Annotated in this window: 42 protein-coding genes, 1 tRNA gene and 1 other RNA gene (1 of these 44 running past the window's edge); 10 read left to right on the forward strand and 34 right to left on the reverse strand. The window is 60.0% G+C overall.

The window, feature by feature from the left end; translation table 11 throughout:
* Positions 1-115 precede the first annotated feature (115 nt).
* Positions 116-192, forward strand: a tRNA-Glu gene (locus DW136_RS00005).
* Positions 193-410: 218 nt separating this feature from the next.
* On the opposite strand, the gene DW136_RS00010 is transcribed toward DW136_RS00005, so the two are convergent.
* Positions 411-2,498 (reverse strand): glutamine synthetase III, encoded by a 2,088-nt coding sequence (locus tag DW136_RS00010; RefSeq protein ID WP_117583329.1) that lies wholly within the window; start codon positions 2,496-2,498, stop codon positions 411-413.
* A 426-nt stretch (positions 2,499-2,924) separates the two neighbouring features.
* Between DW136_RS00010 and DW136_RS00015 the strand changes: the two genes are divergently transcribed.
* From DW136_RS00015 to DW136_RS00045, 6 genes are all read left to right on the forward strand, one after another.
* The gene (locus tag DW136_RS00015) at positions 2,925-3,797 is read left to right on the forward strand and encodes a methylenetetrahydrofolate reductase (protein WP_117583330.1); all 873 of its coding nucleotides are present in this window, start codon (positions 2,925-2,927) and stop codon (positions 3,795-3,797) included.
* Positions 3,797-4,585: a hypothetical protein gene (locus tag DW136_RS00020; protein ID WP_117583331.1), complete on the forward strand. Its 789-nt coding sequence runs from the start codon at positions 3,797-3,799 to the stop codon at positions 4,583-4,585. Before DW136_RS00015 ends, DW136_RS00020 begins: the two co-directional genes overlap by 1 nt.
* A 10-nt stretch (positions 4,586-4,595) precedes the next feature.
* Positions 4,596-7,151: a homocysteine S-methyltransferase family protein gene (locus DW136_RS00025; protein ID WP_199580116.1), complete on the forward strand. Its 2,556-nt coding sequence runs from the start codon at positions 4,596-4,598 to the stop codon at positions 7,149-7,151.
* 108 nt (positions 7,152-7,259) lie between these two features.
* Positions 7,260-8,624: a PFL family protein gene (locus DW136_RS00030; protein WP_117583332.1), complete on the forward strand. Its 1,365-nt coding sequence runs from the start codon at positions 7,260-7,262 to the stop codon at positions 8,622-8,624.
* Between the two features lie 321 nt (positions 8,625-8,945).
* Complete coding sequence (locus tag DW136_RS00040) at positions 8,946-9,821, forward strand: methyltransferase domain-containing protein (RefSeq protein WP_233546499.1); 876 nt, start codon at positions 8,946-8,948, stop codon at positions 9,819-9,821.
* 193 nt (positions 9,822-10,014) lie between these two features.
* Positions 10,015-10,314, forward strand: a complete 300-nt coding sequence (locus tag DW136_RS00045; protein ID WP_117583334.1) for a YhbY family RNA-binding protein — start codon at positions 10,015-10,017, stop codon at positions 10,312-10,314.
* 69 nt (positions 10,315-10,383) lie between these two features.
* On the opposite strand, the gene DW136_RS00050 is transcribed toward DW136_RS00045, so the two are convergent.
* From DW136_RS00050 to ssrA, 8 genes are all read right to left on the reverse strand, one after another.
* Complete coding sequence (locus DW136_RS00050; protein WP_118288817.1) at positions 10,384-13,383, reverse strand: BTAD domain-containing putative transcriptional regulator; 3,000 nt, start codon at positions 13,381-13,383, stop codon at positions 10,384-10,386.
* Positions 13,384-13,831: 448 nt separating this feature from the next.
* Positions 13,832-14,560: a glucosamine-6-phosphate deaminase gene (nagB, locus tag DW136_RS00055; protein ID WP_055251013.1), complete on the reverse strand. Its 729-nt coding sequence runs from the start codon at positions 14,558-14,560 to the stop codon at positions 13,832-13,834.
* Between the two features lie 272 nt (positions 14,561-14,832).
* Positions 14,833-15,300, reverse strand: coding sequence for a PTS glucose transporter subunit IIA (locus DW136_RS00060; RefSeq protein WP_306421699.1), 468 nt, complete (start codon positions 15,298-15,300; stop codon positions 14,833-14,835).
* A 101-nt stretch (positions 15,301-15,401) separates the two neighbouring features.
* Positions 15,402-16,739: a phosphoglucosamine mutase gene (gene glmM / locus DW136_RS00065; protein ID WP_055251011.1), complete on the reverse strand. Its 1,338-nt coding sequence runs from the start codon at positions 16,737-16,739 to the stop codon at positions 15,402-15,404.
* 123 nt (positions 16,740-16,862) lie between these two features.
* Positions 16,863-17,258, reverse strand: coding sequence for a 30S ribosomal protein S9 (gene rpsI, locus DW136_RS00070; RefSeq protein ID WP_022094634.1), 396 nt, complete (start codon positions 17,256-17,258; stop codon positions 16,863-16,865).
* Positions 17,259-17,260: 2 nt separating this feature from the next.
* Positions 17,261-17,704, reverse strand: a complete 444-nt coding sequence (gene rplM, locus DW136_RS00075; protein ID WP_022094635.1) for a 50S ribosomal protein L13 — start codon at positions 17,702-17,704, stop codon at positions 17,261-17,263.
* A 157-nt stretch (positions 17,705-17,861) separates the two neighbouring features.
* Positions 17,862-18,740 carry a patatin family protein gene (locus tag DW136_RS00080; RefSeq protein WP_117583338.1) on the reverse strand — a complete coding sequence of 293 codons (879 nt, stop codon included), beginning with the start codon at positions 18,738-18,740 and terminating at the stop codon, positions 17,862-17,864.
* Positions 18,741-19,348: 608 nt separating this feature from the next.
* Positions 19,349-19,712: a transfer-messenger RNA gene (gene ssrA, locus DW136_RS00085) on the reverse strand.
* 239 nt (positions 19,713-19,951) lie between these two features.
* On the opposite strand from ssrA, the gene DW136_RS00090 reads away from it, so the two are divergent.
* Positions 19,952-20,386 (forward strand): hypothetical protein, encoded by a 435-nt coding sequence (locus DW136_RS00090; protein WP_117583339.1) that lies wholly within the window; start codon positions 19,952-19,954, stop codon positions 20,384-20,386.
* Positions 20,387-20,444: 58 nt separating this feature from the next.
* Here the strand turns inward: DW136_RS00090 and DW136_RS00095 are convergent, their stop codons facing one another.
* From DW136_RS00095 to DW136_RS00115, 6 genes are all read right to left on the reverse strand, one after another.
* Complete coding sequence (locus DW136_RS00095) at positions 20,445-20,960, reverse strand: type II toxin-antitoxin system VapC family toxin (protein WP_158556482.1); 516 nt, start codon at positions 20,958-20,960, stop codon at positions 20,445-20,447.
* On the reverse strand, positions 20,957-21,310 hold the full coding sequence (locus DW136_RS09930) for a hypothetical protein (protein WP_158556483.1): 354 nt from the start codon (positions 21,308-21,310) through the stop codon (positions 20,957-20,959). Before DW136_RS09930 ends, DW136_RS00095 begins: the two co-directional genes overlap by 4 nt.
* A 138-nt stretch (positions 21,311-21,448) precedes the next feature.
* Positions 21,449-23,464 (reverse strand): heavy metal translocating P-type ATPase, encoded by a 2,016-nt coding sequence (locus DW136_RS00100; RefSeq protein ID WP_233503792.1) that lies wholly within the window; start codon positions 23,462-23,464, stop codon positions 21,449-21,451.
* 78 nt (positions 23,465-23,542) lie between these two features.
* Positions 23,543-23,788 (reverse strand): DUF6110 family protein, encoded by a 246-nt coding sequence (locus DW136_RS00105; RefSeq protein WP_117790234.1) that lies wholly within the window; start codon positions 23,786-23,788, stop codon positions 23,543-23,545.
* Between the two features lie 195 nt (positions 23,789-23,983).
* Positions 23,984-25,741: an ABC transporter ATP-binding protein gene (locus tag DW136_RS00110; RefSeq protein WP_118288818.1), complete on the reverse strand. Its 1,758-nt coding sequence runs from the start codon at positions 25,739-25,741 to the stop codon at positions 23,984-23,986.
* Entirely contained in the window at positions 25,742-27,565 is a 1,824-nt protein-coding gene (locus DW136_RS00115; protein ID WP_199580118.1) for an ABC transporter ATP-binding protein, read from the reverse strand. It abuts the gene before it with no gap.
* Positions 27,566-27,685: 120 nt separating this feature from the next.
* Between DW136_RS00115 and DW136_RS00120 the strand changes: the two genes are divergently transcribed.
* The gene (locus DW136_RS00120) at positions 27,686-28,684 is read left to right on the forward strand and encodes an AraC family transcriptional regulator (protein ID WP_233546509.1); all 999 of its coding nucleotides are present in this window, start codon (positions 27,686-27,688) and stop codon (positions 28,682-28,684) included.
* Positions 28,685-28,962: 278 nt separating this feature from the next.
* Here DW136_RS00120 and gatB read toward each other — a convergent pair whose 3' ends face one another.
* The 12 genes from gatB to DW136_RS00180 all read right to left on the reverse strand — a co-directional run bounded on the left by gatB (position 28,963) and on the right by DW136_RS00180 (position 48,013).
* On the reverse strand, positions 28,963-30,639 hold the full coding sequence (gatB, locus tag DW136_RS00125; RefSeq protein WP_118288820.1) for an Asp-tRNA(Asn)/Glu-tRNA(Gln) amidotransferase subunit GatB: 1,677 nt from the start codon (positions 30,637-30,639) through the stop codon (positions 28,963-28,965).
* Entirely contained in the window at positions 30,639-32,153 is a 1,515-nt protein-coding gene (gene gatA, locus DW136_RS00130; protein ID WP_118288821.1) for an Asp-tRNA(Asn)/Glu-tRNA(Gln) amidotransferase subunit GatA, read from the reverse strand. The genes gatB and gatA overlap by 1 nt, the downstream gene beginning before the upstream one ends.
* Complete coding sequence (gene gatC / locus DW136_RS00135) at positions 32,153-32,464, reverse strand: Asp-tRNA(Asn)/Glu-tRNA(Gln) amidotransferase subunit GatC (protein ID WP_117716772.1); 312 nt, start codon at positions 32,462-32,464, stop codon at positions 32,153-32,155. Before gatC ends, gatA begins: the two co-directional genes overlap by 1 nt.
* Positions 32,465-32,790: 326 nt before the next feature.
* Positions 32,791-33,708: a class C sortase gene (locus DW136_RS00140; RefSeq protein ID WP_158556484.1), complete on the reverse strand. Its 918-nt coding sequence runs from the start codon at positions 33,706-33,708 to the stop codon at positions 32,791-32,793.
* 561 nt (positions 33,709-34,269) lie between these two features.
* Positions 34,270-35,931, reverse strand: a complete 1,662-nt coding sequence (locus DW136_RS00145; protein ID WP_117583348.1) for an isopeptide-forming domain-containing fimbrial protein — start codon at positions 35,929-35,931, stop codon at positions 34,270-34,272.
* Between the two features lie 119 nt (positions 35,932-36,050).
* Positions 36,051-37,706, reverse strand: coding sequence for a SpaA isopeptide-forming pilin-related protein (locus tag DW136_RS00150; RefSeq protein WP_158556485.1), 1,656 nt, complete (start codon positions 37,704-37,706; stop codon positions 36,051-36,053).
* The gene (locus DW136_RS00155) at positions 37,699-41,139 is read right to left on the reverse strand and encodes a Spy0128 family protein (protein ID WP_117717025.1); all 3,441 of its coding nucleotides are present in this window, start codon (positions 41,137-41,139) and stop codon (positions 37,699-37,701) included. The genes DW136_RS00150 and DW136_RS00155 overlap by 8 nt, the downstream gene beginning before the upstream one ends.
* A 538-nt stretch (positions 41,140-41,677) precedes the next feature.
* On the reverse strand, positions 41,678-42,499 hold the full coding sequence (locus tag DW136_RS00160) for an HAD family hydrolase (protein WP_117583352.1): 822 nt from the start codon (positions 42,497-42,499) through the stop codon (positions 41,678-41,680).
* A 211-nt stretch (positions 42,500-42,710) separates the two neighbouring features.
* On the reverse strand, positions 42,711-43,991 hold the full coding sequence (locus DW136_RS00165) for an MFS transporter (RefSeq protein ID WP_158556486.1): 1,281 nt from the start codon (positions 43,989-43,991) through the stop codon (positions 42,711-42,713).
* 393 nt (positions 43,992-44,384) lie between these two features.
* Complete coding sequence (mobB, locus tag DW136_RS10225; RefSeq protein ID WP_117583354.1) at positions 44,385-45,680, reverse strand: molybdopterin-guanine dinucleotide biosynthesis protein B; 1,296 nt, start codon at positions 45,678-45,680, stop codon at positions 44,385-44,387.
* Between the two features lie 4 nt (positions 45,681-45,684).
* Positions 45,685-46,740 carry a GTP 3',8-cyclase MoaA gene (gene moaA, locus DW136_RS00175; protein WP_233503793.1) on the reverse strand — a complete coding sequence of 352 codons (1,056 nt, stop codon included), beginning with the start codon at positions 46,738-46,740 and terminating at the stop codon, positions 45,685-45,687.
* Between the two features lie 235 nt (positions 46,741-46,975).
* Positions 46,976-48,013 carry a hypothetical protein gene (locus DW136_RS00180; protein ID WP_117583355.1) on the reverse strand — a complete coding sequence of 346 codons (1,038 nt, stop codon included), beginning with the start codon at positions 48,011-48,013 and terminating at the stop codon, positions 46,976-46,978.
* A 316-nt stretch (positions 48,014-48,329) separates the two neighbouring features.
* Here DW136_RS00180 and DW136_RS00185 point away from each other — a divergent pair, with 316 nt between their 5' ends.
* Complete coding sequence (locus tag DW136_RS00185; protein ID WP_117583356.1) at positions 48,330-49,676, forward strand: MATE family efflux transporter; 1,347 nt, start codon at positions 48,330-48,332, stop codon at positions 49,674-49,676.
* A gap of 155 nt (positions 49,677-49,831) precedes the next feature.
* Here DW136_RS00185 and ligA read toward each other — a convergent pair whose 3' ends face one another.
* From ligA to DW136_RS00215, 7 genes are all read right to left on the reverse strand, one after another.
* Positions 49,832-52,060, reverse strand: coding sequence for an NAD-dependent DNA ligase LigA (gene ligA, locus DW136_RS00190; protein WP_117583357.1), 2,229 nt, complete (start codon positions 52,058-52,060; stop codon positions 49,832-49,834).
* 248 nt (positions 52,061-52,308) lie between these two features.
* The gene (locus tag DW136_RS00195) at positions 52,309-53,772 is read right to left on the reverse strand and encodes a S1C family serine protease (RefSeq protein ID WP_117628959.1); all 1,464 of its coding nucleotides are present in this window, start codon (positions 53,770-53,772) and stop codon (positions 52,309-52,311) included.
* A gap of 172 nt (positions 53,773-53,944) precedes the next feature.
* Complete coding sequence (locus DW136_RS00200) at positions 53,945-54,529, reverse strand: hypothetical protein (RefSeq protein ID WP_117628960.1); 585 nt, start codon at positions 54,527-54,529, stop codon at positions 53,945-53,947.
* Between the two features lie 3 nt (positions 54,530-54,532).
* Positions 54,533-54,889 carry a hypothetical protein gene (locus DW136_RS09865; RefSeq protein ID WP_117648531.1) on the reverse strand — a complete coding sequence of 119 codons (357 nt, stop codon included), beginning with the start codon at positions 54,887-54,889 and terminating at the stop codon, positions 54,533-54,535.
* Between the two features lie 8 nt (positions 54,890-54,897).
* Positions 54,898-56,025, reverse strand: a complete 1,128-nt coding sequence (locus DW136_RS00205; RefSeq protein ID WP_117583360.1) for a hypothetical protein — start codon at positions 56,023-56,025, stop codon at positions 54,898-54,900.
* Positions 56,026-56,209: 184 nt separating this feature from the next.
* Positions 56,210-56,872 (reverse strand): response regulator transcription factor, encoded by a 663-nt coding sequence (locus DW136_RS00210; protein ID WP_117583361.1) that lies wholly within the window; start codon positions 56,870-56,872, stop codon positions 56,210-56,212.
* A 50-nt stretch (positions 56,873-56,922) separates the two neighbouring features.
* Positions 56,923-57,671 carry the 3' portion of a glutamine synthetase family protein gene (locus DW136_RS00215; protein WP_117583362.1) on the reverse strand. Its footprint extends 589 nt past the window's final position, so 749 of the gene's 1,338 nt are visible here — the last part of the coding sequence; the start codon falls outside the window, past its right edge — the gene reads right to left on this strand; the stop codon is at positions 56,923-56,925.

Genomic DNA, 57,671 nt, shown 5'->3' on the forward strand with positions numbered 1-57,671 from the left:
CTGAGTCCTGAGGCTGTTGCAATGAAAATGAGAATCAAGGACTCCTGTGTGGTGGTTTTTCAATCTGCCAACGATTTGTGAACGGATAGAAAAGTCTGCTATACTCTTTCCCGCTGTCCCCATCGTCTAGCGGCCAAGGACGCCACCCTTTCAAGGTGGATATCGCGGGTTCGAATCCCGCTGGGGGCACCAACCCGAAAATGTGCGAACCTGTGCGATGTTAAGTCGTGCGGGTTCGTTTTTTGTCTTGGCTGTTTTCGTTTCGGCGCATGCGCGCCAAATGTGCGCCAAATGTGCGCCAAATGTGCGCCAAATCAGCCAAGAACCTCTGCCGTCTTCGCCAGTGGCGACAAAAAAGAAGGGACCTCGCACAGGCGAGACCCCTTCGCACGCAAAATCAAACGTGTCTGTTACACATAGAACAGAATGTCATCGTAGGTCGGGACCGGCCAGTAGTCGGCGGCCACGATCTCCTCCATGGCATCCACGGCGGCGCGCAGCGTATCCATAGCGGGAACGACCTCGTGTGCATACACGTTGGCCTGCTCCTGACCATCGAGGGCTTCGGCCTTCTGATGCACGGCGTCGAGCGCCTTGATGGAGTCGTTGATGGTGGTGATACCGTTGCAGAGCTTGTTGAGCGTGTTCTGCTCGCACTGCATGGCGGCCTCCGCACCAGCGGCACGAATAGTCTCAAGGCCCTTAGCGACCTTGGTGGCATAGGCGGTAATGACCGGGCGATAGGTACGACGCGCCTCGCGAACCATCGTGGTGGCCTCGATGTTCATGAGCTTGTTGTACTTCTCGAGCTTGCAGTCGTAGCGGCACTGGGCCTCGGCCTTGGTCAGGACGCCCGTCTCCTCAAAGAGCGCGATGGCCTTATCGGAAACAAAGGCGGGCAGGGCGTCGGCCGTGGTCTTGTTGTTGGCAAGGCCGCGCTTCTCGGCCTCAACGGGCCACTCGTCGGAGTAGCCATCGCCGGAAAAGAGAATGCGCTGGTGGTCGGTCAGGACCTTCTTGCAGTACTCGAGCGCAGCGTCCTGGAACTCATCCTCGGGCGTACCCTCAAGCGCGTCGGCGAAAGACTTGAGCGACTTGGCCACGGCGGCATCGAGCACCAGGTTGGAGTCGGAGACGTTCTGCTCGGAGCCGCAGGCACGGAACTCGAACTTGTTGCCGGTGAAGGCAAACGGGGAGGTACGGTTGCGGTCGGTGTTGTCCTGCATCAGTTTGGGCAGGGTATCGGCGCCCAGGTCGAGCACGCCGCGCGTGGCATGGACGGAAGCCTTGCCATCGATGATCTTCTCGACGACCTCGGTAAGCTGGTCGCCCAGGAAGATGGACATAATCGCCGGAGGAGCCTCGTTGGCGCCCAGACGATGGTCGTTGCCGGCAGAGGCAACGGAGGCACGCAGGAGCTCCTGATAGTTATCGACGGCCTCGATCACCGCGGTGAGGAAGACGATGAACTGCAGGTTGTCGAGCGGGGTGTCGCCCGGATCGAGCAGATTCTCGGACTCGGTGCCAAGCGACCAGTTGTTGTGCTTGCCCGAACCGTTGATACCCTCGAAGGGCTTCTCGTGCAGCAGGCAGACCAAGTCGTGGCGGGAGGCGATGAGCTTCATCTTCTCCATCATGACCAGATTCTGGTCGATGGCCTCGTTGACCTCGCCGTAGACAGGGGCGAGCTCATGCTGGCAGGGAGCGACCTCGTTGTGCTTGGTCTTGGCAGGAATGCCAAGCGCCCACAGTTCATCGTCCAGGTCCTTCATATAGGACGAGACGGTGGGGCGGATAGCGCCAAAGTAGTGCTCCTCGAGCTCCTGGCCCTTGCAGGGAGCAGCGCCAAAGAGGGTGCGACCGGTGATGACCAGGTCCCTGCGCTTGCGGTAAGCGTCCTTCTTGATCAGGAAGTACTCCTGCTCATCGCCCACGGAAGGAACGACCTTCTTGGGGGTCTTGCCAAACAGCGCTAAAACGCGCTTGGACTCACGCGAGAGCGCGGTCATGGAGCGCAGCAGCGGGGTCTTCTTGTCCAGGGCCTCGCCCGTGTAGGAGCAGAAAGCTGTGGGGATGCACAGGACATCGTCCTTAATGAATGCGGGGCTGGTGGGATCCCAAGCGGTGTAGCCACGGGCCTCGAAGGTGGCACGCAGGCCGCCGTTGGGGAAGCTGGAGGCGTCCGGCTCGCCCTGAATGAGGTTTTTGCCCGTAAACTTGGTAATGGCGGTGCCGTCGTGGTTGGGCTCGAGGAAGCTATCGTGCTTCTCGGAAGTAATGCCCGAAAGCGGCTGGAACCAGTGCGCGTAGTGCGTAGCACCCTTGGAGATGGCCCAAACCTTCATGGCGTGAGCGACGGCGTTGGCCACATCCAGGTCGAGCGGCTCACCCTCCTCGAGGGTTGCGGCAAGGCGCTTCCAAATGTCCTTGGGGAGGTAGTCCTTCATGACTTCCTCAGAGAACACCATGGTCCCGAAGCGGTCAGTAAGATCGGCCATACGGAACTCCCTTCGTATCGGCACCGCGTGAGAAGCGGTGTTGATTACTAACGAACGAGTCATAGCTTAGGCTCGCCGTGTTTCCGCGACATTACCGTTGTGTTGCTGTCGCGAAACCAATCAATGAGGTTACCGCATCGCGGCAGTATTGCCACCCTTAACAGCCAATGAACTGTATAAATTGCAGACCTCCCCGCATGGTTTAAGGGTAGTCAATTTAGGACGGGGCTAAATTGACTGGTATTTCGCATCAAATACCAGTCTTTATAGTCCGTGCCTAGATTAGCCGCTCTGTTATAGATAAAGCCGATAGCAAGGCATCTTTGATTAGTATCCTCAAATAGCGAGTGAAACTCCACCGTGACACAGTGGTGCTGTAGAATCCTTACAACACATCACACTATTACGTATCTAAAGGAGCACGATATGCGCGTCGACGAGGTTTTTAAGCAGGCAGCATCCCAGGGCACCGCGCCCATTTCGTTTGAGATGTTCCCGCCCAAGGGCGAGCTGACCCTCGACACGGCTCGCGAAGTGGCAGGCAATCTGTGCAAGCTTTCGCCGAGCTTTGTCTCGGTCACCTGCTCGGCCGGCGGCTCGGGCAACGGTGCCACCACCGCCCCCATCGCGCATATGATTACGAGCGAATTCGATACACCCTCGGTGGCACACCTTACCTGCGTGGGCCGGTCGCACGCCGATATCGCCGCCAAGATCGACGAGTATCGCTCGGCCGGCATGGAAAACATCCTGGCCCTGCGTGGCGATCTCCCTGCCGGCGCGACCGAGGACGACAAGCCCGCCTCGGACTACGCCTACGCCCGCGACCTCATCCCCGAGCTCGTCGACGCCGGCTTTTGTGTGGGCGCCGCGGCCTACCCCGAGGGCCACATTGCCTGTGAGGATCTCAACGCTTCGGTCGAATACCTCAAGCAAAAGCAAGATGTCGGCGCGAGCTTCTTTGTGACGCAGCTCTTCTTTGACAACGAGTGCTTCTACCGTTTTCGTGAGCTTGCCGACAAGGCCGGTATCACCGTGCCCATTACCGCGGGCATCATGCCGTTTATGGGCAAGTCACAGATCAGCCGCATGGTCTTTATGTGCGGTGCATCGCTACCTTCCCCCGTCATCAAGATCCTCGCCAAGTACGAGAACGACCCCGAGAGCCTACAGGCAGCCGGTGTAGATTATGCCGCCCGTCAGCTTTGCGACCTTAAGGAGCACGGCGCCGCCGGTCTGCACCTGTACACTATGAATCGTCCTGCAATCGCCGCAACCATTATGGAGCGCCTGGGGTAATGGAAAAACCGCACATCGATACAACCGTTGTCGAAGTGCCGGCCGACCTTGCGTCGCCGGCGCTTTACCGTATCGACGCTGCCCACCACCCTCGCATCGACCGTGCCGAGATGTTGCGTTATCTGGGCTACGGCGGCCAGCAGATTGAGCCCGAGCTGTCACGACGAATTGAGCTTGTCGTTGAGCGTCTGGAGCTAGACATTGAGCCCCGTGGCGTGCGCCGCGTATTTGCCATCGATGCCACGGGCGTCGATGAACAGGGCGAGCCTTGCATTCGCTTGGTTGGCACCAACGTTGAGCTGCGGGGTCGCGACATCTATCGACATCTCAAAGATGCCCGCTTTGCCGCGCTCATGGCATGCACCCTCGGCATGGACGCCGAGCGTCGCCTGCGTACCACGGGAGCCCAGCAGCCCCTAGAGGGAGCCGTGCTCGACGCTGCATGCTCTGCCTATGTAGAAGCCGCCGTCGAGCAGATGGACCAGCAGGTCAAGGCTGCGGCCGCCGCACACGGACTCGCCGGTAACTGGCGCTTCAGTCCCGGCTACGGCGACTGCCCGCTTACGGCCCAGCGCTCGATCGTGGCTGCACTCAACGCCACGCGGCTCATTGGGCTTACCGTCACACCGACCAGCCTGCTCATGCCCACCAAGAGCGTGACCGCGGTGATCGGCCTGTTTGATGGCGAGGTCCACGACGCCCAGAGTCGCCCCACCTGCACTATCTGCCGCATGCGTAAGCACTGCCGCTTCCGCGCCGCCCACACCACCTGCTATTCCAGCCACTAGGAGCCCACCGATGTTTACCCCGCTTATCACTCATGATTCTGACGGTGCTGCGCTGGCGGCTCCCGTTGATGCCGCACGCCGCAAAGGCGCTGCATACAAGACGCGCACAATCGACGACCTTCGCATTAAGAACGATCGTCTGCGCGCCGCCATCGAGGGCACGGGACACCTGCTGTTCGACGGCGGCATGGGCACCATGCTGCAGGCGGCCGGCATGAAAGCCGGAGCCCTGCCCGAGCTGCTCAACTTTGAGGAGCCCCAGGTCATCACCGATATTCAGCGTCAGTACGTCGACGCCGGCTGTGACGTGATCACCGCCAACACCTTTGGTGCCAACGCCCACAAGCTCGACGGCGCCGCCACCGTTGCAGACGTCTTTGCCGCGGCCGTCACCTGCGCCCGCGTGGCCGGCGCCCGCTACGTCGCCGGCGACATCGGCCCCATCGGCGCCCTGCTGCGCCCCCTGGGCACCCTCAGCTTTGACGAGGCCTACGACCTTTTTGCCGAGGAGGTGCGCGCCGGCGTCGCTGCGGGTGTGGACCTCTTTATTATCGAGACTATGACCGATCTTGCCGAGATCAAGGCGGCAGTCCTCGCCTGCCGCGAGAATTCTGACCTGCCCGTCTTTGCCACCATGACCTTTGAGGAAGACGGCCGCACCTTCTTGGGCACGAGCCCCGAGGTCGCCGCCATCACCCTTGACGCCATCGGCGCCGACGTCCTGGGCATCAACTGCAGCCAGGGCCCGGCCGAGCTCCGAGGACTCGCCGCGCGCATGCTCACCGTCACCGACAAGCCCGTTATGGTGCAGGCCAATGCGGGACTGCCCCGCGTGGACGATGACGGCAATACCGTCTTTGATATCCAGGCACCCGAATACGCCGAGGCCGTCGCCGGCATGATCGAGGACGGCGTGAGCGTCGTCGGCGGATGCTGCGGCACCACGCCGGCGCACATGGCGGCACTTCGCACCCTCATCGACAACCACACGCCCTGCACGCGTCACCGCAAGCCCAGCATGTCGGTCACGAGCGCCCAGACGGTCGTGGACCTCCCCTGCGACGGCCACAAGATCGCCGTCATCGGCGAGCGCATCAACCCCACCGGCAAAAAGCGCCTGCAGCAGGCCCTGCGCGACGGCGACCTGGACTACGTCGTGAGCCAGGGCATCAGCCAGCAGGAGCAGGGCGCCGACATCCTGGACGTCAACGTCGGCCTGCCCGAGATCGACGAGGTCAAGGTCATCCAGCAAGCGACCGAGCAGCTCCAAGGCTCCACGCTGCTGCCACTGCAGATCGACTCCACCGACCCCGCCGCCGTCGAGGCCGCCGTGCGCCGCTACGCCGGCAAGCCCATCATCAACTCGGTTAACGGCAAGCAGCAGATCATGGACGAAATCTTCCCGCTGGTCGCCCACTATGGCACCAACGTCGTCGGCCTCACGCTCGACGAGGGCGGCATCCCCGATACCGCCGAGGCTCGCTTCGCCATCGCCGAGCGCATCGTGACCGAGGCCGCCCGCTACGGCATCGGCCCGGACCGCATCCTCATCGACTGCCTGGTCATGACCGCCTCGACCAACCAGCGCCAGGCTGAGCAGATCCTGCGCGCCATGTCTATGTGCAAGGAGCGCCTGGGCGTCAAATGCGCACTCGGCGTATCGAACATCAGCTTTGGCCTGCCAGCCCGCCCGCTGCTGGGCTCGGTCTTTTTGGCTGCCGCTTTTGGCGCGGGCCTGGACGCCCCCATCATGAACCCAGGTTCCAAGCGCTTTATGGATACCGTCTACAGCTATCGCGTGCTGAGCGTCGAGGACGAGGGCTCGACCGGATACATCGAGCGCTACGCCGGCTGGACCGATCCGTATAAGATTGCCGCCAACCCGGCGGCCGCCCAGTCAGCATCGATCGATGCCGCGCCTACCGCAAGCACCACCGCAAGCGCCGATGACGACCCCATCCGCCACATGGTCGTCTCGGGACGCAAGGGCGAAATCGCGGCCGAGACCGAACGCCTGCTGGCCGACCACGACGCCATGGACCTCATCAACGACCACTTTATCCCCGCCCTCGATGAGGTCGGAGTCCTCTTTGACCAGGGCAAGTTCTTCTTGCCGCAGCTCATGGCCTCGGCCGAGGCCGCGCGCGTGGGCTTCAATACCATCAAACGCCTGATGCCCGCCGGCGAGATTGCCGACAAGGGTAAGATCTGCGTGGCCACCGTCAAGGGCGACATCCACGACATCGGTAAGAACATCGTCAAGATGCTGCTCGATAACTACGGCTATACCGTCTTTGACCTTGGCCGCGACGTCGATCCGCAGGAGGTGCTCAAAACCGTCAAGGAGCGCGACATTAAGCTCGTCGGCCTCTCGGCGCTTATGACCACCACGGTCGTCGCCATGGAGGAGACCATCAAGCTGCTTCATGCCGAGGTCCCGGGCGTCAAGATTATCGTGGGCGGCGCCGTGCTCACCCCCGAATACGCCAAGCAGATCGGCGCAGACTACTACGCCAAGGATGCCGCCGAAAGCGCCCGTATCGCCGAAGAGGTCTTTGGACGGTAACACAACGGAAACAACCCCGCACCAAAACGTGCCGCATGCGCCACTTGGCACGTGCGGCACGTTAGAATAGAGGGGACTATGCTCGTTTTGGCAGATAGGAGCGCAAGGATGGCGATCACGCCCGCAGAAATCGCGGAAACCCGCGGCATGGTTGAGGAGCAGAACCTCGACATCAGGACCATCACCATGGGTGTTTCGCTCATGGGTTGCGGTGACGAGAACCTCGACCGCATGTGCACGAAGATCTACGACCACGTGACGCACACGGCCGAGCACCTGGTCGAGACCGCCGAGAACCTCGAGCGCGAGTACGGTATCCCCATCGTCAACAAGCGCGTTTCCGTCACCCCGGTGGCGCAGATTGCCGCATGCTGCAAGGATGAGGACCTCACCCCCATCGCGCACGCCCTCGACCGCGCGGCAGAGACGCTCGGCATCGACTACCTGGGCGGCTTCTCCGCGCTCGTCCAAAAGGGCATCGGCGACGCCGACCGCCGCGTCATCCAGTCCATCCCCCAGGCGCTCGCTACCACCAGCCGCGTCTGCTCCAGCGTCAACGTCGCCAGCCTGCGCGCCGGCATCAACATGGACGCCGTGCTCATGGCAGCGCAGACCATCATCGATGCCGCCAAGCTTACGGCCGATGAGGATTCCGTCGGCGCCTCCAAGTTTGTCTGCTTTGCCAACATGGTCGAGGACTCCCCGTTTATGGCGGGCGCCGTCCACGGCGGCGGCGAGGCCGACGCCGTCATCAACGTAGGCGTCTCGGGCCCCGGCGTGATGGCCGCAGCCCTGGAGAAACTGCCCGATTCCGCATCGATGATGGAAGTCGCCGAGAAGATTAAGCAGACTGCCTTTAAAATCACCCGTGCCGGCGAGCTCATGAGCCGCGAGGCCGCCCATCGTCTGGGTGTCGAGAAGGGCATTGTCGACCTGTCGCTGGCACCTACGCCTGCCATCGGCGACTCCGTTGCGCGCATCCTCGAGATTATCGGCGTGGGCACCTGCGGTGGCCCCGGCACGACCTGCGCGCTCGCCATGCTCAACGATGCCGTCAAGAAGGGCGGCGTCATGGCCAGCTCCAGCGTGGGCGGACTCTCGGGCGCCTTTATCCCCGTGTCCGAGGACGCCGGCATGATCGCCGCCGTCGAGGCCGGCGCGCTTTCGCTCGAGAAGCTCGAGGCCATGACCTGCGTGTGCTCCGTTGGCTTGGACATGATCGCCATCCCCGGCGACACCCCGGTCGAGACCATCGCCGGCATCATCGCCGACGAGATGGCCATCGGCGTCATCAACAACAAGACCACGGCCGTCCGCGTGATCCCTGCCATCGGCAAGGGCGTGGGCGACTGCGTCGAGTACGGCGGCCTGTTCGGCCGTGCACCCATCATGCCGGTGAACCCCAACGCCGGCACCGTGCTTGCCCATCGCGGTGGACGCTTCCCGGCACCGCTGAACTCGCTCAAGAACTAGCTGAGGGGTGCTGGCGAGGAGCCCCGGGGAGGGCAAATATATAAGGTCGCCTGCTCGGACAGTCCTGACTCGCACGGAGAGCACATTAAGTGCTCTCCGGCTCGTGCGGAACTCGCGATCGACCTTATATATTTGTCCTCCCCGGGGCTCCCGCACAACGGGACCTCAGTTGGGTTCTATCCCGGTTGCAGTTGCTTCGCTCCTGCACCACTTGGCTGGTGCGGCGTTTTGGCGTTGGAACGGTTCTTTTTCTGATATATGCTTGTTGCGGCTCTTCTTTTGGGAGGGGCCGCTTTTTTTGTTGTGTGAGGAGGTTGGCCCGTGGTTGATGGGGAGATTCGTTCTGAGCTGCTTGCTGCGGATTGGAATGGCGAATGGATGCGTCTGCAGGCCGCTCGGCATCGGGCTGATGATTCTTTTGAATGGGATAAGCGGGCTCGGCATTTTCGGCCGCTTGAGACTGCTCCGTATGCCCGGGACTTTATGAAGCTGTTGGCGTTAAAGCCTGGTGAATCGGTGCTTGATATGGGGTGTGGGGCTGGGTCGATTGCCATTCCGCTTGCTCAGGCTGGGCATCCTGTGATTGCTGCTGACTTTTCCCCTGCTATGTTGGGCACGCTTGATGCTGGCATTGAGTACTATGGACTCGAGGATCGCATTACACCGCTTGAGCTTGCTTGGGATGATGACTGGGATTTGGTTGGACCGGTCACGAAAGCGGTAGATGTTGCCTTTGCCAGTCGTTCTGTCACCACGACCAACCTAAAAGGCGCGCTTGCCAAGCTTGATCGAACGGCTCGTCGGCGTTGTGCTGTTACGATGGTCGCCAACTCCAGCCCACGCTATGACCTGCACCTGATGAACGCCATCGGTGCCTCGGTTACCTGCAGTAATGGCTTTGTGTATGCCTTTAATATCCTCGTTCAGATGGGTGCCCTGCCGCAGGTTACGTACTTTGAATCGCCTCGTCGCGATACCTTCGATAGCCTTGAGGCGGGCGTGGCGGACTTCTCCCGCATGCTCGAGCGCGGTAACGAGGATAAGATCGACCGTCTGCGCGACTACGTTGCTCAGCATATGACTGAAAATCCCCATGCTGGCGAGCCGGGGTCCAAGGGCGTGCCGCAGGGACGCTACATGCTCGACCACGTCCGCAAGGTCCGTTGGGCGTTTATTGCATGGGAGCCGGTCTCTTAGGGCCGTCCATAGACCGCTTTCGGCCGCCGTACACGTCCGCCTGTAACCCGCGCTGTTCTCCCGCTCGGCATCCGCATTCTTTTTGAACTGGGCAAACACGCCCCACACCGCGCCGTTCCTGCGCTATCGTGGGACAGCTCACGTAGATTAAGGCCCCATCGCGGGGCGCCCCATACATAGAAAGCGAGAACCCATGGCACTGACAGGAGCCCAGGTCAAGCAGCTTCGCAGCATGGCCCATCACCTCAACCCCGCCATCATCATCGGCAAGTCCGATATCAACGAGGGCACCGTCGAGCAGACGGTCGCCTACCTGGAGAAGCACGAGCTCGTTAAGTGCTCCGTGCTGGACGGCTCCAGCCTTTCCGCCCGCGAGGCCGCCGAAGAGCTCGCCGATCGCTGCCATGCCGAGGTCGTCCAGGTTATCGGCCGCAAGTTCTCGCTGTATCGCGAGTCCTCGCGCAAGGATATCGAGAAGATTAAGCTCGTCTAAGAGCCAACGATCCGGCGAGCCAACATACATTAAGCTTGCGAGCGTCCGAGCAATTCGGACGCTCATTTTTTATCGCTCGACGAGCACGCGGTTGAGCCTGCCCTCCACCAAGCGCTCGTACAGACGCCGCGTCTCGGGCTCGGGCACGCCATTGACCTGCTCCCTCAGGTGATGCATATGTCCACTGTACAGCTCGACGATATCGCGTCGTCGCCCCGCCGCACCGTAGACGCGCATAGCGCAACGCACCATGTCCTCGCGCGCCGTCTCTTGCCGCAGCCCCGACTCCACCAGCCATACCGCCGACTGCAGGTCGTTTTCTTCTAGGGCGGCATTCGCGCCCCGAATCATGCAGTCGATATACTTCGATTCCATAATGCGTCGCATACGCAAAAAGTAGGTGGGATTACAGCCATTGGGAACATACAACGGGCCGGCGTAGAGTTGCTCGATCTTAAGGCACAGCTCGACCAGATGGGGTCCGCGCGCACCTGTGCGATTTCCCAAAACTTCGCGGCTTATCTGATCAAACAACCGCACGTCAGTCTTGACGTAATCGCCGTTAAGCCCAATGCACTCGTTTTGGATCAGCACACACGACTTGCCGTCCGGTGTCGGCCCCAAGGCCGAACGCAGGCGCGATATCGTCGAGTACAGATTGTTACGAGCGCTATTGAACTCGGCATGGGGCCACAGCTCCATAGCCAGCGTCTCGCGGTCGACCAGCGCATCCATACCCAGCGCAAGCCGCTCGGCAAGCGTCGCCGCTTTCTTGCGGCGCCACATCTTATCCGTGATGGGAAACCCGTCGCGCTCGGCGCGAAACGCCCCAAACATGCGGATCTCGATATGGCCAATCGCATCGACACCCTCGGCATCACCGGCCTGGAACAGACGCTCGCCTTCGCCCTCAAAGTCGTCACGCAGCGAATATCGCGACAGCTCGCGCACCGGGAGCTTCTTTCGAATTCTAGCAGCCGGCTCACCCAGACAATGCATCGCAAGACGCGCAAACAGCCGATACGACGGATCCAAAATCCCTGGGCGGTTCATGGACATCCAGGCTGCAAGGTCGCTATCTCGGCCCGCACAGGCCAAATGCAGCGCCACCATCCAAGCCTCGGCACCACCGACCTGCGTCCGACTCAAATCGAGCAGCTCTGCCTCTTCGCGCACCGATACCATCGATGTATTGCGTAAGTACGCCGCGCGCTCTAGCAGCAGTGCGTTGTCGCGTATGTATCCAATCGATTCCTCGGCAAGCCTGAGCACCTGCACCGCACGGAATTTGGCATTGACCGGACGCCCCTCGGCCAGCGACTGCCAGCCTTCCAGTATCAAGCCAAACAACTGGACTTGATTGTCACGCACGCGCACGGCAAAACGGTCGAGCTCATTGAATGCCTGCTCGTCGGTCACCGGCATGCCGGCAAGCAGGCGCCGCGCCGATAACACCATGCGCACCCAGATGGCGAGCGCTCGGATTCCACGCGCTTCGAGTGCCTCGAGCGTCAGGGCCATCTCGTCATCACGCTCATCGACCCCCGCATACGATCCATCAAATAGCTCCGTCAACATGCGGTCCGCCCGCACAAACGTCCCCGCGATATCGAGCTCGCAATCGTAGGCCTTATCCGTTTTGAGCCCCGCGAGGATCTCACCGCCCTTCGCCCGCTCGGTCAGCCCATGCTTTATCTCGACATGAGCGGACAGCATGTCGAGTGCGGCACAAGACGCCTCACTTTCCAACGCTGTACGGCTTGCCGGAAGCCCCAGACCGCTATCTCCATAACAGGCGGCCGTAAACGCGTGCGCCACCTTCCACGACACGGGATCGAGCTCGCAAATCGCTTGCTCGCCCGCACGCTCGATAATTGAGGCCATATACCGCGCGAGCTTTGTATTGGAGACGCTCACCGCCGCCAGATAGATGCCGAGCGCCTCGTCAGGCGTCGGCTCCGATGCCTGGCCATCTGCCTCGGACTTTCCCAGCGCCGCGCGGCAGACATCCCCTCCATGCCCTGTCAGGGCCAGATCGACCCCATACTGCCCGGCAAACTCCAACACCGCACTGCGGTCCAAAAACGCGTCGGCGAGGTCCATCGCGATATCGCAGCGCCCCGCTTTAATCAATATACGCGCCGCCCGCACAACGAGTTCGGGGCGAATTTCGGCGACCAGCTTGCGCAATCGTAGGCGTGCGTTGTCCTCGGTACCCAAGCAGGTAAAGCTCCGGTCTGCCGGATCAACGCCAAAAATGGGATAATCGCGGACAAGATAGGACTGGTCAATCGCCGAAAGCCTAACACCGCAAGCCTCGAGCTCCGAAATATTGCCCTCACCCATTAAGACCATCAAGCATGCCACGCTAAACAGGGCGTTGTTCTCGAGCGACGCCAGATCAACAAGTGCCGCGCCGTAGATATTGACGATCTCGTTTTCGAGCATCTGGGCAACGTCTCCCTGCCCGTATAGTCCCGACTGCATAGCCGAGACGAGCTCGGGCACGCCCTGCGTAAGCTGATAGAAGTCGAGCGATGTGCTGATCGAAAACGCCGATGCCCACGCCGAATACTCATAGGCATGCACCTTGAGCATCTGCGCATTGATCTTAACCGAATCGCCCAGCCCATGAATCAGTTGACGATTTGAAGGACGGCAGGAGATAAAGACCCCCACCCCCATAGCGCGCAGGCCGCGAATCCTGTCGATGAGGTCTTCGGTATCGTGCTGATCGAGGTTTGGCACATTATCAATCGCGATAAGGGAGTGCGGTTTGTCTTTGAGTTCTTCGGTAACCACCTCGAGCTGCATAAACACCTCGCGCCCAGTGGCGCGATCGGCCTCGATAATCCGCACGGGGCCTCGCGTCGGGTCGCATTTAACCTCATAGGTGTACTGCAGCAGCACCGAGGTCTTCCCAAACCCGTCGGGCGCATAAAGAACCACGATGCCGGCCTTTCGGCCCTTGGCGAGAAGCTCATTCATCAAGCGTTCGCGTCGCACCATATAGCCACCGCCCAGCGGCATCAGCTCGAGGTCGTCCATACTGCCCAAATCGTTTACCATGCCCGCTCCTCAACTCGACCGTATGGACACTGTAACCGCAAGACCATACAAGCCGCGCTATGAATAGAGCGACCTTGTGTTCTAGGTTGTCTTTTGGTACGCAAGCGGCAAGTTTTTGTACAGCGAGGGCCGATTGTTATTAATCCCCCGACTAATCGGTCTTTAAGCAGGTAAATGAGCTTGTCAGCTTGTCCCATCTAAGCGGCAGTGTAACGCAAATGAACAAGGTTCAGCTATGTCATTCAACTCGCCTAGCACCCGCTACCGTCTACGACCTTTTAGTGGCATTTTTGCATAGAATCTGGTATGGAATGAATCAAGCTGTTGGGCATCCGGCATTCGTCAAGCTTGCGGCAAGATTTTGGTCAAGCGGGCGGAGAGGGATAACAAAAAGGCCCCCGCAAAGCGGAGGCCTTAGGCAAGGCTATGTCGAGATGCAGGATTCGCGCTACTCGCAGAGCGAAAGGGCGGCCTCGTCGGCAACGACAACGCAGTTGGTGTGCAGCTGCAGGATCGAAGCCGGGCACGCGGGCGTAACCGGACCATAGCACATGTCATGCACGGCCTGAGCCTTGGCCTCGCCGTTGGCGACGACTAGGATCATGCGGGCATACATGATGGTCTGGGTACCCATGGTGTAGGCCTGACGGGGAACATCGTCGATGCTGTCGAACAGGCGGCTGTTGGCCTGAATGGTGCTCTCGGTGAGGTCGACGCAGTGCGTGCCCTTGGAGAAGTGGTCATCGGGCTCGTTGAAACCGATGTGGCCGTTGTTGCCAATGCCGAGCAGCTGCAGATCCGGGTAACCGGCGGCGGCGACGATCTTGTCGTACTCAGAGCAGGCAGCGGCGGCGTCGGGGTTGGAACCGTCGGGCACATGCGTGTTGTTCAGGTCGATGTTGATGTGATCGAAGAAGTTCTCACGCATGAAGTAGTGATAGCTCTGGGGATCGTCGTGCGAAAGGCCGCGATACTCGTCCAGGTTGTAGGTGCTGACCTCGGCAAAGTCGACGTCGCCCTTCTCGTACCAAGCAGCGAGCTGCTTGTAGGCACCGATCGGGGTGGAGCCGGTGGCAAGACCCAGCACGCAATCGGGCTTGAGGATAACCTGTGCCGAGATGATATTGGCGGCCTTGCGGCTCATATCCTCGTAGTCTTTAGCTTTAATGATCTTCATTACGCGTCCTTTCTCGTACAAGAGAGGCAAGGCTCCCCTTACAAGCACTTGCCCGCGGCCCGCGTCGGCCGCAACCAACGTGTGCGGCCACCAGGGCGAGGTCGCGTAATGTATGTGTCTCGTGTCTAGCCGCGTCGAGGCCCCTGCCCGTCCACGGTGACCCAAAGCCGTTTAGCTTCGGACAAATCCCATCTTGCCACGGAGGGCGTCCTCTTTCAAGGGCGCCCTCCGTAAACGTGTTTGAATTGTAGGCTAATGGCCACGTGCACTTGCTAGCGCTCGCGAGCAACGATGAGCTGGTCCATCTCTTCGACATGCACGCCAACGGAGCCCTTGATGCTCGAGAACTCAACAGAGTTGCACACCAAGATGGGAACCGTCACATCGTAGCCCTCGGCAGCAATTGCCTCGCGATCGAACTCAATGAGCACATCGCCCTTATGGACGATGTCACCCACTTGCGCATGTACGGTAAAGTGTTTGCCCTCGAGCTGAACAGTGTCCAAACCAACGTGGATGAGCACGTCCAAGCCATCGACCGTGTTAAGCGCAACAGCGTGTCCCGTAGGAAAAATGGCCTCGACCTTGGCGTCTGCCGGCGCAATCACGCGCGTGCCGGTAGGCTGAATCGCCACGCCCTGGCCCAAAAGGCCGGTGGCAAATGTCTGGTCGTTTACCTCGGAAAGCGGAATGACGTCGCCCGAGATGGGAGCATCCAGCGTAAGGACTCGACCACGCATACCAAAAGACCTTAGGACTTTAGTGAACATTCTCCCCCTCGGACATACCAATTGACCAAAATAGCCTTAACAGTTTACCACTTGGCACTCGTTTTTGACCATTAGGGAAGTTCGCGCTTGACAACCTCGACGATGTCGTCGACAACGCGCTGGGTCAGCTCGTGCGTCTCGGCCTCGGCCATAACGCGGACCAGCGGCTCGGTACCGCTCGGACGCACCAGAATGCGACCGCGGCCGTCAAGTTCCTTCTCGGCAGCAGCGACGGCATCCCAGATGGGCTGGCAATCATCCAGACCAGCCTTGTTGTCGGAATGCACGTTGACGAGTACCTGCGGGTACTTCTTCATGATGCCGGCAAGATCGGTGAGGGTACGACCGGTGCGCTTGAGCACGGCCAGCAGCTGCAGAGCCGTCACCAGACCGTCACCGGTGGTGTTGTGCTCCAGGAAGATGATGTGGCCGGACTGCTCGCCGCCGATGACGGCGCCATCCGCGAGCATACGCTCCAGAACGTAGCGATCGCCCACGGCGGTCTGAACCATCTCGAAGCCCTGCTCCTTCATAGCGATGGAGAAGCCCAGGTTGCACATGACGGTCGAGACGATCTCGGAGTTGGCGAGCTTGCCGCGGGCGGCGAGGTCAGAACCGCAGATAGCCAGGATGTAGTCACCGTCGATCTCATTGCCCTCGCTGTCCACGAACAGTACGCGGTCGGCGTCGCCGTCGTGGGCCAGGCCGATATCGGCGTGGGTGCGCAGCACGAGCTCGCGCAGGGGCTCAAGGTGAGTGGAGCCGCACTCGACATTGATGTCGGTGCCGCAGTAATCGGTGTTGATGGCATGGACCGTGGCACCCAGGCGCTGCAGCGCGGCGGGCGTGGTCTGGCAAGAGGCGCCATGGCCGCAGTCGACGGCAACGACTAGGCCATCGAGCCTCAGGCCATCAAGTGTATCGATGGCGTGGTCGACGTATGCCTTGCGAGCGTCCTTCATCTTGATAATGTGGCCCACGCCGGCGCCAGTCGGCAGCGTATCGGCAGCCATGGCTTCCTCGGACATGACCCAGGCGCTGATCTCTTCCTCGACAGCATCGGGAAGCTTCATACCCTTGCGGCTAAAGAACTTGATGCCGTTGAACTCCGGCGGATTGTGCGAAGCGGAGATGACGATGCCGCCGTCGAGCTCGTTCTGAACGGTGAGCAGCGCCACGGCGGGCGTGGGGATGACGCCGCAGCAATGCGGACGGCCGCCCTCGGCCATGATGCCGGCGGTCAGAGCGCTTTCGAGCATGGTGCCCGAAAGACGCGTGTCGCGGCCGACGCAGATATCCGGACCAAGGAACTTGGTCGCCGCGCGGCCCAAGCGAAACGCGAGGTCGCACGAGAGGTCGGCATTGGCGACGCCACGGACGCCGTCGGTACCGAAGATGTTCTGGGGCATAGGATCGCTCCTTCCCTAGCAGGCGATATGCAACCGCCCACCCTAGTCGAAAAAGAAAAGCGGGACCCGCCGAGGAATCGGCAGGCCCCGCTTGTACATTGTATCTCGAAAGGAGATAAAACCTTAGCGCTTGGAGAACTGGGGAGCGCGGCGGGCCTTCTTGAGGCCGTACTTCTTGCGCTCGACCACGCGAGCATCGCGCGTAAGGAAACCGGCCTTCTTGAGGTCAGCACGGTAGTCGCCAGCGTTCAGAAGAGCGCGAGCGATGCCCAGACGCAGAGCGCCGGACTGACCGGAGATGCCGCCGCCATCGCACAGAGCGATAACGTCGAACTGACCGGCGGTGTCGGTCACCTTGAAGGGAGCAAGGGCGTTCTCAACGAGCTGATGACGGCCGAAATACTGCTCGGCGTCACGCTTGTTGATGGTCACCTTGCCGGTGCCGGGGACGAGACGGACGCGGGCGACGGCGTTCTTACGACGGCCGGTACCCTGGTAGACAACGGTGTTCTCAGCCATCTTTAAGCCTCCAGCTCAATCTTCGTGGGGTTCTGGGCAGCATGCGGATGCTCGGCACCAGCGTAGACCTTAAGCTTGGTCATCTGGGCACGGCCGAGGGTGGTCTTGGGCAGCATACCGCGAACGGCGCGCTCGATGACCTTCTCCGGGTGCTTCTCCATAGCCTGGCGGAAGCTCTCAGCCTTGAGGCCGCCGTTGTAGCCGCTGTGGCGATAATAGGTCTTCGTGTCGGCCTTGTTACCGGTAAGCTGGACCTTATCGGCGTTGATGACGACAACGAAGTCGCCGCAGTCGCTGTTGGGCGTGAACTGGGGCTTGTTCTTACCGCGCAGGATCATTGCGATCTGGGTGGCAAGACGGCCCAGGACAGCACCATCGGCGTCGACGAGAACCCAGTTGCGCTGGACCTCGCCCTGCTTGGCGTAGTGAGTCGATTTCGAAATCACTTAGACTCCTCCATGTACAGTACGTGTTGTTACAGAGATTCACGGGGCTCTGCAAGTAACCCGTCCATATTACCCCGCCCGCCGTACGAGTCAACAGGTATTTTGGCTCCGACCAGAGTTTCTGCACATGTCATCCACGAGCCGTGATGTCGCAGCGTTAACGCTCGACAAACGCCTCGATATCTCCCAGCAAGCGCTTTGCCTCCTGACGGCCCTGGATATACAGGTCCAAAAGCTTTGCCGGATCGTGCTCGACATGGCCGACCTCGACCGGCTTTTGCGGAGCAATGACCAGCGCGCGGCCCTCGCGCTCATACTTCCACAGGTGCATGCGCTGGAGGTTATAGCGGTCGTGGCGCGTCTCGATAGCCTCGAGCAGATAGGGGTAGTCGACATAGCGGGCGCGCGCGGCAGGCATAAACTCGTAGGGCTTTTTCTCGTACGAGCGGTCCTGCGTGACAATGACAACCGCGCGATCGAAGCCCGCCTCCTCCAGCACGTGCTCGATGGGGACCGAATCGGCTACGCCGCCGTCGACGTATTTGTGCCCGTCGATCTCGACCGGCGGCGTCACCAGCGGCAGCGACGTCGAGGCACGCACGGCATCGAGGTCGAGCACGGCGCTTTTGACCGGCAGGTAGGCAGCGGTTCCAAACAGCATGTCCGTCGCGACGGCGTACATCTCGATAGGGCTGGCGTCGAACGTCTCGTTATCAAAGGGATCCAGGCGGTCCTGGATATCGTTGAAGATAAAGTCGTAACCCACGATGGAGCCCGTGGATGCGAAGGATGCGGCACCCATGTAGCGGTTGTCATTGCAGAAGGTCAGGTTGATGCGATTGACGCGACCGATCTGGTGCGACTTGTAGTTGACGCCGTTGAGCGCACCGGCCGAAACGCCGTACACCGCCGGAATTTCGACACCGGCCTCCATGAGAACGTCGAGCACGCCGGCGGTAAACTGCCCACGAAAACTGCCACCCTCCAAGACGAGCGCGACCTTGCCGGCGTTCTTTGCCTTATCTTCTGCAGTCATATTGACCTCCTGCGATTGCGTTTTGGCTTTCTTCTACCCAGTTTTGGGATGGAGGGCGCATGGGTTTTGGAGTTGAGGGGGCGGCTGGCGGAAAGCACGTCCCGTTCTGAGGGGCGATTCCGGGATGCGCTTTCCGCCTGGGTTGCCATGGGGAAAGCATGTCCCACTCTACGGCTCGATTCCGGGTCGCAGCTTCCACTTGAGGCGTCATCCGGAAAATGTATCCCATTCCGAGCTTAGATTCCGGGATGCGGTTTCCGCCTGGGCAGTCATTGGGAAAACGCGTCCCACTCTGCGTCACTGAGGCGTTTTCTTTACGCCCGCGCCCTGCATAGAGTTCGATTCTCCGCGGTACGGGGGATCCGTTGATGCTGGGCGAGGCCAGCTGAAATTCGATAAACATCGCATCTATATTGGGCTGAAGCTTTGCGCGAAGAATCCGCGTATTTGCTGCACCGGCTTCGGCCGGCTGCCGCCGCCCTCGCCCGCGGGCTACAAACGCTTCGCGTTTGCTTAACGCCCGCGCCCTGCACAGAGTTCGATTCTCCGCGGTACGGACTAGAAATAAAAAGACAGGTAGATACGAATATCTACCTGCCTGTTACTTATGGTGGAGGCGCGGAGAATCGAACTCCGGTCCACGAAAGCCCCCTGATTGGCATCTCCAAGCTCAGTCGCTGGTTTAGTCTCGGACGCCTTGCGCGCAGCGACACGCTCGCGACGTCCTAACCGGTTCGGTCTTAGCCCGCGCCATACCGATTACGTGCGCAGGAGCATTCCCCTAAGATGACGTCGCGCCGGTGTCGGGGAAATCACCGGGTTGACGCGCCGCTATAAATTAAGCAGCGAGAGCCATAGGCTCAAAAGAAGAGTTGTTGTCAATTCAATTTGACGGTACCCCTGTTTAACGAGGCGAGGAGACCTCGGCTTGCTTCCTCTCTCAGAGCTATCGTGTCGAAACCAGTCGCCCCCGAATGTCGGGAAAGTCTGGATGGTATCGGGCCTGCAAACACCCGATAACCGTCGACTTTTCAAGGAACATACGGGGCGAGCCCCGCTTGTGGAGTGTTATCTTACCACGTTCTGAAAGCGGACAGCTGTTCTATGCACGAGCTGTGAAGACCCCAATGTGCGCCGCACTTCGCACTTTTGTTACCGATCGCGTCACGTATATTTTCGCCAAGCAAAATTGACCCGTCGAAAGGACCGTTATGGATACCAAGCAGCAACTCGTCGATGCCCTCGCAGGCCTGGGCTCAACCATTACCGAAGCTATGGATGTCATCGAGGGCTTTGTCCCCTGCGGACATCCCGCCCTCACGGTATCGAACGCACTCGTCGCGCTGGACGTTGACGATGATGCAGCTCTCGCCCAGCAGCTTGAGACCGTCGAGGGCTTTATCGACCACGTGAGTGAGAACCGCGGCGTGGCCGCCTACCACGGTATCGAGGTCGAGCTCGCGGGTCCCAAGGCCGATCTGTTCGCAGCAATCCGCGAGGTAGGCGCCCTTATGCAGACCGCAGGCGTCAAGAACACCCAGGTCAACGAGTGGGTCTACCGCAGTCTGGCAGCACTCGACAGCTCCAACGAAAAGGCAGCCGAGCAGCTCGCAGAAAGTCCCACCATCAAGGCCGAGCTTTTGTAAATAGCAGACGCGGGCCCCTTGGCGCATCGTCGTCCAAGGGGCCCGCGAACAGCTCGCGTCAACCGATAGCCGTGCCGCCGCGTTTGGCCAAAGCAAGAATCGGCATCATTTGACGAGGTGTCTTTGCTGCAAGATCGGCATGTTCGAGCAGTTTTCGATCGTTGGTCACCAAGTAATCAACCTGGGCGCGTTTGCATGCGGCGAGTACCAAGTTGTCCTCGTAATCGCGATGGAGCGCTAAGTATTTGTCGGCCAGCCAAAGGTCCGACGCATCTGCACCCACGGCCGTGGCGTTTTCGGTCATGTTCCGAACAAACGCCAACGCCGCATCGCCAATCGCGCGGGCAGATGCCTCATCGAGCGCTCCCCCGCTGGCAAGAACGCTATGCTTCAGTTCGTGCTGTACAACATACAGTACGTCCTTGGCGATATGCACCGGAAAGAACAGCAATGCCCCCGCCTCCGTCGCCTGCCCAATAAACGCGCGTGCGGCAAGCGACTCGGCATGGTCGGCGCAAAACGAATCAACCCATACGTTGGCATCCACCATTATTTTGAGGGGAGCCCCGCTCACAGGATCATCCCCTTTTGGCGATAGTGCTCGTCCATGGCTTCGGAATAGATTGTTTCCCAACCGCGATCGTCGGATACGGGCGACGTAGCGATGCCCAGGTCCGCGTAAAGCTGATCTGCCGCCGCCCATGATGCGGCGAACGGAGTATCGGGCGCGACGGTCTGCCGCCGGTCGTCGACGGCCGCAAGCACTTCCTCGCACTGCCCGCCACCCTGCGCGACCTTGGCCACCACCTTTTTGATGAGCTCGGGCAGTGACCCGCCCGAAAGCCGCAGCGCTTCCTCGGCGCGCTCTTTAACCGAGCGATCTACGCGAACATTCACCTGCGCCATGCTGCCAACGGTAGCCATCTCAACCTCACCTTCAGCATTGCTAGCTCTGCTAGCACGAGCATATATCCGAGCTAACATCTCGTCAAACAAAAGAAGGCCTGCACCCTGGCGGCTGCGGTGTCGTCAGGGTGCAGGCCATTTACTCAATCGAAAACGCTAACGCAGGTAAGCCTTCGCGTTGCTCAGGCTGTAGGCAATCGTCGAGCCGTTGTGCAGCAGTGACGACGTCTGCGGGGTAATCGCGCCGGTAATACCCAATGCCAACAGCGCCGAGTTGGTGAGCATCACCTTAGAGTAGGAGCTCGTCAGACGATCAATGAGGCCCTGGCTCATGCGGCGCAAACGCACGATCGCGGCCAGATCCGTGTCGGTCAGGATAATATCGGCGACCTCCTTGGCGATGTCGCTTCCGCCACCCATTGCCAGCCCCACGTCGGCCAAACCGAGTGCCGGCGAATCGTTGACGCCGTCGCCCACCATGGCAACGTGGCGCCCCTCACCCTTAATGCGCTCCACATAGGCGTACTTGTCCTCGGGCAGCAGCTCGGCCTTAAACTCGTCGACACCCGCCTCGCGCGCAATGCGCTCGGCCGTGCGCTCCGAATCGCCCGTGAGCATAACGACATGCTTGACGCCCAGCGCATGTAGGTCGGCGATGGCCTCACGGACGCCGGGCTTGAGCGGATCCTCGATACCGAGCACGCCGACGACCTTGCCATCGACCGCCAGATACAGCGGTGACAGGCCCTGCATCTGAGACTCAATGCGCTCCTTAATGTCGGAATCGAGCTGCGCGCTCTCGTCCTCAAACACAAAGTGTGCCGAGCCGATAATCGCGCGACGCCCTTCAATGGACGAAGCGATGCCGTGCGCCACGATGTACTCGACGGCAGCATGGCGCTCGCGGTGCTCGAGCCCGCGCTCGCGTGCCGCATTGACCACGGCACGCGCCACCGGATGCGGAAAATGCTCCTCCAAGCAAGCGGAAAGGCGCAGAACCTCGTCCTCGCTCCAGCCATCGGTGGTGAGCACGCAGGCAAGACGCGGCTGCGCCTCGGTAAGCGTGCCGGTCTTGTCAAACACAATGGTGTCGGCCTTGGCAAACGACTCAAAGTACTTCGCGCCCTTGACCATGACGCCCATCTTGGCAGCATCGCTCATAGCGGTCATGACGGCAACGGAACCCGTGAGCTTGAGTGCGCACGAGTAGTCGACCATCAGTGCCGCCGAGGTCTTGATGAGGCTGCGGGTAGTAAGCGCAACCAGGCCCGCGAGCAAGAAGTTCCACGGGACGATCTTGTTGGCAAGGTCCTCCATATGCGACTGGCCCTCGGACTTGAGCGAGTCGGCCGTCTGCACGAGCGAGACGATTGAGCGCAGTTTGGTTTGCGCCGTATTGGCGCGCACGCGCACCAAGATGCTGCCGTCTTCCACGACGGTGCCGGCGAACACGTCGTCGCCTGCGCTACGCTCGACGGCCAGCGGCTCGCCGGTCAGGGTCGCTTGGTTGACCATAGCGCTCCCCTGCTCGACAACACCGTCGATGCAAATGGACATGCCAGTGCGCACGGCTACCAAGTCGCCGGGCTCGAGCTCGGTGGCGGCAACGCTTACCTCGGTGTCACCGACCACTTTTTGTGCCTTATCGGGCACGTCGAGCAGCGAGTTGATGAGCTCGTTTTCGCTCATGGCGCGCGTGTAGTCCTCGAGCAATTCGCCCACGTTGAGCAGGAACATCGTCTGGCCGGCGGTATCGACGTCGCGTTTGACAAACGAGATACCAATGGCCGAAGCATCGAGCACGGGAACGGTCAGGCGCGGCTGCGCGAGCTCACGGAGGGCGGCGCGCAAAAATGCCATGTAACCGGCCACGACAAACACAGCACGCAGAGGCGTCGGCAAGAACCAGCGGCGCGCGTAGTGGGCGCCGATAAGTGTGGCAAGATCCATGACGAGCTTGTGCTTGCGTGGCTCAAGCTGCATCACGTAACCCGTCTTTGCGTCGGCGATGACCTGAGCGTCGAGCGCACCGACGGCGGCCAGCACGGCATCGCGGCGCGACTCGTCGTATTCGAGTGCCATCTGGCCGATGCGGCCGTAGACGCGCACCTTGTGCACGCCGTCGATGTCGCCGCCAAGCTTAAGAAGTGCATCGAGATCGCTCTCTGGCACAGGACCCGCCAATTGAAGACGGGTCCTGCCGGGGATCTCGCTAATAATCGAGAATCTCATAGTTTGTGCCTGGGAGCGTTACTCGGCTGCCTCGTCAGCAGCGGCCTCGCTCTGGGTGATGTAAGCAGCCTCGGCAACCATGTCGTCGACATTAGCCTTGGCCTGCTCGACCATGTCCTGGTAACCGTTCTTGATGCGCATGCCGCACGCGATACCCTGCACGCAGGCGCTCTTTACCGGAGCGCTGGTAAGCAGCTTGATGCCGGCCGTGCCAAGCAGAAAACCGCCACCGACAAGCAGGGTATTGAACGTCGACTTCTTCATGTTGCTTCTCCTTTTTGCCGCATTGGACGCGGCATGGTGCTTCAGCACCCGAGTAAACAAGTTTGCTCGAGCACGCTTTTGAAATATCTCAATTTTATCTAACTATCTAGGTCAGCCATGGCTAACCTTTTGAAAATTAACGATGCGGAGTAACCGATTGTCAATGTGAGAAAGGGACTGTCCCTTTGCCCCTTCTTACAACTGCCAGGTAGCTGCTTCCTTTTGCAGCGCCACCATGCGGGCGAATTCTCCACCTGCCGCCTTGAGCTGCGCCGGAGTGCCCTGCTCGGCAACCACACCATCCTTGAGTACAACGATCTTATCGGCATTTTCCACCGTGCGCATACGGTGGGCAATAACGATAACCGTCTTACCTGCAAGCAGACGGGAGAGCGCCTGCTGAACCACGGTCTCGTTCTCCACATCCAAGCTCGCCGTCGCCTCGTCCAACAGCACGATAGGCGCGTCTTTGAGCAGCGCACGGGCGATAGAGATGCGCTGGCGCTCACCGCCGGACAGCTTGGAGCCGTTCTCGCCGATCATGGTGTCATAGCCCTGCGGCATGCGGCTCACAAACTCGTCGCAGTTGGCGGCACGCGCGGCAGCAAGCACTTTCTCATCGGTGGCATCGCGACGACCAAGACGGATGTTTCCCATCACCGTGTCGTCAAAGAGCAGCACGTCTTGGAACACAATGGCGTAGTCGCGCAGCAGCGCCTCGGGATCCACGCTCGCAACATCCACGCCGCCCACGGTGACCGTGCCTTCGGTGGCGTCCCAAAAGCGCGCGGCCAGGCGGCTCACCGTGGACTTACCGGAGCCCGAAGGACCGACCAGTGCCGTGACCTCGCCTTCCTTGGCGGTAAAGCTCACATCGGTAAGAACTTTCTCGCCGGCGCGGCCGTCCTCGCCCGCACCATAGCCAAATGCCACGTGATCGAACACCACATCGTGGCCTACGGGCTCAAACTGCTCGCTGCCCCGCGCCACGGGCTCTTCCATGATGGAACGCATGCGCTTGGCCGACGACTCGGCGGCAAACAGCTCGGACATCAGCATCAGCGCCTGATCAAAGGGCGCATAGATGCGGCTCACCATAAGCAGGAAGGCAAACATCATCAAAAAGTCGACCTGGCCGGAGGCGACCATCGCAGCGCCCGTGACCAACGTGGTGGCAATCCCCAGGCGCAGGATGGCAAAGGCGGAGTTGACCAAAAGCCCATTGGCGAGCTCGCCCTTGGTGGTCTCGCGCTCCTCGGCATCGATCACGGCGTTGAGCCCCTCAAGATAATGAGTCTCCTGGTTGGTGGCGCGGATCTCGCGCACGCAGTCGAGCGTCTCCTGGATCGCCTCGGTAACCTTGACCTTCTCGGCACGCACATGGTCGAACACCGGGGTCATGGGGCCGCGTGTCAGATACAGCACGGCAAAGGCCACGGGCACGCTCCAAAACGCCGCGATCGCCAGCTGCCAGCAAAAGAACAGCGACGCCACGAACACAATGGCGCTTGCGATGATGGCACCCCAAAGCTCTCCCAGCACGTGGCTGTAGGCGTGCTCCATGGCCTGGACGTCGCCCATGATGGTCTCGGTTAAATCGGCCAGATCACGACGGCCAAAAAACGACAGCGGCAGCTTGCGCAAGCGCTCGGCAATCTCCATACGCTGCTTGCCGCACTCCTCGTAAAAGATGCAGTAGGTGTAGTAATACTGCTGCCAGTTAGAGGCAAAGAGCAACACGAAAAAGACCAGGAGGCCGCCCACAATCGGCAGGGCATCCGGCAGGTCGGCACCGGTGGCGAGATGTTCGACAAAACCGGCCATGACCAGGAACAATAAGCCCATGCCGGCCATGGCAATGAGATTGGCGAGCGCGGTCCAGAAAATGCCGCGTTTTACGCCGGCGACGCCTTTATCGGATAGGAAATACTTCTTTTGGAATGAGGCGAACATTTAGGCCTCGCCTCCCTTCGTGACGGCGGCATCCGCGGCAGCAGTGATCTTCCAGCTCGCGGCCTGTTCGTATTCGGCCCACATCTTGGCGTATAGACCGTTTTGGGACAGCAGCTCGGCATGGGCGCCAGTCTCCTGCACGCTACCTTGGTTGAGCACCACGATCTTGTCGGCCCCCACCACGGTCGAAAGCCGGTGCGCGATCATAATGACTGTGCGACCCGCCGCCAGTTTGCTAAAGGCACGCTGGATGAGCGCCTCGTTCTCGGGGTCGGCAAACGCTGTGGCCTCATCGAGCACCACGATAGGTGCGTCTTTAAGGATCGCGCGGGCGAGTGCCACGCGCTGTACCTCGCCGCCCGAAAGATATGCCCCTCCAGCACCGAGCATGGTGTTAATACCCTGCGGGAGCTTGGCCACAATGTCGTCGCACTGAGCTGCGGAGAGGGCCGCACGCACTTCGTCGTCAGTGGCCGTAGGCTTGGAGGCGCGCACGTTATCGGCAAGTGTTTGCCGGAACAGTTGGTTGGTCTGAAACACAAAGGCGACCTGGTCCATGAGCTCGTGCGGATCCATGTCGCGAACGTCTACGCCGCCCACAAGCACGCGACCCGAGGAAACATCCCAAAAACGCGGGATCAGGCTTGCGCAGGTTGACTTACCGCCGCCCGAGGGACCAACCAACGCAAGGGTGCTACCTGTGGGAACGCTAAAGCTCACATGATCGACGGCAGGCGCTTCGGCACCCTCGTAGGTAAAGCTTACATCCTCAAAGCGCACATCGCTGCCGATAGGGTGCTTGGGCTGGGCAGGCACGGAGAGCTGCTTGGAATCCATAACGCTTCGGATGCGCGCCAGCGAATCGGCACTCATCTGAGACGCCTCGCCCACAAACATGAGCTTGGTCATGGCCGTCGGCACCACGGCCGAAAAGATCGCGTAAAACGTGAAGTTGACCATAAAGTGCGCGAAGTCCGTCTCGCCCGGCGCCAACAGCAACGCCACGGGCAAAAGAAATGCCACGAGGCCATTGAGCGCGGTAAGGTTGAGCACCTGCGGGCCTCGGCAGAACGTGCCCGCATAGCTTTGCGCCATGTCGGCGTATTCGGCGATCGCATCGTGAAACGCCTTAAAGGAGTAGACCGTCTGCTGGAAGACCTTGACCACGGGGATGCCGCGTACGTATTCGGTGCCGGTCTTGTTCATCTTGACCAGCGCGCCCATGTAAGCCTTCATAAACTCGGCGCCCTTGCCGCTCATCATGGTGGCCATGGCGCAAAACGAAACGACGACCGAGATTAGGCATGCCACACCCAAACGCCAATCGAGGGCGAAAAGCAGCACGAGCAGGCCCACGACCATGGCGGTGGCGCCGGCGATATCGGGCAGCATGTGTGCGAGCAGCGTCTCGGTGGAGGCAGCGCATCCGTCTACGATACGGCGCAGCTCACCGGTGGCGTGCGTGTCAAAGTAGCCGAGCGGCAACTTGAGCAGATGCTCACTCGTGGTCTTGCGGATATTGGATGCGCAGCGAAACGCGGACAGGTGCGTGCACATGAGTCCCACAAAATAGACCACAATGCTCGCCAGGGCAAAGCCCACAGCCCACCAACCATACATCGCGATATTGGCGGCCTCGCTCCAGTTGGGCGCCACGGCGATAAGATCTCGCGCAACAAGCCAGATGCACACGTACGGGCCAAAGCTCAGCAGCTGCGAGAGCGCCGAGAGGGCCATGCCCAAATACGTTAGGAATTTACGTTCACCGGCATATGCAAGCAGCTCGCCGATGCCGCCACCTTCCTTTTTTGATCCCTTTGCCATGAGATTCCTTTCTAACGGCTTGAGAGTTAACCGTAAGAAACTTATCATGGGCGTGTTAGCCAAGGCACACAATTGGGCCAGGCGTGGACGTTTTCGCAAATGAAGGGGACGCTTTTGAAAATGCGGCGGGCGGCAACCGATATAACCGAGCTCTACGCACCGCAGTTTGAGCAGTTTGGCTTGGAGTTCTCCGGCAAGGGCGCCGTCTTTACCGGTGAGGTGGCAAACGATCGGGCGCACAGACGCGCATGGATCATGCCCCTCTCCCCCACCTGCATCGTCATGGAGCATTTCATTACCCCGATGCACAACATGCACCTAGCCGAATACACGCCCGAACCGTACGCGTGCGTGAGCGAGGTCAGCGCGCCCACGCTCATGTGTATGCCCGAAGCCGGCATAACGCCTGCGAACCTCAAGCCGCTGCGCGGGCCGTGGCCGAACAGCGCAGTCTGCAGCTTTATCCAAGATAGCTGCGGCGAGGAGCTAAGCCCGCTGTTTGCAGGGCAACTCTATCACTCACGCTCGGTGCTCTTTTTGCCCGGGTATTTTGACGAGCTGGAGCATTGCTATCCTGCCGAGTTCGCGGGGGTCTTTGAGGCGTTTGCCGAGTCATGGCACGAGGAGGCAGCGTCTGCCATCTGCCACACACTACGTCGAATCAACGAGGACCGCGCTCGCGCCGTAGGCGGACACGTCTATATGCAAGGCATCGTGGAGACCATGGTCGCGGAGCTCGCCTGTTCGCGCGCGGCCCACAAGCAGGCGCGGCAGGCGGCAGACACACGCGCCAGCATGACCATTGCCGAGGAAGCGACGGCGATGATTGAGTGCGCGCTCGACAAAGGCAGGCGTGTGGGTGTCAACGAAGTGGCCGAGAGGCTCTACACAAGCCGCTCCAAGCTATGCGCCACCTTTAAGGCCCAAACTGGCGAGTCCCTGGGCGCCTACATCCGCAGACGCCGTATGGAGCGAGCACAGGACCTTTTGGCCGACAGCTCGCTGACGATAGCGCAGGTGGCAGAGCGTCTAGGCTACCCTCAGCAGGCCGCCTTCGCCCAAGCCTTCAAGCAACACACCGGCACCACCCCCACCGCCTGGCGTTCCCAGCATCAATAAAGAGACGGCAGAGGGCCAGTGTGACAAAGGGAAAGTCCCTTTGTCACATCTACAAAAATGGGTGCGCCGACGGCGCACCCATTCACCAAATTCCATTCAGCCCACCTGACCCGAAAGGCCGAGTCGTCTGGCCGGGGAAGCCCCGAGTCGCCGGGGTGTTTGCTCCAAATGAGTTCCGCATGCAAAGAAGGCCACTAAATGTGGCCTTCGTCTTGCATAGGACTGTTTGAAATTTGGAGGAAATACCCCGGCGACTCGGGGCTTCCCCGGCCTCGCAGCTACGAGAGCGACGTTCTCAGCAACTCGTTGAAGAGCTTCGGGTTGCCCTTGCCGCGGCTCGCCTTCATGCACTGGCCCACCAAAAAGCCGATGACCTTCTGGTTGCCGTCACGATACTGCTGCGCCTGATCGGCACAGTTCGCCAGCACCTCGTCCACGATCGGCTGCAGCGCGCCGGTATCGCTCACCTGACGCATGCCGCGCTCGTCGACGATCTTGTTGGGATCGTCGCCGGTCTGGGCCATGGCCTCAAAGACCTCGTGCGCCTGGTTGGAGCTGATTGCATCAGTCGCCAGCAGTTTGGCAAGAGCTGTCACCTGAGCCGGCGCGATGCCGGACTCGGCGAGCGACACACCCGCTCCCTTAAGGTAGGCGATCATCTCGTTGACCAGCAGGTTTGCGACCGTCTGGGCCTCCTTGCCAGCCATACCGGCAGCGGCGGCCTCAAAGAACTCGGCAAACTCCGGGTCGCCGGCAATCTGCTCGGCGTCGGCCGTCTTAATGCCAAAGTCGGCCTCAAAACGAGCGCGCTTGGCATCGGGCAGCTCGGGGATCTCGCCACGGCAACGATCGATAAACTCGTCGTCCAGGTCGAACGGCGCCAGGTCGGGATCGGGGAACAGGCGATAGTCGTCGGCCGTCTCCTTCACACGCATGACCACGGTGCGCTTGCGGCTGGGCTCCCAGTGGCGGGTCTCCTGGTAGATAATGCCGCCCTCCTCGAGTACCTCTGCCTGGCGGCAGATCTCGTAGGCAAGGCCGTCATGCAGGCTCTTAAACGAGTTGAGGTTCTTGAGCTCGGTCTTGGTGCCCAGCTTGGTCTCGCCGCGGCGGCGCAGCGACACGTTGCCGTCGCAGCGCATGGAACCCTTCTCCATGGAGCAGTCGGAAATGCCAAGCGTCACAAAGATGCGACGGAGCTTCTCCATAAACAGGCGAGCCTCCTCGGGCGTACGCAAGTCGGGCTCAGTTACAAGCTCGATGAGCGGCGTGCCGCAGCGGTTGTAGTCGACGAGCGACTCGGCCGCGGCGGTAATGCGGCCCTCGGCGCCGCCCACGTGCACCATCTTGGCGGCGTCCTCCTCCATGTGGATGCGCAGGATGCGAATGGGCACCGTGTAGGAACCGTCCTCGCGGCGCTCGGGCATCTGCAGGTTGGACGCATCGTAGCTGGCCAGATGGCCGGCACGCTGGTTGCCCTCGCGCATGGTCGACGTCATGGACGTGGACAAGCCCTCGGCGTTGGCCGAAGCGCTCGCCAGACTCTGGGCCTCGGCCTCGCCAAACGCGCAATCGGGGCGCTCGGCGGCACCGCGACCGGTCACATCCAGATCGAGGTGACCGTACATGGCAAAGGCGACCGGACCCTGCGTAGTCTGGAAGTTCTTGGCCATATCGGGATAGAAGTAGTGCTTGCGGTAGAACATCGAGTGGCGCTGGATCTCGCAGTTGGTGGCGAGACCGGCCTTGACGATGCTCTCGATGGCGCGCTTGTTGGGCACCGGCAGCGCACCGGGCAGGCCCAGGCACACCGGGCACACGTTGGCGTTGGGCTCGTCATCGTGGCTAAGCTTGCAGTTGCAGAACATCTTGGTATCGAGTGCGGTGAGCTCGGTATGGATCTCCAGGCCGATCACGGCCTCCCAATCCTGCAGGACCTCGGAAAGCTCCTTCATTACAGCTCGCCTCCCTTCCCGGCAAAATCGGGCGCGACGGAAAGCGCGGGCGCACCCGTGGCGGCATCGGCAAAGCCGCGCTCAAGGGCGCGGGCAAACGTGAGCAGCTGACGGTCCTTAAAGGCCGGGCCAACCAGCTGGGCAGAAACGGGCAGCTTGCTGTCCTCGCCCAGGCCCAGAGGCACCGAGATACCGCCGTTGCCGCAAATGTTGAGCGAGATGGTGTACAGGTCGGAGAGGTACATCTGCGTGGGGTCGCTGATCTCGCCAAACTTAAAGGCCGTGCGCGGCGAGGCGGGCATGAGGATGGTGTCCACCTTGGCATACGCGGCATCGTAGTCCCGCGTGATGAGCGTGCGGGCCTTTTGCGCAGCGTAGTAGTACTTGTCGTACACGCCCGAGCTCAGCAGGTAGGCGCCGAGCATCTGACGGCGCTTGGCCTCGGCGCCAAAACCGTGGGCACGCGAAAGCGAGCTCTGGTCGGACATGTTGGCGCAGCCCTCCTCCTGATAGCCGTAGCGAATGCCGTCGAAACGTGCCAGGTTGGAGAACGCCTCGGCCGGGCCGATGACGTAGTAGGCGGCGATGGCGGCATCCAGGTGCGGCAGGTCGACCTCCACGAGCTCGGCACCCTGGTTCTGCAGCTCCTGGGCGGCGCGCTGAACGGCGGCCTTGACCTCGGGCGTCAGGCCCTCGGCCTCCATAAACGCGGGGATGATGCCCACGCGCTTGCCCTCGATGCTGTCGTTGAGGTGCTCGGTAAAGTCGACGGCACAGTCCTGGCTGGTGCAGTCATACGGATCGTGGCCCGCACCGGTAAGCGCGTTCATGGCCAGCGCGACATCCTCGACCGTGCGGCCAAAGGGCCCCACCTGGTCGAGCGACGAGCCAAAGGCAACCACGCCGTAACGGCTCACGGCGCCATACGTGGGCTTAAAGCCCACCACGCCGCACAGCGACGCCGGCTGGCGAATGGAGCCGCCGGTGTCCGAGCCCAGCGAGAGCGCGACCTCGCCCGCGGCGACGGCGGCAGCGGAGCCGCCCGAGGAGCCGCCGGGCACGCGTTCGGTATCCCAGGGGTTGTTGGTGCGGTGGAACGCCGAGCTCTCGGTGGAGCTGCCAAAGGCAAACTCATCCATGTTGGCCTTGCCCATGGGCAGGCAGCCGGCGTCGAGCATGCGCTGGACACAGGTGGCGGTGTAGACGCTCTGGTAGTTCTCGAGCATGCGGGAAGCGCAGGTGGTGCGCGTGCCCACGAGGTTCATGTTGTCCTTAATGGCCAGCGGCACGCCCGCGAGCGGGGGCAGCGGCTTTCCGGCGGCACGGTCGGCATCCACACGCGCGGCGGCCTCGAGCGCAAGCTCGGGCGCCACCTGCAGGAATGCCTGGACCCCGCCCTCGCGCGCCTCGATGGCGGCAAGGGAGGCCTGGGCCACCTCGGTAGCGGTAAAGTCGCCGGCGGCAACGCCCGCGGCGATCTGGGCGGCGGTAAGGGAATCGAAGCTTAGCGCCATTATTCGCTCTCCCCCTCTCCCAAAATGGACGGCACGCGGAAGTAGCGCTCACGCGCGCTGCCGGCGTTTTCGAGCGCGACGTCGAGCGGCAGGTCGCGCTCGGGCTCGCGCAGGTCGTCGCCCATCACGTTGGACAGGCTTCCGATGGGATGGAACGTGGGCTCCACGTCGGGCAAGTCATATTGCAGGACGGGCTCGAGCATCTGGACGGCGTCATTCATGTAGGACGTCATCTGGGTGAGCTCGTCATCGGTCAGTGCGATCTTTGCGTACTCGGCGATGCCGCGCACGTCTTTCTCGCTGAGTGCCATAGGCGCTCCCTTCCGCATAACAGATAAACCGCTCTAGTATACAAGGCAACGCCGCTTGGAGCAGGCGCTTTACCCAAATGCAGCGAAAACGTAACGAGGGCGGCGGGTTGGCAGGCTGCGGGCTGGCGATTCTGCAGCGAAAACCGCGCCGTCCGTAGCGAAAACCGTACCGTCCATAGCGAAAACCGTCTCGACCACAACGAAAAGCATCACAACATTCGACGCTTTTCGTCAAAATCGCGATTTTCATCGAATGTTGTGATGGTTTGAAAGCCCCGACCACCACAAAGGTGCCTGTCCCCTTTGTGGTGGTTCTGGAGAATGTCTTATGCCGAGGCCTTGGCCTTGCGGCGCTTGCGGACCGCGTGGATCACGATATCCAGCAGCAACAGCACAATGGCTACGACCACGATGAGCACGGCAAACTCGCGCTTGCCCCAGTGACGGCCGGCCAGCGACTTTTGCTTGTCGACGTCCTTCTTGTTGTACTTGGTGCGCACGCAATGCACCAGCAGGCGATGGTCGTTCACGCCGTAGGGCGTGCAGGTGACGAGCGTCACCTTGTCGGCGCCGGGCTCGATAGTCAGCGACTCCATCTCCTCGGGCAGCACCACCTCGGAGTCCACCATCTTGTAGGCAAGCGTCTTGTTCATGGTGTGCAGCAGCACCAGGTCGCCGGGCTCCAGCGAGTGGATGTCGTCGAACATGCTCAGGTTGCGCATACCCGAGTGCGCGGTGAGCACGCAATGCGTCGAGGTGCCGCCCACCGGCAGGCTCGTGCCCTCCAAGTGGCCGACACCCGCCATGAGGACCTCCTCGCTCGTGCCATGGTAGATGGGCATGCTCACGTCGATGGAGGGGATCTCGACCCAGCTCATCATGGGGTCGCGGTCAAAGATGAGCTGCTGGGCGTAGGGCTCGATCTGGTCGGCGGGAAGCTCGGTGGCCTCGCCGGCAAGTTGCTCGTTATAGGAGCGCGCCTGGAGCAGGATGCGCTCGCGCTCCTCGGCAGACAGCGCGTCCACGGTGCTGGACACGGTGCTGATCTGGTTGAACACGCCCGAGGCCTCGAGCCGGTCCAAGATCCACGGCCAGGTCATAAGGCCCACGCCAATAAGAATGATGACGATGGTGATGAGCCGATCGGCCCAGCGCGGCAGCCGCTTGCGACGGCGCTTGGGCTTTGGTTGAGGTTTGGGCTGAGGGCTTGAGCCGCCGTTGTCCGCGGCGTTATTGCCCTTCATATGTTTGGCGCCCTGCACCATCGCCGGTCACTCCTCTACAACTCAAGTTGTCTAAACAAATAATAGCCGATTAGCGAGCTTCCGCGCCGAACAACGCAGCTAGACTGCACCGTCCAGTCGAGGATAAGCCAGCATTTGAGTTTTCAAAATGTCCCAGATCGGCTGGGCGATTCGGGATACAATGTCAATAGAAAACGACGCATCCCGCGTAAATGTTTGGGAGCGCGGGCGGCCTAGTTTTCTGGTTTTGTTAAATGCCCGGGATCCGACCCCCGGGCATTCTTATTTGCGCTTGCGGCGCAAATGCCGTCCACCGTCCGCACCGCGCGTGCGCCTACGGACCTTAAACCGAACCTCATACGAGTCAAGAAACGCGATGACGAACGTACCCGCATCGGACGGTGGAGGCTGGCTGCGTTATCCCAAAAAACGGGGCAGAATCCAGTGCGGAGTCTGCCCCGAAAAGAAAATGACAAAGCAAGAACGTGGATGGACGAGAAAAGTGTCCGCAAGTCTCATGGCCATCACATCCCACCTGCCAAAGGGATGGGTGAGCGAGCGTTACTCCTGCTCGGACTCCTCAGCCTGCTTACGGCTGCGGATGAGATGAGCCACGCCGATGCACAGCACCGCGCCACCAGCGATCCAAGTGAACGTCACGCCGTTAAGGCCGGTGAGCGGGAGGCCGGAACCCTGCTTGTTTTTGACGATCAAGGCAGCAGTACCGTTGTCCGTGTTAGTCGTGTCAACCTCGACCAAATTGGAACCCCTGGTGCTCGTCTTGACCGTAATCTTGTTTTCTCCCTCTCCCTCTGCTTGGTTGAATCCAATGGCTTTGATGGTGAAGGTGAACTCGGGGATGGTGTTATAGCCGGCGAGCGTATGGGTCTCCTTGACGGTGTAGGTGCCGGCATCGAGGCCCTTGACGTTAATCTCGCCGGAGTCGGTGGTCGTGAACTCAGAAGCCTCAGTACCGAGGGAGCCATTCTCCTGGACATACATGTCCTTGGATGCAATATCGTCGGGATCAGTGGCACGGATGGTGAACTTTACACCCTTAAGTATCTTATTCTCATCCGTCGCGTCCTTCTTGACGAGCTTGAGCGCATAGGTGTAGTCGCGCACGGTGTCGGGCACAGACTCACCCCGGGAATCGTGGCCAGGGTTGTTGGAGTAGATGAGCTTGACGGTGTTGGAGTTGCCCGTGCCACCGACAACGACATGCTGGGACTTATTCGGGTCGAGCTTGGCGCTGTACGTGACAACGACCCTTGTATGCTCGCCGACAGTGACGCCGGCCGCCGTGGCGGCAGCCTTAAGATCGTCAAACTTTACGCTCAAGACCGTTCTGCCATTTGAATCGGGATCAGACATGGTCACAGAAGTAGGCGTGATCTGAGTCTCACCAATCACGGCCTTGACAGTGGACTTATCAACAGTCAAACCGGCAGACAGCTCATCGTGGAACTCATAATAGTAGGTGTTGAACGTGTCGACATTGCTTGCAACCGTGCCGGTCAGCTTGTACTGAACGGTCTGACCCATCTGGGAGTCCGCCTTGTACTTCCAGTCGTTGTCCGCACCATCGTCCTTGACCTGCTTCGTCACGGTCGGGATGCTCGTCTTCTCGGTAACGACCACTGCGTTGCCGCCCACGACTGCAAAGATCGGCGAGGTACCGGTCTGCTTCTCATTCGCACTGAGCGAGTCGGTATCGGTCATGAACAGGTAGTAGCCAGCGCTCGTAGTGGTGAAAGCGCGACCGGCGGCAAAGGAATCGCCCGTAGCGGTAACACTCTTCTCTACAGCCAAGGCAATCTTGTTAAGGATGCTGCTCTGCGGCAGACTCGTGGTATCAGTGGTATCAGTGATCTTGGAAAGGTAGTCGGCAACGTCAGAAGCGGTCGAGTCTAAGGTAATCCCTGGGACATTATTATCAACAAGCACCTTCAGGACCGCAGTCTCTGCGTCATCACTCGGCCACTCAATGTTGGACGCAACCTTACCGGACTTTCCGTCAATAACGTCAGCCTTAAAAATCTGATACGCCTTGAACGAAGTGGAGTCATTGTCCACGGACTTGTTAATCGTGAGCGAATAGCTGGGGGCAGCACCCTCCGCAGCAAACGCCATCGTGACTGTCGCCATAACGCCGCCGAAGCTCAGGGCTGCGGTGAGGCCGGCGGTTACTGCCAGGCGTGCGATGTTCTTGGTTGTTTTCATGTTGGGACCTCTTTCTTGGAGGTTGCTTTAATTCTCGTCATCACCAAAAGTCAGCAGGCTCATTTCCCTGCGCTCTAATCGCTACGGAGGCAGTACGCCATTGAGCAGGGGGGGGGCAATTATTTATCATGGCGACCTCCTCCCCGCTTGATGACGAGCGCGACGACAATAGCCACTACTCCGATGACGGCCAAAGCCGTTACCAACACCAACGTTCTATCTCCCGTCGAGGGCATAAAGCCTCGACTCACTTCGTTACTTGGGGTGTTAAGCACCGACAACTCGACTAAACCCTTCCCGGCATCGGCGGCATCAACTCGCAGAGGGCTTTCGGCCGATACGGTCACCTTAGGCTTGGCGGCCGCCACCTGGTCGACGTCCAGGCCCTCAGCCTTGACCGTCACGGAGCGCGTGCCCTCAAAGGCGGTGTAGCCCTTGGGCGCCTTGAGCTCGCGGACCTCCAGCTTGCCCGAGTCCACGCCCGAGACGGTCACACGGCCGTCCTCGCCCGTGGTGACGGTGGCCTTGCCCTCCGCATCCCACGTGCCGTCGGCCGCCAGCGTGCGGCCGCGGTCGTCGGCGATGCTCAGGACCGCCCCGGCAAGCGGCTTGTCGCCGTCGCTGCCGCGCTTGGTGAGCGCGAGATCCCAAGTGTAGGCGCACGCATCGTCGCTCGGCGTGCGGGTGAAGCCGGCATCGCCGGACTGGTCGGCAAAGGGAGAGCGCGGGTAGCGCAGATAGACCTCGTTGGGGTTGCCCTTCGCGATGCCGCGGTTGCACGCGCTGTTGAGCGGCGCGTTGTACACGGCGACCACGCGGGCGCCCGCGGCGAAGGCGTCGGCCCCGCCGAGCGCGGCGATCAGGTCGCCGGTGCGCACGGTGAAGGTCCCGTCCGCCGCCACCTTGGTGGCGCACTGGGCCGTGATGTCGGTCCAGCCCTGCGCGGGCTCGGTGCCGGCGCGCCCGTCCTTACCGTTCGAGACGGCGTCGAAGGTGCCATCCGCGCCCGCCGCCACGTACACACGCATGCTCGCGGCCACCTTGGAGGGGTCGAGCCCCGCGCTCATGGTGTCGACGAACTGCACCGCGTAGGTGTCATAGGCGGAAAGGCCCGCGGGAACCGTGGCCGAGAGGCGCCAGTACAGGTCGTCGGCGACCGTGGCGTCGGCGGCCTTCTGCCATGCGGCGGTGTTGTCCTCCAGCACGTGCTTGGCGACCTTGGGCGTCGCGGCCTTGGGCTTGACGGTGACGGCGTTGCCGCCCACCAGCGCCATGATCGGCGCGGTGCCGGCCTCGCCCTGGGCGATGGCGTCGTCTCTGGCGACGATGAGCCAGTAGCCGCAGGGCAGCTCGGCCGCCGTGCCCGCGTTAAGGGCCACGGGCACGGCGCCAGAGCTCTGGAGGGAACGAGCGAGCTGTGCGCTCAGCGCGCTCGTAAGGTGGGAATCGGTGTTGAGCCACTCGGCAGCTTCCTGCGCGGTGGTCTGGGAATCGGGCATGCCGGCGCTGTGCAGCACAGGCAGGACAGCGTCGCGCGCGGCGTCGCTTGCCCAAGCGAGGTCGGTAAAGGTCTTGGCGTCGCCGTCGCCGTCGACGACGTTGGCGCTAAAGATCTGGTAGGCGTCGTAGTTGCTCGCCACGGCGCCGCTCACCGTGATGGAACCGGTCGAGGTCGGCGCGGCCTGCGCGGATGCGGGGAACACAACCGCGCAGATGCCGATCAGGAGGGCAAGCAGCGCAAACAAGATCGGGAAGGAGCAAACTTTCTTATTCACGACGCTCACCTCCCTTCGCATTCGCCTTGCGACGAATGTGCATCCAGGCCGCAGCAGCGCAAAGCACCGCCGCGCCGGCAAGGTACGTCAGAGTGACGCCCGACATACCAGAAAGGGGCAAAGAGGTGGAGTAGGTGTTGGTGAAGGTGGGAGTGGACTTGCCGGTGAGGTCGTGGGGCGTGTCAGTGGTCACTTCATTGCCATCACGATCCTGAATCTGCTTGTAGGTCGCAGTGACGTCGATATGGTGGTTAGAGTCGTCAGTCGCGTTAACCGTAATCTGATAGACCGACTTGTCGTACGTATAGTGCGAGAACAGCGAACCGTCGTCTTTCTCGCGCACGTAGTACGTGAAGGTCTTGGAAGCACCACGGCCAGTGGGGCCAGACGCGAGCTGGTCGAGTTGATCGAGTTTGTAATCAATCTTGTCGAAGCTCAGGGTCTGGGACTTGTCGCCGTCGGCAGTGGTGGACTTGCTGCTAACGATATCCGTAAAATCTGTGTCGGTCGCAAGCTGGAGCGTGAACTCCTTCATCTCGCCACCCTCAACGACCTTAGTCGCCATAGGCGTCCAGGAGCCCTTCGAGTCGTACGGAGTGAACTTGTTAGTGAAAGTCGTGGAGTCACCCTCACAGATAATTGGATAATAGTCTCCACTCTTCTGCACCTTGCTCCTCGCTTTTACGTTCTCCCACTTCCCAGACGACTCGCGGAATTCGTACTTGGTTACACCGACGTTTTTAATCGTGTAGTTATGGATGTAAAGATCCTTCAGTTGGCTTGAGTTTTCTTTACTCGGAACAGACATGAGCAAGGTCTTGGTATCTTCGGCCGTCACCACAATCTTATACACGCTGGAGTCGTACGTGATGCCAGAATCACCACCGGGATCTTCGACCAAGTAGTATGTGATTTCGTTACCCGCGCCACTCGATGCGAATTGTTCACCAAGGTCAAACGTAATGCTGCCTTCTGCATCATTTGCTGCTGTTCCAACCTCGGTGCAAACGTCGCGATTGAATGTCGTGCCAGCTGTCGTGCCAGCCAAAGGGTCGTCTGAATCCTTGCGATACACCGTAAAGGAGAACTCCCCATCATTGAGCTTGCGGCCTTCCAGCTTCTTGGTCGCCTTGAGCTTGAGGCTCGGATAGACATACGTGTCCTCAGGCGCGCCCATGTACAGGTCGCCGTTCGACATGATGCCGCCGCCATGGTTCCAGGAATAATTGCCCGTGATAAACGTCGCGCCCGCCTCTAGCGCAGCCTTTCGCGCATTGATCGCCTCGGGGTCTTGAGCCTTAACATTCGAACTCAGGCCGATGCTGTTATATACCTGCACGCCACCGTTAGCGGGGACAGTAATGGCTTTCTGAAGCTCTAAGCTTCCCCGATACTTAGCATCGCCGCCGCCAAGCATTTTGCCAATCACCGCCGCGATCGGAGTCGTATGACCCTCCGCCGCAAGGAAGAAGTCCGCGTGGCCGTTTTCGCGAAACACTTCGGCATTGTAGGCGTCGGAGTCCTGGTCCTTACCGTGACCACCGCCGGAAAGATGGGGGGTGCCGTTATTGCCTGTATTACTCACGGATTCGTAGTCGTTCGCGTTTTGCTCATTTCCGGCAGAAGTATTACCGAAAATCGCCGTGCCGTCGGTGCCTGTCACCAAAGTCTTACCCGTCGGGCAAACCGCAACGCCGCCACCGTAGCCACCGGCCTCATTGCTGCTTATATAGGAGTTATAGACAAATAGCCTACCAGCATTAGACGCGACCTTAGAATCGCCCTGGACGAAGATGCCGCCTCCACCCCAGTCAAAGCGAGACATGCAGTGGTTATTAGTGATATAGACTGGATTTGAATTTGACGTTCCTTTTATCATCGCGTCAACCATCTGGCCCACGCGAATGCCGGCACCCTCAGAGCGAAAACTCACGTTAGAGGCAATAGTTCCCCCCGTAATGTTGAGCCATGCCATTGTCTTGCGCGAGCTCGCCCCTTGGTGTTCGATGTCGGTCACATAGACGCCGCCGCCGGCTTCCTCAGAATAGTTGCCCGTGATCTGGCCGCCCGAAATGGTGACATGAGTACCGTTTTTAGCGGCAAGTCCAGCACCGCCATGATCGCCATTACCATCGTTACCACAGTAATTGGCATATTTATTGTTAGTAATGTAGCCACCAGAAACAGTAACGCTGCCGCCTTCGGCCATGATGCCGCCGCCGAAACCAACACCAGTAGCAAGCGTGCTGTTGCCGGAGATTACGCCATTAGTTATGTTAACCGTGGAGTCTTTAGCATACACACCACCGCCACTAGGAGCACTGTTGCCGGCAATTACGCCACCGGAAACCTCGAGGGTCGAATTACCGTGTATTTCAATTCCGCCGCCCGCACCCGAGCCAGAAGCTCCACACACATAGCCGCCGCGCATGTTGACGGTAGAGCCGTTCTCGGCATAGACCAAGCTGCTAACGCTGCCGCCTTGTTTTTGCGTGATCACGCCGCTCACAAGGTTAAACGTGCCGCCCTTGCCGTTGTTGTTATATAGATTGATGAGCTTTAGATTTGCGTTGCCGCCGCACGCCACGATGGCGCCTTTAATCTCAACGTCATGTTTGACAAGTGTCTCGGTTGTGCCTGTTCCGCTCGGGGACGATTCGGTCACGTAGTAGGTAAGATTAGATGGAATGTTATCGTTATCGTAAGTCAGTTCGGCATTCTTGCCATAATTGGCGGCATTCTTGTCATAATTATCGGCATTCAGGCTCTGCCCCTGATCAGCTAGCTGCTGGCCCTCGCTGACCGTCTCACCCACCTGTGCAGAATCCCTAATTGTAAGTGACGCACCACCGGCAACATTGAATAACGGCTTGTCGGCGCTCGAGTGCTTAATCTTATGACCACTTAGGTCAAGGGTGATATTGCTGCCGCCTTTGTTAAGTGTGATTTCACCAGGAAAGTCAATATCAGCCGCAAGCGTAAAGCTGGCGGTTTGATTTTCCTCAACGCCTAGAAGCTTTCCCTGCAAGTCACCGGCATTCTTGATGTCCGTGGCTGTCTCTTCGCTCGCCACAGCCTCCTCGGCTGACGAACCAGCGCCATCGTCGATCGCTTCATTTTCTTCTGCCTGCGACTCGTCCTTGGGCTGCTCCTCCTGCTGGATTTCGTCGTCGCCCGCAGCATCGTCACTATTCTGGTTTTCGGTATCCCCGTTGTTGGTGTTGCCTACATCAGTAGACTCACTTGAGGAACCCCCCCCCATCACAGTTTCCTCGGTAGAAACCGTCTGGGCATCGTTGGCAATGGCCTGCGAGATCGGAGGCATGACGAGCGACAGTACCAGGCTCAAAACGGAGGCTCCGCACAAAACGCCTGCCAGCACACGGCGCGTCGCTTTATTACTCTGCTTAGATTTATCCGAATTCGCTTTCATCGATGTCTCCTCCCCAAGAGACCGCGATCTTGCTCTTTCACCATCAAACTTGGGCGCGCAACCTATAATTGCTCGCGCTCGAAATGCATATTATTACTCTTTGTTTAAATAACGCAAGCCTAACAATGTCAGTTTTGCTTTACGTTGCCTTAACTTCTTGACAATTATTCAAACTATGCATTGTTTTTCGAGGGTTAAATTTCGGAAAGACGCTGGTAAACTCGTTAGCCAATCTAGATAAATGACACTTTATCATTGTTTGTACAACACTTTGTTTTAACCCGCTCAATCTGTGAACGGTCAAAATTGCGCCGTGAATGGCAGTATATCTACCTGGAAATATTAGTTATGAGCTAATTGGTCAATTACTGCACAACTAGCGTGTGCCGATATGTTCATACATCGACACTTGAATGGCATCGCATGTTACCGGCCGCAAATCTCCTCGCTACAAAAAAGCGTCCCAACAATCGACTGTTGGGACGCTTGGAAAACCACCACAAAGGCGCTCTGCCCTCTTTGTGGCTGCCCCCCGGCGCTACAGCAGATGTTCCTCGATAAAGATCGCGATGCCGTCCTCGTCGTTGCTCGCGGTTACAAAGTCCGCGGCGGTACGGGTGGCGTCGCTGCCGTTTGCCATAGCCACGCCCACGCCGGCGTCGGCCACCATGCAGGTGTCGTTGTCCGCATCGCCAAACACGCAGATGTCCTGGAGCTCCATATCGTTGAGCTCCGCCACGCGCCCAAGGCCGCGCGTCTTGGACACGCGCGGATCCATGAACTCGTAGAGCCGCTGCGTGGTCTGCAGGGCCGCCGCCTTAACAGTGTTATCTGCAAACGTCGACGCCCGTTCAATCACCCGCGGCATCACCTCGGGCGCCATGGTAAACATCACCTTGGGCTGCGGCTCGCGCAAGAACTCGGCAAAATCGACCACCTGGTAGGGCACGCCGTCGACGCGCGACAGGTGCTCGACGCACGCGTTGCTCTCGGGCACGTAGAACACGCCGTCTCGGGGGCAGACGGGTGTTGCCGGAAGGTCCGCCATGTGCTTGCAGATGCGCGCGATGGTCTCGCCCGGCAGCGGATAGCTCAGCTCGTTGATGTCGTGCGCGCGGTCGATGACCTCGGCGCCACCGCAGCCCACCAGCACGTCCACCAGGCCTTCGATGCCCCAGAGCTCGTACATGGCCTCGGTCGCGTGGGCGTCGCGCCCGGTGCACAGGCCAAAGAGCACGCCGCGCTCGCGCAGGGCGCGGATCGCCGCCACGGTGCGCGGGGACACCGTGTGCTGGCTCGTGAGCAGCGTACCGTCGATATCGCAGAACACGGCTTTGATGTGGCTGAAGGTGGTGTCCATGGGAGCCTTTCTGAGTTGTGCGGCGGTGCTGGATGAGGTCAGAAATGGTGTACATGGTATACCAAGGCGCAGGCGCGGCCTGTCAAAGCAAAAACCACCACAAAGGCGCCTGGCCCCTTTGTGGTGATCGCGGCGTCTACGGGCCAAACCATCACAACATTCGACGTTTTTCGGCAGAATCGCGATTTTTACCGAATGTTGTGATGGTTTCTTACTGCTTTACGGCACGTTCCAAGTGATTGCGTCCAAACAGCAGCAGTGCCGCGGGAACCGCCGTCACGACCATGCCTGCCCCCACGAGTGTCCGTTGTACGCCAAATGTTGCCGCCAGCCACGGGGCAATCGCCAGAGGGGCCACACCAGCGAACATATTGCCAAAGCCCATGACCGAATTGACGCGACCAAGCTGCTCGAGCGGAGCCGTCGTCTGCACAATGGTGTTGTGGAGCGGGTTGACGACACCCCAAGCTATACCCAGGGCGATCTGGCCGACAAGGGCCACGCCCACGTACGGTGTCCCCACATAGAGCAGACTTCCCAGGCCCACGGACATAAGCGCCACGAGCAGCGTTTTAAGGTTGACCAGGTGCGGCGGCAAGCGGAGCGCGAGCACGGCACCCAGCACCGCGCCGACACCGCAGGCAGACGAGAGCCAGCCCATCCACTCAACGCCAACGTGCAGAACATCGCGATAGAAAAACGACTCGAGCGGATCGAAGGCACCGTAGCCAAAGTTCGAAAGAAAAATGATGCAGAAAAGTAGCGCGAGGACGCTGTTGGTGAAGACCGTCTTGATGCTGGCTGCGAAGGTGGCGCGGGCGGGCGTGCTAGGGTTGGAGCTTCGTCCCGCACGCTCCCCTTCCTCTGTCGAATCGGTATCCGCATGCCCGACGATATGGCTGGTCTGCGGCCTAAAGCCCCAACCGACGACGAACGCCAGCACGGTAAAGAGCATCATAAGCACGAACACCGCGCGCGACGACGCAGCCGCCGCGACAAAGCCGCCCAGCGTGGGGCCAACGATGATACTCACGTTTGAAAACATGGCGATGGCGGAGTTGATGTCTTTGAGCTCGACAGGATCGTCGGTGAGGTAGGCCGGATAGGACGTGGCGATGGGCTGGGCGAATCCCATCGTAAAGCCCAGAAACACCGCGCCGAGCAGGACGACGCCGGTCGCGCTACCAAAGGCGATGATTGCCGCGCCAGTTGCAAGAGCGCCGATGATGCTCAGCAAGAAATGGCGGCGCGGACCCCAGGCGTCGAACGCCGCGCCGCCCGCAAAGGACCCCAGGATCACAAATACATTCATAAACAGGACGGCCAGCGATGTCGCCACGACTGAGGCATCGTCTGCATAGGTGAGCGTTCCGATGACGCCGATAAAGTAGCTGGTCTGAAAACCGGTGTAGATGAGGAAGCGCATTGCCACCAGGCGCTTGGCCTGCACGGACAGCGACGATTGAGGCTTTGAGAAAAGAGATGCGAGCATGGAGACTCCTTGTTTCATACGAATACGGGCGGTGGGCATTCGCCACCGTCTGTCAAATCAATCTATCCGCATGAAACGTTAAGGACACATCAAGCCCCTTTTCTCCGTTTTTCGCCCGTCATGAACTACTTGGTAGATTGTAAGGCATGTCCCACACATCTACCAAAGCAAAAACCACCACAAAGGTGCCTGGCCCCTTTGTGGTGGAAATGACGTTTGCCCAGATAAAACCTGCCAAAATAAACCTGTCCCTTTTTGGCATGTTATGGCAGCGCAGCGAGCCGGTTCCAAGTGCCCCAGGTCGCCCCGAAAGAGGAGCGACGCGTACTTTGGTACGCGAGCGACGGCTTGAGGGGCGAGATGGAGTGCTTGGGGCCGGCGCAGCGTCAAGCCTTAAAGGTGGTCTTGGATAAGATCGCAGATGGCTCGGGCGTCGTTGATGTTGATGGCTCGGGTCGCAAAGCCGGCGTCGAAGGCCTGACGTGCCAGGGCTTCGTTGCAGGCAAGGGCTAGCGTGTGACCGTCGACCAGGTCGAGCGAGCTCTTGCCGCGCAGACGGTCGACACCGGAGCGCGCGACGACGATGTTGTCGAAGCCCTCGGTCTTGTAGCCCTCGATGATCACCACGTCGACATCGTTGTAGCGTGACAGCAGCTCGCGCGCGGGCATCTCGTCCTCCTCGCGCGTGTCGGCGTACTCCGCCCAGCGCGTGGCGCAGATGAGGCCCACGTGCTTGGATCCGGCCTGGTGATGGCGCCAGGTGTCCTTAGCGGGCACGTCGATATCAAAGCCGTGGTGCCCGTGATGCTTGAGCGAACCCACGCGCAGGCCGCGGCGGGTGAGCTCGGCAATGACCTTCTCGACGAGCGTGGTCTTGCCCGAGTTTTGGTAGCCGATAAACGCGATCGCGGGGACGGCCGGGGTCAGGGCCGCAGGCGCGACGGCGACGGGTGCGCTCGCGATCGCGGCACCGTCAGCGGCCACGGCCTCAGCAGCAGCGGCCTGACGCTCTGAACGATCCCACACGCCCGAGCGGCCACCTTCCTTGTGCAACAGGCGCACGTCGACAATCTCCATGCCGCGATCGACGGCCTTGCACATGTCATAGATGGTCAGGCACGCGGCGCTCGCGCCGGTCAGGGCCTCCATCTCAATACCGGTCTTGCCCGTCACGCCGGCTGTGACCAGCACATGAAAGCCGACCTGCCCGTCCGCGCGCGACGGCGCCCAGCCCTCGGGCACGTCCTCGACGGGCGTCCCCGCCGGCGCGATGGGCGCAATGTCGCACTTACTCTTGGTAATGAGCAACGGATGGCACATGGGGATGATGTCGCTCGTGCGCTTGATGGCCATGATGCCCGCCACGCGCGCGCAGGCAAGCACGTCGCCCTTTTTGGCGCGGTCCTGCAGCACCATGGCTTGCGTCTCGGGATGCATGAGGATGGTGCCCTCGGCGATGGCGATACGATGGGTCTCGGCCTTGTCGGACACGTCGACCATGCGTACCTCGCCCTTGGCGTCCACGTGCGTCAGCTCGTCGCGACGGGCATCACGGGTGGGCTCGGCTGCAGCGCTGGAAGTCGGCTGTGCGGCAGTGACAGCATCGCCAGCCGCAGCCGTGACTTTGCGGGCAGACATCGCGGCCCTGCGAGCGGCCTTGGTGGCATCGGCGTACCTGCTCTTGGCCATATGATCATCCTCCGATTTGGGACATAAATCGTTGCGTGCCCTCAATTATCGCGTGTTCCTGCGGTTTGTGGGCGACGGCATCGCGCCAAATCGAAAGTACCTGCATATCATCACCACGGCGCAGGGCGTCGCGCACCGAATACTCGGCATCGCTGAACAGGCACGGACGCACGTTGCCATCGGCCGTCAGGCGCAGACGGTTGCAATTCGCACAAAAATGGTTAGACATGGCGCTAATAAAGCCGACCGTTCCCACCGCGCCCGGAAAGTGCCAATAGCGCGCAGGGCCCGCACCGGCAGGAGCGTCGTTGATGTCGAGCGGCTCGAGCTCGCCCAGACCCACCGCGGCGGCCCCGGCATTGATGCGCGCCCGCAGCTCGTCGCTCGGCACGGTATCGCTCGCATCCCACAGCGCCGGATTGAGCGCGGGCGCATGCGGGTCCACAGCGCAATGCGAGCTCGTGTGCTCGTCGCCAATAGGCATGTATTCGATAAAGCGCAGGTGAATGGGACGGTCGATAGTCAGACGCGCGAGAGCCGCCACATCCTGGTTGAGTCGGCGCACCACAACGCAGTTGACCTTAACGGGCTCAAAGCCCCAAGCCAGCGCCGCGTCGATGCCAGCCACGGTCTGCTCGAGTCGACCCAGGCGCGTGATCTTTCCAAAAAGCGTAGGGTCGAGCGTGTCGAGCGAGATGTTGACGCGGTTAAGCCCCGCGTCTTTGAGCTGCGGCGCCAGCTTGGGCAGCAAGGCGCCGTTGGTGGTAAGCGAGATGTCCTCGATCTGCGGGATCGCGCGGATGTCGCGAATAAGCGGGATGATACGGCGGCTGACCAGCGGCTCGCCGCCCGTCAGGCGCACGCGGCGAATGCCCTCCCCCGCCACCAAGCGCACAAAGCGGGCAATCTCCTCGGCGCTGAGAAGCTCATCGTGTGCGCGGGGTGCCACGCCATCGGCCGGCATGCAGTAAATGCAACGGAAATTGCACTTGTCGGTAACGGCAATGCGCAGGTAGTTGATATCGCGGCCAAAGCCGTCATGTTGCACGTGCCCGTCCACGCAGCCCTCCCCTCACGCGGCGTTTTATTCTTCGGAAAACATAATACCCCACGGGAGAATCCTGCCGACACCCGTACGACAGGACAGGTCGCTTCGAGCAAGACCGGCTTCCCAAGCCCATCCTCAGCACGCAAACCATCACAACATTCGATGCTTTTCCCGATTTTGGCAAAAAACGTCGAATGTTGTGATGGTACGCCTACCCGCAGCGCCCCGCAGAAGGACCAAAGCGCCCCTAAAGACCGCTGTCCCAGTGCCGAATCACGAATTCTCGCAGGTCGTTCTGCCGCTTTTGGAACGCTTCGCTTCGGTCGCACTTAAGGCCTATCGCGAGTGCGATGGCGTTCATCGCCCGGTGCAATTGCAGCTGATGGGCAAACTGAGTCCCGGTGAGAACGATCATCCTAAAGCCCAGCGCGCTCAGCACGGTCATGCGCTCCGCATCCGACGCGCTGCGCTGTTTATCAAGATGGTCCGAACCGTTGTATTCAATCCCCGTACCGCTCGCAGGCGCATATACGTCGATCTCGAAAAACCCGGCCTTTGCGAGATACTTGAACTCGTTGGGAACATCGACCCGATGGTTGAGCTCAACCTTGACGTATCCTAGCCCGCCCTGGGAACGTTTTGCTACGACCATGATTGTGGTAGCCGTCTCCATGGGCGATCGCGCGCCATCGTGCACGCGCTTGAGCACGGCGGCCGCGCGTATGGCCCCCTGACGAGATCGGTTCTCATTGCAATAGGCAATCAAGTCGGCAACGGTATACCTCTGCCCCATCTCGATATAATCGCCTGTCGACAGATGATTCAGATGGTATCGGGCACAGATTTCGTAGCCATATTCCAACTGCTCGGGCTCGCTCATCCACGAACCCGCCTGGACAAAGCACATGACCTCATCAACCACCAGAAGGCCCTCTGCCACCTCGATAAGATGCCCTGGAGGTACCGGCGCCCCAAACACATGGCACCTAAATCCAGCCGGCGTCGAGCGCTCAAAATCGAAGTTGACGAGCGTATCGATATGATTGAGCTCTTCTCGTGGAATACCAAGCGAAACCAGATAGTCAGTAGCGATCCCAACTGCCGTCGAAGCCCTCAGCCCCTTGGCATCGAGTCCCAATTTGGGCAGGCTCGCGGTCGGCTCCGCCTCGTTAGCAAGCGAGTCCTCATCGTATAGACTGCTTGCTCGCGAGAGCGGCTCGGACGGGCGCGCCACGTTGTGGTACAGCCAGGCAGTCTTATGGGACAGGACGATCGGCAGGTCCATGAGCCCTCCAATGGAGTCGGATAACCAACCTTATTCCCCTGCCCACGGGTCCGCACACCTTCGTGCGCAAGAAAGCGATTCCACCCGGTCGAGTGGTAGAAAAACCATCACAACATTCGATGCTTTTCCCGTTTTTGGCAAAAAACGTCGAATGTTGTGATGGTTTGAGGCGAGGTGAGGGGCACGAAGAGGTCAAAGCATTGTGCTCGGAGCGTGACTTTTTCACCCCGATGCCAGCACAAACCTTGACTCTACAATCGTTGTAGGGTTTTCACTACACTGGTACGTAAACAAACCCAGCCAGAAAGCCCCGCCCATGGAACACGACCTCACACGCGGCAATGTCCTCAAGACCATCGCGGTCTTTGCCCTGCCCTATATGCTCTCGTACTTTTTGCAGATGCTCTACGGCATGGCCGATCTGTACATGATGGGGCAGTTTAGCGGCGCTGCCGGCATCACCGCCGTGGGCAATGGCGCGCAGACGCTCTATATCATTACCGTGGCGCTTGTGGGCCTGGCCATGGGAACGACGGTCATCGTCGGCCACGCCGTGGGTTCGCGCCGCTTTGACCGCGCCGAGGCTGCCATCGGCAACACCATCACGCTCTTTATGGGCGTCTCGGTGGTGCTGGCCGCTGTCCTGCTCGCACTGTGCCCGCAGATCGTGGCACTCATTGGCACGCCAGTCGAAGCGGTCGAAGGCACTGCCGCCTACCTGCGCATCTGCTTTGTCGGCATTCCGTTTATCGCCGCATACAACATCCTCTCGGCCATCTTTCGCGGCCTGGGCGATTCGCGCTCGCCCATGTACGTGATCGGCGTGGCATGCATCATCAACATCGCACTCGATTTTCTGTTTATCGGCCACATGGGACTCGGTCCCGTAGGCGCGGCACTCGGCACGGTAACCGCCCAGACGGCAAGCGTTGCCCTTGCGCTCGTGTGGCTCAAGAGCCGCCGCACGAACATTCACGTTAAGCGCAGCGACCTGCGTCCCCAGCCCGAGGTGCTCGGCAGCATTCTTAAGATCGGCGTGCCCGTGGCCGTACAGGACGGCTGCATCCAGGTGGCGTTTATGTTTATCACCGTCATCGCCAACCACCGAGGGCTCGTCGACGCCGCCGCCGTGGGCCTGGTCGAGAAGATGATCAGCTTTTTATTCATTGTGCCGAGTTCCATGGGCGCCACCGTCAGCGCACTCACGGCGCAAAACGCCGGCGCGGGCAAGGGCGACCGCGCGCGTCAGGTGCTCAAGGACGCCATGACGATCTCGGTAGTGTACGGCTGCCTGATCACGGTGCTGATGTGGCTGGTGGCGCCGGCGTTTATCGGCTTTTTTGCCAAGGACGCTGCAGTAGTCGCCGCCGGCACCGGCTATATGCGCAGCTACATTTTCGACGCGATTTTTGCCGGCATCCACATTTGCTTTAGCGGCTTTTTCGCTGCATACGGCAAGAGCTACATCGGCTTTGCGCACAACGTGCTGGCGGTGGCGCTCATTCGCGTGCCGGGCGCGTGGCTGCTGTCGAACGCCTATTCCGATACGTTGTTTCCCATGGGCATCGCTTCGCCGTGCGGGTCCATTCTGTCGGCGGTCATTTGCGTGATTGCATTTACCGTACTCAACCGCCGCGGGGCTTTTGACAAGTTGGTGGCGTAGCGGGGCAACGCGAGATTGCCCTGATCGATGACATCATCAGCGACGACCCGGCAACCTACGTGACGCAGATCACGGTGCCGGTTGCCCCAGCAAAGTAAGAACCGCCCGGAAGGCATCGTGCTTCCGGGCGGTTCTTCAATTTGGTTATCGACGCCTTAAGCCTCCGGCACCTGACCAGTCGCCAGGATCTGCTCGAGGGCGTCCTCGTCCAGCACGGGTACGCCCAGCTGCTCGGCTTTGGTGAGCTTGGAGCCCGCTTTGGGGCCGGCAACCAGATAGCTCGTCTTCTTGGACACGCTGCCCGAGACCTTGGCGCCGAGCACCTTGAGCGCCGCGCCTGCCTCGTCGCGGGTGCGGTTGACGAGCGTGCCGGTGAGCACGAAGGTCAGACCCGCGAGCGGTTGTGCATCGGCGAGCTCGCCCGCCACGCCCGCGTCGGCTGCGGCTTGTGCATGCGCGGCGCCCAAGTCGACCTCGAGCGACAGACCCGCCTGGCGCAAACGCTCCAGCACGGCAAGGTTTTCGGGCACGGCCAGGAACTGCTTGACGCTCGCCGCAATCTTGGGACCGATGCCCTCGCACTCGGCGATGTCCTCTTCACTCGCCAAGATGAGCTTATCAATCGACAGGAATCGCTCGGCGATGACCTCGCCCACGCTCTTGCCCACGTGGCGGATGCCCAGGGCAAACAGCACGCGACCGAGCGGCTGGCTCTTGGACTTGTTGAGCTCGGCGATGATTTTCTCGGCCGTCTTGAGGCCCACCGGGATGGGGTCGCCCTTCTTGACGCCCTTTTTGCTGTTGGAGCTAGCGTACACGCGCCCTGTGTCCAGGCCTGCGATGTCGTCGACCGTGAGCTGGTAGAAGTCCGCGACATCGTGGATCAGGCCGGCAGCGATCATCTTGTCGACGATCTCGTCGCCCAGGCCGTCGACGTCCATGCAGCCGCGGCTTACCCAGTGAAGCAGGCGCTCCTTGAGCTGTGCGGGACAGTCGATGGACACGCAGCGGTAGGCAACCTCGCCATCCTCGTGGACCACGGGGCTACCGCACACGGGGCAGACCTCGGGCATGTGCCAGTCGACCGAATCGGCCGGGCGTTTATCGAGCACCGGACCTACGACCTCGGGAATCACGTCGCCCGCCTTGTGCACGATGATAGTGTCGCCCTCGCGCACGTTTTTGCGACGGATCTCGTCGATGTTGTGCAGCGTGGCGCGCGCGATGGTGGAGCCGGCAACCGTCACCGGGTCGAACTCGGCGACCGGTGTGAGCACACCGGTGCGGCCCACCTGGATGCGAATCTCGCGCAGGACGGTCTGCTTTTCCTCGGGCGGGAACTTAAAGGCGATGGCCCAGCGCGGTGCGCGGGCGGTAAAGCCCAGGTCGAGCTGCTGCTGGAAGCTGTCGACCTTTACGACCACGCCGTCGATGTCGTAGTCCAGGTCACCGCGGTGTTCGAGCGCCTGGGCACAGAACTCGTGGACCTCGGCGGGTGTGGCACAGCGAGCCACGTTAGGGTTGACGCTAAAGCCGGCGCTACGCAGCCAATCGAGGAACTCGCGCTGGCTGTGGACGTGCAGCGGATCGGTATCGGCGATGGCATAGATAAAGGTAGCGAGATCGCGGCGCGCCGTGACCTTGGGGTCCTTTTGGCGCAGGCTGCCGGCGGCAGCGTTGCGCGGGTTGGCGAAGGGGTCGCGCCCCTCGGCATCGGCCTCGTCGTTCAGGCGCACAAAGCTGCCCTTGGGCATATAGACCTCGCCACGGACCTCGATGGTGCGCTCGCGGTCGGCGCCCATGTGGGCGAGCGCCGGCTCGGACAGGTGCATGGGCACATCCTTGATGGTACGGACGTTGAGCGACACGTCCTCGCCCGTGGTGCCATCGCCGCGTGTGGCTGCGCGTACGAAGGTGCCGTTTTGGTAGGTAAGCGCCACGCCCAGGCCGTCGATCTTAAGCTCGCAGGTATAGGTGACGCTGCCGGCACCGAGCGCATCCTCGGTGCGCTGGAGCCACGCGTCGAGTTCGTCCAGATCCATGGCATCGTCCATGGAATACATGCGCGCCATATGCGTGACCGGCGTAAACTGCTCGCTCACGTACCCGCCCACGCGCTGGGTATAGCTGTCGGGCGTCACCAGGTCGGGGTAGGTGGCCTCAATTTCCTGCAGCTCAACGAGCATCTTGTCAAAGGCGGCGTCCGTGATCTCGGGCGCATCGAGCATGTAGTAGCGATAGGCGTGGTAATCGAGCTCGTGGCGCAGCTCGGCCGCACGCGCTGCCGCCTGGGCACGGGCATCGGCCGGTACGGCGGTATCCGTGCTCGCGGGCGTTTCGGTATCGATGTCCACGCCGTCACCAAACAGGCTCGATTGCTCCATAGCGGCACTCCTTCGCTCGATTTCAAACGGATACTAGAGTACCACCGGTCGCAATGAGGCCGAATAGCGGTCTCGAACCGCACCGAATCGGCAGCCGCCAGACTGGGGTGGATCGCGCGATCAAACCATGCCCCTGTCAGTTCCAAATGATCCGTTTTCCTCCGTCCCCAACGGATCAATAAGAAAAAAGGGCTGTCCCACGTTGATGGGACAGCCCCCCCTGGCCTCGATATGTGCGAAACGGCTCGCTAGTAACCCTGACCGTAGCCTTGACCCTGGCCCTGCTGGCCCAGCAGCTCCTCCAGGTACTGGCGCAGTTGTTCGTCGGTAATACCGCCGTTGCCGGTGTCGGTCGCGCTGTCGTCCTGCTGCTGGTTCTGCAGCTCCTCGTCGGAGCCCAGCTCGACGGTAACCTTCTTCTCTTCCTTGCCGCGCATGAGCGTGATCTCGACCTTCTCGCCCACCTCGTGGCTGCGCAGCGCGATGATCAGGCCATCGGCGCTCGAAATCTCATCGTCGCCCAGCTTGGTAATGACATCGCCCTCTTGGATGCCGGCCTTGGCGGCAGGACCGTCCTCGACGACGCTTGCCACGTACGCGCCGCTATCGGTGCTCAGCTTGTTAGTGCGAGCATTGAGCGCGTTGACGCTCGAAAGCGTGGCGCCCAGGTACGGATGAACCGGCGTCTTGCCGTCGATGATCTGGTCGGCAATGTTCTTGGCATAGTTAACGGGAATGGCAAAGCCCACGCCCGAGCTGGAGCCCGAGTAGCTCTCGATGAGCGAGTTGATACCCACCAGCTCACCGTTGTCGTTAACGAGCGCGCCGCCGGAGTTGCCCGGGTTGATGGCGGCATCGGTCTGGATCATGTTGGCATAGATGGTGTTACCGTTGGTAGAGCTCATGGCCGTGGAGCGATACAGCGCCGACACGATACCCGTGGAGACAGACTGCTCGTTGCCGAACGGCGAGCCGATCGCCATGACCCACTCGCCCACGTTGAGCTTGGAAGAGTCGCCGATCTCGATCGGCGTGAGCTTAGAGGCGTCAGCATCCTTGAGCTTGATGACGGCTAGGTCGCTCGAAGCATCGTTGCCCACGAACTCGGCCTCGTAGGTGGTGCCGTCGTCCATGGTCACCACGTACTGGTCATAGCCATCGACCACGTGGTTGTTGGTGAGGATGTGGCCCTCGGTATCGAGCACAACGCCCGAACCGACGCTGCCCGAGCCGTCCGACTCGTCGGCAGACTGCGAAAGCGAGCCATTCTGGCCGCCGCTCGAAGTGGCGGTAATGGAAACCACGGAGGGCAGCGCCTTGGCAGAGACGGCCTCGGCCAGCGTGGTGTCCTCGGAGTCGATCGTAATCTTTTGCGTCGATGAACCCGAAGCACCCGCCGTCACGGCATTCTTTCCGCTGCCAATGTTGAGCGTGCCACTCATAATGAGCGCAATGACCAGCAGGGCGCCGCATGCACAGCCGGCGAGCGCCGTAATAAAGATCGGCAGCTTTTTGGTCTTAGTCTTGACCACGGTGTGCTTGTTTACAACCTGCTGGCTGCCCAGCGGCTTTCCGGTCTGCGTGTCGTAGGCCTGCACGTAAGGAATGTTACTGCCATCGGCAGGCGTCGACTCCACCTGCACGCGCGGCTGCTGCTGGGTCTCGCCGGCGTTGCCCGCATCCTGGGGACGCTGGGAATCGTACTCGCTCATAGCTGCGATCCTTTCGTCAAATAACCAAAGGCCCGCCAAACATGTGGCGGGCCATCATTGTTCACGTTGAGTTGTACCCCAAGCTGGGCAGTCCCGAGCACTAGATGCCAAGATTTCAGCTTTGCTTAAGTAATGACATGCTTATAGGCCAATTCGTTTTATGCCGTCATGTCTATTCGATATAACAGTCGATAGCAAAGCTATATGTTGAATCGTTAATGAAGTCCGTAATCGTCGCGCCCATGCCTGATCCGCACGTCCACTTATCCTTCTCCGCGTCGTATGGCGTTGGCCCCCACCCCGTTTCATATGATGCTTCGCCTTCTGCGAAGTAGTTCATCACATATTTATCTTTCTGCATGAGCGCATACCAAGCGTTTGCATACATCACAAGCGGATCGATTTGGACTATCGAGTACTTTCCGGAACGAATCTCAATTTCTGTTTTATCGTTATAATAAGCGACTGTGAGCTCAATCTTGGCAAGCAGCGGCAACGTTTCATCTGATTCCCTCTGGATTGTTATGACATCACCGGCCATAGCGTCGGCAGACACAGTTTTGCTCTCTGGCGTGAAAATAGTCTCTCTGCTTCTTGTTCGCGTTTTTTCATTGCCATTTTCATCTCTGACCACCGTGTCGACCACGAGCGTCAATCGCTTCTGAGCGTCCGGCAACTCCACGGCTTCTGCCATCCCGGCTCGCATCAAAATAGGAGCCCCCGCCATCAGACCTAAGAACTGCTTTCTATCAATCATTCTTCATTCCCCTTGTCTACTTGATTTGACTTTCTCAGCTGAATGGGGATACAGAACAGTCCCGTCAAGTTCCTTATCTTCCACAAAAACTAGAATCCATTTATCACCTGCTTTCAACCCTGAGACATATCCGGAACTTGACTTACGGCGCATATCGATTCTCTTACGGCAACCACTTGGCATAAGCGCCTCAAATTGCCCGTTATGAACATCCGATAGAGCGCGCACCTCGACTGCAACAACCGTGTCGTTTTCTCCCCCATTAGTCGCCCTTAACAGAAAGAAGCTCGCTGCGGTGAGCAAAGCAAAGGAAAGCACCAATAGGAGCATTGCCCTTCGAATGAACTTGTCGCCGTTCACGAGTACAATCAACCCTTGCAATATGTGCCATCGTGAGACGTGTAAATTGATACGTCATATGGAAGAAACTGTAGCTGGTTTGTCCATCCATTCCAAACAACAAGCAGGTACTTCTTGGCATTCGAGTATGTGTTATGCATTGCCACGTAGCCCACAACTGCCATTGCGTGCCCGCTGCCATTTGACCGGAGCCTTCCAGAGAAAATACTCAGATTCCCCGAGTCGGTATTCACCCTAAAGGAATCCCATGACGGATACCAAACGAATGACGTCTCAAGCTCCTTGCCTCGTCTTGCACAAAACTCCTTTAAGGCCGGAGCGGGTTTATCAGGAGAAGTCTTGCCTTGAGTAAAGTACAGACCAGTCGCTTGATCATATTTCTTTTCTTCTTCTTCCCATGTCCCCGACAGCCTCCAAAGCTCCGAGTATAAATCGGACAATTTAAGGCGGTTCAAAGTCACATAGTGACTGCTAACTGCAAACATTGCCGAAACAGCGCAAGCATAAGTCCCCGTTTCTTTGATAACTTCTGTTTGCGTTGGCGTTATTATTCCCGAAACCGTTTTGCTCGCATCAACAACATATCCCTGTTTATACAAATCCTTGGCAGATACAAAAACGTCATCGAAATGTTCCGGCGATCCGCTGCGATTGCCTCCCGAGGACAATTTATTTGGTACTTTTTTTCCACTTGCGTCTAAAACAATGTTTTTATCTAAGTCGGCAACGCCAACAGTTAGCTCGTCAATCTTTAACGCAACGACGTTATCCGAGGATGCGAGGAGTGCAATTTCTTCGCTTGCACTCTCGATAGGTAAAAGAGCGTTCGGAGCCAAGCAGTATTCGCTGATCCACCAAGATCGCTCTGAATCAAATACGACGTAGCCATAGTTAACGTCATCCCGCTTCGCACGAACGATATACCCGATTGATTCCCCATCGGAATTCACCATTTTTACTGGGTCACAAGCGGTCACCGGCTCATCCGATACATCATCAAAGAAAGCCTGCGCTTGCTCCACAGCTATTTGCGGTGTGACACGGACCAAGTCGTCGTCTCCAAAAACCAACCTTGGAGACATCAGGGCGGCAAGCAACACTATGAATCCGACAATCACCTTTCTCGAATAACGCATTTCTTCCTCCATCCGTGTAGTAGGGAGATACGGTAACTAAATGATATTCTCTAGATAGTGTTATACGTTTGATATTGTTTTTACTGACACACTTTTAATCGGTGAAAGGTCTTCTTTTCGCCCTAAACGAGAAAAGGGTACTGGAGAAATCTCCGGTACCCTCACATTGCCCTCTATTTACTTGCTAGTCCTTAAACAGATAGCCCACGCCGCGGACGGTGGTGATGTGCGCCGCGATCTGCGGGCCCACCTTGGAGCGGATGCGTCGGATATGCACGTCGACGGTGCGCGTACCGCCGCAGTACTCAAAGCCCCACACGCGGTGCAGCAGTACCTCGCGGCTGTAGGCGCGGTTGGGATGCGTCGCCAAAAAACTCAGCAGCGAGTACTCCATCAGCGTCAGGTCAATGGGCTCGCTATCGAGTGTCACCTGGTAGGTGGCCAGGTTGATCTCAAGGTTATCGATGTTGAGCACATCATCGGAGGCGACGGGCTCCTCCTCGCCCATCAGACGCTGTGCACGAGCCTTGAGCTCGTTGGGCGTCGCCGTGGGACATACAAAGTCGGCATGCGCATGATTCGGCAGGCGCAGGGTGCCGAGCGCCTCGTCGTCGACGATCACCAGCATGGGAACACCGCCGCGATCGTCGAGCCACTTGGCAATCTGATCGATGCGGTCGCTGCGGATGCCATCGGAATCGAGGATCAGCAGGTCAAAGTCGTGCGCCGCAGTTGGCGAATCGGGGGTGGCCAGACTCACCTCGACACCCAGGGTGGTCGTCAAGCTGCGGGCAAACTCGTGGAAGCGCGTCGTGCGCGCCATGAACAGGGCACTCTTTTCGGACATATCGGCCTCCAAAGAAATGAGCTCAATCGTACTGGGACAAGCCAGCGCGATTAGGAGTTCGCCAGGTAGTGCTTGATCTCCCATTCGGTGATCGTGGACTCAAACTTATGCCACTCGTCGCGCTTCTTTTTGAGGAAGAAGCTATGGATGTGCTCGCCGAGGGCATCCTTCATAAACTGCGAGTCCTCAAACACGTCGAGCGCCTCTTTGAGCGAGCGCGGCAGCGGCGCGTAACCGGCCTCGAGCATCTGACGGCCGGTGAGCTTGAGCGTCTCGGCCGTTGCCTCGGGCGGGAGCTCCAGCTTGCGCTCGATGCCGTCGAGACCAGCCGCCAGCGTGACGGCGTTGACCAGATACGGGTTAGCCATGGGATCGGGGCTGCGAAGCTCAATGCGTGTGGAAAGCTGCTTGCCGGGCTTGTAGACCGGGATGCGGATCATGCTTGCGCGGTTGCGCAGGCCCCACGTGGCGTACTGCGGCACGGAGTCGCCGCCCGTGGTGATGCGCTTGTACGAATTGACCGTGGGGTTGGTGATGGCGCTAATCTCGCGCGCGTGCGCCAAGATACCGGCCATATAGTGCTTGGCGACGTCGGAGAGATGGTACTTCTCGTCGCCCTCGCCCCAAAAGACGTTGTTGCCGTCATGGTCGAACAGCGACTGATGCAAAAACATGGCGCTGCCGTCCTCGCCCGCCAGCGGCTTGGGCATAAAGGAGGCGTGGCAGCCGCTCTCGTAAGCCTGCTGCTTAATGATGAGCTTGGCCGTGGTAATGGCGTCGGACATGCTCAGGGCCTCGG

Source organism: Collinsella sp. AM12-1 (assembly GCF_003472325.1).
GTDB lineage: Bacteria > Actinomycetota > Coriobacteriia > Coriobacteriales > Coriobacteriaceae > Collinsella.

What these genes read in the sequence shown, in the direction of transcription:
- DW136_RS00010 (WP_117583329.1), bottom strand. Translation starts at nt 2,498, where the DNA reads ATGGCCGATCTTACTGACCGCTTCGGGACCATGGTGTTCTCTGAGGAA.
- DW136_RS00015 (WP_117583330.1), top strand. Translation starts at nt 2,925, where the DNA reads ATGCGCGTCGACGAGGTTTTTAAGCAGGCAGCATCCCAGGGCACCGCG.
- DW136_RS00020 (WP_117583331.1), top strand. Translation starts at nt 3,797, where the DNA reads ATGGAAAAACCGCACATCGATACAACCGTTGTCGAAGTGCCGGCCGAC.
- DW136_RS00025 (WP_199580116.1), top strand. Translation starts at nt 4,596, where the DNA reads ATGTTTACCCCGCTTATCACTCATGATTCTGACGGTGCTGCGCTGGCG.
- DW136_RS00030 (WP_117583332.1), top strand. Translation starts at nt 7,260, where the DNA reads ATGGCGATCACGCCCGCAGAAATCGCGGAAACCCGCGGCATGGTTGAG.
- DW136_RS00045 (WP_117583334.1), top strand. Translation starts at nt 10,015, where the DNA reads ATGGCACTGACAGGAGCCCAGGTCAAGCAGCTTCGCAGCATGGCCCAT.
- DW136_RS00050 (WP_118288817.1), bottom strand. Translation starts at nt 13,383, where the DNA reads ATGGTAAACGATTTGGGCAGTATGGACGACCTCGAGCTGATGCCGCTG.
- nagB (WP_055251013.1), bottom strand. Translation starts at nt 14,560, where the DNA reads ATGAAGATCATTAAAGCTAAAGACTACGAGGATATGAGCCGCAAGGCC.
- DW136_RS00060 (WP_306421699.1), bottom strand. Translation starts at nt 15,300, where the DNA reads ATGCGTGGTCGAGTCCTTACGCTGGATGCTCCCATCTCGGGCGACGTC.
- glmM (WP_055251011.1), bottom strand. Translation starts at nt 16,739, where the DNA reads ATGCCCCAGAACATCTTCGGTACCGACGGCGTCCGTGGCGTCGCCAAT.
- rpsI (WP_022094634.1), bottom strand. Translation starts at nt 17,258, where the DNA reads ATGGCTGAGAACACCGTTGTCTACCAGGGTACCGGCCGTCGTAAGAAC.
- DW136_RS00080 (WP_117583338.1), bottom strand. Translation starts at nt 18,740, where the DNA reads ATGACTGCAGAAGATAAGGCAAAGAACGCCGGCAAGGTCGCGCTCGTC.
- DW136_RS00090 (WP_117583339.1), top strand. Translation starts at nt 19,952, where the DNA reads ATGGATACCAAGCAGCAACTCGTCGATGCCCTCGCAGGCCTGGGCTCA.
- DW136_RS09930 (WP_158556483.1), bottom strand. Translation starts at nt 21,310, where the DNA reads ATGGCTACCGTTGGCAGCATGGCGCAGGTGAATGTTCGCGTAGATCGC.
- DW136_RS00105 (WP_117790234.1), bottom strand. Translation starts at nt 23,788, where the DNA reads ATGAAGAAGTCGACGTTCAATACCCTGCTTGTCGGTGGCGGTTTTCTG.
- DW136_RS00110 (WP_118288818.1), bottom strand. Translation starts at nt 25,741, where the DNA reads ATGTTCGCCTCATTCCAAAAGAAGTATTTCCTATCCGATAAAGGCGTC.
- DW136_RS00115 (WP_199580118.1), bottom strand. Translation starts at nt 27,565, where the DNA reads ATGGCAAAGGGATCAAAAAAGGAAGGTGGCGGCATCGGCGAGCTGCTT.
- DW136_RS00120 (WP_233546509.1), top strand. Translation starts at nt 27,686, where the DNA reads ATGCGGCGGGCGGCAACCGATATAACCGAGCTCTACGCACCGCAGTTT.
- gatB (WP_118288820.1), bottom strand. Translation starts at nt 30,639, where the DNA reads ATGAAGGAGCTTTCCGAGGTCCTGCAGGATTGGGAGGCCGTGATCGGC.
- gatA (WP_118288821.1), bottom strand. Translation starts at nt 32,153, where the DNA reads ATGGCGCTAAGCTTCGATTCCCTTACCGCCGCCCAGATCGCCGCGGGC.
- gatC (WP_117716772.1), bottom strand. Translation starts at nt 32,464, where the DNA reads ATGGCACTCAGCGAGAAAGACGTGCGCGGCATCGCCGAGTACGCAAAG.
- DW136_RS00140 (WP_158556484.1), bottom strand. Translation starts at nt 33,708, where the DNA reads ATGAAGGGCAATAACGCCGCGGACAACGGCGGCTCAAGCCCTCAGCCC.
- DW136_RS00145 (WP_117583348.1), bottom strand. Translation starts at nt 35,931, where the DNA reads ATGAAAACAACCAAGAACATCGCACGCCTGGCAGTAACCGCCGGCCTC.
- DW136_RS00155 (WP_117717025.1), bottom strand. Translation starts at nt 41,139, where the DNA reads ATGAAAGCGAATTCGGATAAATCTAAGCAGAGTAATAAAGCGACGCGC.
- DW136_RS00160 (WP_117583352.1), bottom strand. Translation starts at nt 42,499, where the DNA reads ATGGACACCACCTTCAGCCACATCAAAGCCGTGTTCTGCGATATCGAC.
- DW136_RS00165 (WP_158556486.1), bottom strand. Translation starts at nt 43,991, where the DNA reads ATGCTCGCATCTCTTTTCTCAAAGCCTCAATCGTCGCTGTCCGTGCAG.
- mobB (WP_117583354.1), bottom strand. Translation starts at nt 45,680, where the DNA reads ATGGCCAAGAGCAGGTACGCCGATGCCACCAAGGCCGCTCGCAGGGCC.
- DW136_RS00180 (WP_117583355.1), bottom strand. Translation starts at nt 48,013, where the DNA reads ATGGACCTGCCGATCGTCCTGTCCCATAAGACTGCCTGGCTGTACCAC.
- DW136_RS00185 (WP_117583356.1), top strand. Translation starts at nt 48,330, where the DNA reads ATGGAACACGACCTCACACGCGGCAATGTCCTCAAGACCATCGCGGTC.
- ligA (WP_117583357.1), bottom strand. Translation starts at nt 52,060, where the DNA reads ATGGAGCAATCGAGCCTGTTTGGTGACGGCGTGGACATCGATACCGAA.
- DW136_RS00195 (WP_117628959.1), bottom strand. Translation starts at nt 53,772, where the DNA reads ATGAGCGAGTACGATTCCCAGCGTCCCCAGGATGCGGGCAACGCCGGC.
- DW136_RS00200 (WP_117628960.1), bottom strand. Translation starts at nt 54,529, where the DNA reads ATGATTGATAGAAAGCAGTTCTTAGGTCTGATGGCGGGGGCTCCTATT.
- DW136_RS00205 (WP_117583360.1), bottom strand. Translation starts at nt 56,025, where the DNA reads ATGCGTTATTCGAGAAAGGTGATTGTCGGATTCATAGTGTTGCTTGCC.
- DW136_RS00210 (WP_117583361.1), bottom strand. Translation starts at nt 56,872, where the DNA reads ATGTCCGAAAAGAGTGCCCTGTTCATGGCGCGCACGACGCGCTTCCAC.